33 protein-coding genes and 2 tRNA genes are annotated in these 41,583 nt (G+C 63.3%); 33 read left to right on the forward strand and 2 right to left on the reverse strand.

Translation table 11 applies throughout. The annotated features are described in order from the left end of the window. Window positions 1-264: 264 nt before the first annotated feature. From Q0H23_RS06850 to Q0H23_RS06915, 14 genes are all read left to right on the forward strand, one after another. Window positions 265-355 (forward strand) — tRNA-Ser (locus Q0H23_RS06850). Window positions 356-398: 43 nt separating this feature from the next. Continuing rightward, window positions 399-489 (forward strand) — tRNA-Ser (locus Q0H23_RS06855). A 98-nt stretch (window positions 490-587) separates the two neighbouring features. Next, window positions 588-1,904, forward strand: a complete 1,317-nt coding sequence (locus Q0H23_RS06860) for a DUF4013 domain-containing protein (RefSeq protein ID WP_293836921.1) — start codon at window positions 588-590, stop codon at window positions 1,902-1,904. A 386-nt stretch (window positions 1,905-2,290) separates the two neighbouring features. After that, entirely contained in the window at window positions 2,291-2,584 is a 294-nt protein-coding gene (gene rpsF / locus Q0H23_RS06865; RefSeq protein ID WP_293814859.1) for a 30S ribosomal protein S6, read from the forward strand. A gap of 51 nt (window positions 2,585-2,635) precedes the next feature. Then, window positions 2,636-3,124 carry a single-stranded DNA-binding protein gene (gene ssb / locus Q0H23_RS06870; protein WP_293836923.1) on the forward strand — a complete coding sequence of 163 codons (489 nt, stop codon included), beginning with the start codon at window positions 2,636-2,638 and terminating at the stop codon, window positions 3,122-3,124. Between the two features lie 124 nt (window positions 3,125-3,248). Then, window positions 3,249-3,515, forward strand: coding sequence for a 30S ribosomal protein S18 (rpsR, locus tag Q0H23_RS06875; protein WP_293814857.1), 267 nt, complete (start codon window positions 3,249-3,251; stop codon window positions 3,513-3,515). A gap of 13 nt (window positions 3,516-3,528) precedes the next feature. After that, the gene (rplI, locus tag Q0H23_RS06880) at window positions 3,529-4,068 is read left to right on the forward strand and encodes a 50S ribosomal protein L9 (protein WP_293814856.1); all 540 of its coding nucleotides are present in this window, start codon (window positions 3,529-3,531) and stop codon (window positions 4,066-4,068) included. A 523-nt stretch (window positions 4,069-4,591) separates the two neighbouring features. After that, complete coding sequence (gene dnaB, locus Q0H23_RS06885) at window positions 4,592-5,992, forward strand: replicative DNA helicase (RefSeq protein ID WP_293814854.1); 1,401 nt, start codon at window positions 4,592-4,594, stop codon at window positions 5,990-5,992. A gap of 80 nt (window positions 5,993-6,072) precedes the next feature. After that, a complete protein-coding gene (locus Q0H23_RS06890; protein ID WP_293814852.1) occupies window positions 6,073-7,359 on the forward strand; it encodes an adenylosuccinate synthase in 1,287 nt (428 codons plus the stop codon). 114 nt (window positions 7,360-7,473) lie between these two features. Then, entirely contained in the window at window positions 7,474-8,346 is an 873-nt protein-coding gene (locus Q0H23_RS06895) for a DegV family protein (RefSeq protein ID WP_293836925.1), read from the forward strand. A gap of 100 nt (window positions 8,347-8,446) precedes the next feature. Next, a complete protein-coding gene (gene purD, locus Q0H23_RS06900; RefSeq protein WP_293836927.1) occupies window positions 8,447-9,748 on the forward strand; it encodes a phosphoribosylamine--glycine ligase in 1,302 nt (433 codons plus the stop codon). 2 nt (window positions 9,749-9,750) lie between these two features. Beyond that, window positions 9,751-10,449, forward strand: a complete 699-nt coding sequence (locus tag Q0H23_RS06905) for an NUDIX hydrolase (RefSeq protein ID WP_293836929.1) — start codon at window positions 9,751-9,753, stop codon at window positions 10,447-10,449. Between the two features lie 112 nt (window positions 10,450-10,561). Beyond that, window positions 10,562-12,259: an ABC transporter ATP-binding protein gene (locus tag Q0H23_RS06910; protein WP_293836963.1), complete on the forward strand. Its 1,698-nt coding sequence runs from the start codon at window positions 10,562-10,564 to the stop codon at window positions 12,257-12,259. A 190-nt stretch (window positions 12,260-12,449) separates the two neighbouring features. After that, complete coding sequence (locus Q0H23_RS06915) at window positions 12,450-13,325, forward strand: hypothetical protein (protein ID WP_293836931.1); 876 nt, start codon at window positions 12,450-12,452, stop codon at window positions 13,323-13,325. A gap of 187 nt (window positions 13,326-13,512) precedes the next feature. On the opposite strand, the gene Q0H23_RS06920 is transcribed toward Q0H23_RS06915, so the two are convergent. After that, window positions 13,513-14,391 (reverse strand): PfkB family carbohydrate kinase, encoded by an 879-nt coding sequence (locus tag Q0H23_RS06920; RefSeq protein ID WP_293836933.1) that lies wholly within the window; start codon window positions 14,389-14,391, stop codon window positions 13,513-13,515. A gap of 174 nt (window positions 14,392-14,565) precedes the next feature. On the opposite strand from Q0H23_RS06920, the gene purE reads away from it, so the two are divergent. The 5 genes from purE to purN all read left to right on the forward strand — a co-directional run bounded on the left by purE (window position 14,566) and on the right by purN (window position 19,386). After that, the gene (purE, locus tag Q0H23_RS06925; protein ID WP_293814837.1) at window positions 14,566-15,027 is read left to right on the forward strand and encodes a 5-(carboxyamino)imidazole ribonucleotide mutase; all 462 of its coding nucleotides are present in this window, start codon (window positions 14,566-14,568) and stop codon (window positions 15,025-15,027) included. Window positions 15,028-15,039: 12 nt separating this feature from the next. Next, complete coding sequence (srtB, locus tag Q0H23_RS06930; protein WP_293836935.1) at window positions 15,040-15,981, forward strand: class B sortase; 942 nt, start codon at window positions 15,040-15,042, stop codon at window positions 15,979-15,981. A gap of 108 nt (window positions 15,982-16,089) precedes the next feature. After that, a complete protein-coding gene (gene purF, locus Q0H23_RS06935; RefSeq protein ID WP_293836965.1) occupies window positions 16,090-17,604 on the forward strand; it encodes an amidophosphoribosyltransferase in 1,515 nt (504 codons plus the stop codon). Between the two features lie 75 nt (window positions 17,605-17,679). Beyond that, window positions 17,680-18,756 (forward strand): phosphoribosylformylglycinamidine cyclo-ligase, encoded by a 1,077-nt coding sequence (gene purM, locus Q0H23_RS06940; protein ID WP_293836937.1) that lies wholly within the window; start codon window positions 17,680-17,682, stop codon window positions 18,754-18,756. A 9-nt stretch (window positions 18,757-18,765) separates the two neighbouring features. Next, window positions 18,766-19,386, forward strand: a complete 621-nt coding sequence (gene purN, locus Q0H23_RS06945) for a phosphoribosylglycinamide formyltransferase (RefSeq protein WP_293836939.1) — start codon at window positions 18,766-18,768, stop codon at window positions 19,384-19,386. 179 nt (window positions 19,387-19,565) lie between these two features. On the opposite strand, the gene rlmD is transcribed toward purN, so the two are convergent. After that, the gene (gene rlmD, locus Q0H23_RS06950) at window positions 19,566-20,756 is read right to left on the reverse strand and encodes a 23S rRNA (uracil(1939)-C(5))-methyltransferase RlmD (RefSeq protein ID WP_293836941.1); all 1,191 of its coding nucleotides are present in this window, start codon (window positions 20,754-20,756) and stop codon (window positions 19,566-19,568) included. 118 nt (window positions 20,757-20,874) lie between these two features. On the opposite strand from rlmD, the gene Q0H23_RS06955 reads away from it, so the two are divergent. The 14 genes from Q0H23_RS06955 (at window position 20,875) to Q0H23_RS07020 (ending at window position 41,503) form a co-directional block, all read left to right on the forward strand. Beyond that, window positions 20,875-21,849: an L-lactate dehydrogenase gene (locus tag Q0H23_RS06955; RefSeq protein ID WP_293836943.1), complete on the forward strand. Its 975-nt coding sequence runs from the start codon at window positions 20,875-20,877 to the stop codon at window positions 21,847-21,849. A 449-nt stretch (window positions 21,850-22,298) separates the two neighbouring features. Continuing rightward, a complete protein-coding gene (locus Q0H23_RS06960; protein WP_293836945.1) occupies window positions 22,299-25,208 on the forward strand; it encodes an FctA domain-containing protein in 2,910 nt (969 codons plus the stop codon). Between the two features lie 633 nt (window positions 25,209-25,841). Continuing rightward, window positions 25,842-27,791, forward strand: coding sequence for an InlB B-repeat-containing protein (locus tag Q0H23_RS06965; RefSeq protein ID WP_293836947.1), 1,950 nt, complete (start codon window positions 25,842-25,844; stop codon window positions 27,789-27,791). Between the two features lie 73 nt (window positions 27,792-27,864). Next, the gene (locus Q0H23_RS06970) at window positions 27,865-28,161 is read left to right on the forward strand and encodes a hypothetical protein (RefSeq protein ID WP_293814828.1); all 297 of its coding nucleotides are present in this window, start codon (window positions 27,865-27,867) and stop codon (window positions 28,159-28,161) included. A 260-nt stretch (window positions 28,162-28,421) separates the two neighbouring features. Further along, a complete protein-coding gene (locus tag Q0H23_RS06975; protein ID WP_293814827.1) occupies window positions 28,422-28,637 on the forward strand; it encodes a helix-turn-helix transcriptional regulator in 216 nt (71 codons plus the stop codon). A 253-nt stretch (window positions 28,638-28,890) separates the two neighbouring features. After that, a complete protein-coding gene (locus tag Q0H23_RS06980) occupies window positions 28,891-30,948 on the forward strand; it encodes an elongation factor G (RefSeq protein WP_293814825.1) in 2,058 nt (685 codons plus the stop codon). Between the two features lie 286 nt (window positions 30,949-31,234). Beyond that, the gene (locus Q0H23_RS06985; protein ID WP_293836949.1) at window positions 31,235-32,557 is read left to right on the forward strand and encodes a hemolysin family protein; all 1,323 of its coding nucleotides are present in this window, start codon (window positions 31,235-31,237) and stop codon (window positions 32,555-32,557) included. A 411-nt stretch (window positions 32,558-32,968) separates the two neighbouring features. Continuing rightward, window positions 32,969-33,625, forward strand: coding sequence for an RlpA-like double-psi beta-barrel domain-containing protein (locus Q0H23_RS06990; protein ID WP_293836951.1), 657 nt, complete (start codon window positions 32,969-32,971; stop codon window positions 33,623-33,625). A 152-nt stretch (window positions 33,626-33,777) separates the two neighbouring features. Next, window positions 33,778-34,374 carry a hypothetical protein gene (locus Q0H23_RS06995; protein WP_293836953.1) on the forward strand — a complete coding sequence of 199 codons (597 nt, stop codon included), beginning with the start codon at window positions 33,778-33,780 and terminating at the stop codon, window positions 34,372-34,374. Between the two features lie 78 nt (window positions 34,375-34,452). Continuing rightward, the gene (locus Q0H23_RS07000) at window positions 34,453-34,896 is read left to right on the forward strand and encodes a YtxH domain-containing protein (RefSeq protein ID WP_293836955.1); all 444 of its coding nucleotides are present in this window, start codon (window positions 34,453-34,455) and stop codon (window positions 34,894-34,896) included. 104 nt (window positions 34,897-35,000) lie between these two features. Then, on the forward strand, window positions 35,001-35,945 hold the full coding sequence (locus Q0H23_RS07005; protein WP_293836957.1) for a PRC-barrel domain containing protein: 945 nt from the start codon (window positions 35,001-35,003) through the stop codon (window positions 35,943-35,945). Window positions 35,946-35,980: 35 nt separating this feature from the next. Then, window positions 35,981-37,885, forward strand: a complete 1,905-nt coding sequence (locus Q0H23_RS07010) for a polysaccharide deacetylase family protein (RefSeq protein WP_293836959.1) — start codon at window positions 35,981-35,983, stop codon at window positions 37,883-37,885. Window positions 37,886-38,313: 428 nt separating this feature from the next. Continuing rightward, complete coding sequence (locus tag Q0H23_RS07015; protein ID WP_293836961.1) at window positions 38,314-40,155, forward strand: CBS domain-containing protein; 1,842 nt, start codon at window positions 38,314-38,316, stop codon at window positions 40,153-40,155. A gap of 157 nt (window positions 40,156-40,312) precedes the next feature. Further along, on the forward strand, window positions 40,313-41,503 hold the full coding sequence (locus tag Q0H23_RS07020) for an Nramp family divalent metal transporter (protein ID WP_293836967.1): 1,191 nt from the start codon (window positions 40,313-40,315) through the stop codon (window positions 41,501-41,503). Window positions 41,504-41,583 lie beyond the last annotated feature (80 nt).

The raw sequence follows: 41,583 nt of genomic DNA on the forward strand, positions 1-41,583 counted from the left end.
GCGCCTTTAGACGCGAGCCCGGGGCCCGTGGGTTATACCCTAAGAGCAAACCACCCTTTTTAAGGGTGGTTATGATTTGTGTCTGAGCATGTTGAGGCGTGCGAACCTCGTCCGTGTGGTCGCGGCTTGCGGTATGGTCCACGGGTATGTCGTGGCGCTTGTCGTTGGATCGCTTTTCTCGTCTTGATGACTGCCTTTGAGAATCTGAGAAATTTCTCTTGTGTTGGGCAATATTTTTGGGTTAGAATAGTCGACGCGCTTAATGGAGAGTTGGCCGAGTGGTCGAAGGCGCACGATTGGAAATCGTGTAGGCGTCTAAAGCGTCTCCGGGGTTCAAATCCCCGACTCTCCGCCAGAATCTTTCGCGGCGTCCTATGCGGGCGCCGCTCTCATATTCTGGAGAGGTGGCAGAGCGGCTGAATGCGGCGGTCTCGAAAACCGTTTAACCACTTTGTGGTTACGAGGGTTCAAATCCCTCCCTCTCCGCCAGAAAATGTAGGGTCCGGTTCGCTTGTGAGCCGGGCCCTTTTTTGTTTGCGCTGTACCCGGTTATACTCATGCGCATAACACGTGCGTAGGAGGTAGCTATGGCATACGTCGCAGATGGAAAGCCGCATTACATTTCGAGAAGCTGGGACATGCTCACGCGTGACAAGGGCTGGATCAAGGTCATCCTGTTGCTTGCTCTCGCGAGTTTCGTTCCGTTTGTGGGGCTGATTGGTCTCGTGGGCTATGGCCTTGAGTGGGCGCGTCTCACGGCGTGGGGTATCGACTCTTCGCCGAAACAGCGCGGCGTGCGCATTGGGGAGTGCCTGGCGTCCGGTTGGCGTGCTCTCGTGGTGACTTTCGTGTGGATGTTTGTTTGGATGCTCGCGGCCGGCATCGTGAACTCCATTGCGGATGTCTTGCTCCCGGATGCCCTGGCGAGCTTGATTGGTTCCCTGCTTGTACTTGCCCAGCTCTTCTACATCCTCATGGTGTATGTCGCCGTGCTCCGCGCCGCGATTTACACCAAGATTTCTGCTGGTCTCAACCCCTCTCGCGTTCTCGAGATGGTGAAGCGAGCGCCGGGTGACCTGTTCTTCTTCGTCCTCATTCCGATTGTCGGCGGACTTATCGCCAGCGCTATCTGGATTTTCTTTATGCTGCTGGGAGGCGTCTCTGTCCTGCCCGAAATCATCAAGATGGCCCGAGCCGCTACGGGTAGCTTTGATGACGCCATGTTTATCAGGCACCTTACCGCGATGCTTCGCATCGTCATGCCTATTGCCGCGATTGCCGGATACCTGTCGTCCGTCGTGAATGCGGCGACCTCGCTTCTCTCGTACAACGCGGTTGGTCTCTGGATGAGGCAGTTTGACGTTGCCCACTGGGGTGGCCCGAGTGACCCCCTTCCGCAGGCCGCCTCTCTCCCCACGTCTACGGTTCCGCCGACCACGCCCGGTGCCGGCGGTGGTTACCCCGCCCAGCAGCCGCCTGTGACATATGCGCCGCCTGCGAATCAGTCCTATCAGGCACCCGCTGCGCAGCCGTATCAGCAGACGACGAGCCAGCCATACCAGGCACCTGCGGCCCAACCGTATCAGGCGCCGGCGGGGCAGGCATGCCAGCAGACGACGGCTCCCGCGACCGTTCCTGTGCCATCGCCGCAGGACCCTGAGGCGTCAATGCCCGCCTCCGCCCAGATGGGAGCCGCTCCGGCTCAGGTTCCCATGCCCACCCAGGCGCTGGCTCCCACCGTCGCTTCGACGAACGTGACGCCTGCCCCGACCGCAGCGCCGGAGACGGAGGCTCAGCCGAGTGACGAGGTTATCGTTCCCCTCGTGCGCCCAAGAGCCGAAGAAGGAACTGGGGCCTCGGAATCATCGCCTACGGATAACCCCACCAATTCCTCGCAGCAGTAGCTATTTCTAGAGCGTTTGGCCCAAGGCCCCCGGATGGATGGACCATTCGGGGGCCTTCTTTGTGGCGAGCGGCATGTATTTGCCTTCGAGAGGTCCTCGAGAATATCTTGCGCTTTCGATTTCGACTTCTACCTGCGGTGTCAGGTATCTGTCGGTTTGGATGCCCATATTTGTCAGGTTTGGCTGTTAGCCTTGGGGCAAGAAAGGGGTCAGCGTGGGCAAAGTCAAAAGCTGGACATGTGTGCGCTGTGTGCGGACAAACGGGCGTTTTGCGCCCGCACCTAACAGTAGGCGGCGCAGACGTGGTATGATTTCCCACCGAACCTTTCCTGTCTCGGGCGCAAACCTTCACGACCCGAGGCCACATGCCCAGAGGAGGTGACCACATGAAGGCTTATGAACTGCTGTTTTTTGTCGACCCGACGATCACTGATGAGACTCGCGCTGGTGTTATGAAGCGCATCGAAGTCGCCATCACCGAGAACGGCGGCGCCGTCGACAACGTCGATAACTGGGGCAAGCGCAAGCTCGCCTACGAGATCGACAAGCTCACTGAGGGTGATTACACCCTCGTCAACTTCCACGCTGACCCCACGCAGATCGCCGAGCTCGATCGCGTTCTCCGCATCAATGATGCTGTGAAGCGCCACATGATCGTGCGTCGTCCCGAGAACGAGTAAGTCAGTCATGGAAGCGGGCGTACAGTCCGCACGTGGAAGGTAGTGAGAATCGTGAGCATCAACCGAGTGAACATTACGGGCAACCTGACCAGGGATCCCGAGCTGCGCAGCACGCAGGGTGGCACGCAGGTGCTGCACTTGGGCGTGGCGGTCAACGATCGTCGTCGCAATCCGCAGACCGGCAACTGGGAGGATTACCCCAACTTCATCGACTGCGTGATGTTCGGCACCCGTGCCGAGGCGATTCAGCGCTACCTTACCAAGGGAACCAAGGTAGCCATCGAGGGTCGTCTGCGTTACAGCTCTTGGGAGCGTGACGGTCAGAAGCGCTCCAAGATCGAGGTCGTCATCGACGAGATCGAATTCATGAGCTCTCGTCAGGGCGGCAACGCCGGTGGTTACCAGCAGCAGGGTGGCTATGCCCCCCAAGCTCCGCAGGCTCCCTACCAGGCCCCGCAGGCTTCGCAGCCCGCGCCGGCCACCGTCCCCGTCGCCGCACCTCCCGCTGCGGATGTGTACGACGCGGACATCCCGTTCTAGGCCACCCAGGCCGGGCATCGTCCCAGCACCAGGTGGCTGGCGTACCCGCATCGCGGGTCACGTCGCCGAGAGAACCGGCGTCCGGCCGCAAGCCGGCCGCACGCCAACAGAAAGGTTTTGAGACATGGCTACTGAGTACCAGCGTCAGCCGCGTCGCAAGTACTGCCAGTTCTGCAAGGAGAACACTGAGTTCATCGACTACAAGGATACTCAGCTCCTTCGCAAGTACATGACCGACCGTGGCAAGATCAAGCCCCGTCGCGTCACTGGCGCCTGCACGCAGCACCAGCACGACATCGCCAACGCCATCAAGCGCGCTCGCGAGATGGCCCTTCTGCCGTACACCGTTTCCGTGGTGTCCAGCCGTGGTGGCCGTCGCGACCGCAGCTAAGTAAGGAGTGTCCATGAAAGTCATCCTTCTGGGTGAGCTCAAGGGCAAGGGCGGAGAGGGCGACGTCGTCGAGGTCGCCCAGGGGTTCGCTGAGAACTACCTGTTCCCCAACCGCATGGCCCTGCCGGCCACCAAGGGCAACATGAAGCAGCTCGAGGAGCGTCGTCACAACATCGCCAAGCGCGAGGAGAAGCGCATCGCCGATGCCGAGGCCCTGAAGGCCGCCCTCGACGGCAAGACCGTCCTCATCGACGCCAAGGTTGGCGATGAGGGCCAGCTCTTCGGCTCCGTCACCAACGTGATGGTCGCCGACGCCGTCAAGAACGAGCTCGGTGTCGAGGTCGATCGCAAGCGCATCGAGCTCAACCGCGCCATCAAGACCTCCGGTCTGCACACCGTCAAGGTGAGCCTGTACCGCGAGATCGCCGCTGAGCTTAACCTCCAGGTCGGCAAGCCGGCCGTCGAGGAGGTCGTCGAGGAGGCTCCCGAGGCTGAGGTCGTCGAGACCGAGGCTGTCGAGGAGAACCCTGAGGCCACCGAGGCTGCCGAGTAGGCGAGCCTCCTGCGCACCTTGGGTGCGTTAACATGCCTTAGCATGAGCAAGGACCCGCAGTTTCGACTGCGGGTCCTTTTTTCGACAGCAAACACGCAGGTATTCGTTCTGCTGCTGGGTGCGACAGAGGCAATCAATTGCAAAACCCCAGTTGAGCGCGGCGGCACCTTCCAAAAGGTATAAATAAGATATAGGCATCTACCTGCGTAATTACACAAAACACGAGGAAGAAGGCCCAATTCCTGACATCTTGTTCGTTTTCTGGCCGCAAAGCGAACACGTGTTCTGCAATGTTGATAACCTTTCGCCGAATCACGATAAATTTGTTGAAAAGTGTGAAAACTCGCATTCGTAGGGGTAAACGCCGGAAGCTCTCAACAGTGTCCTGTTCATAGACGTTGTGGTGTAAAAATCATGCTGCAAGTATTGCGATCATGGGCTAAGATGCACGGGCGCAACCGCTATGAACGTAACCTAACGGGCGCACCGCTATGAATGTAACTTGAGATGACGAGGGAGGACCATGGACGAGATCGTGTATGACGCAGCGCCGTCACCGGCCGCGTTCGCCTCTATCAAGACCATGCCCTCAGACGTCGCTGCGGAGCGTTCCGTTCTCTCCGCAATGCTCCTCTCGCCCGAGGTGCTCGAGAACGCCCTTGTCGAACTCACGGAAGAAGACTTCTTCCTCGACGCAAACCGCATCATCTTCTCCGCCATGCGGACGATGTTCGAGCGTAGCAACCCCGTTGACCCCATCTCCCTCGCAGACTACCTCACTTCGACCGGCGAGCTTGAGCGCGCCGGCGGTCTGCCCGCCCTCGCGCGTCTTGGCGAGGATTCCTTCTCCATCGCGAGCTGGCGCCATCACGCGGAGATGCTCCACCGCGACTCGACGTTGCGCCTGATGATCGATGCCTCGGCCAAGATCGCGACGCTTGCCGCCAACGCGCCGGAGGACACCAAGGAGGTCGTCGACAGCGCAGAGAAGATGCTGCTCGACGTCACCAACCGCGACATCAAGACGAGCTACGTCAAGATCGAGGATGCGATGGTGTCCCTCTATGACGAGCTCTCGCGCCTCTCGCAGGTTGGCAACGAGGCGGTTGGTATCCAGACGGGCTTCCCCGCGATGGATCGCATGTTCCTCGGCCTCCGCGCCGGCCAAATGATCGTCGTCGGCGCTCGTCCTGGCGTCGGTAAGACGTCGTTCGCCCTTAACCTTGCCGTTCAGATGGCGCAGGGCGGCGCGTGCGTCTGCTTCTTCTCCCTCGAGATGAGCTCTGAGGAAATCGCCCAGCGCCTGCTCTCCACCTATTCGCAGGTGCCCCTCCAGAACATCCGCTCCGGCAAGATCGCGCCCGAGCAGTGGAACGACATCCTCCAGGCCACGCAAGACCTCTCGCAGCTCGATCTGCTGATCGATGACACCCCTGGCACCACGGTGACCGAGGTGCGCGCCAAGGCCCGCCGCATGCTCCGCAACAAGGAAAAGGGCGTCGTCATCCTCGACTACCTGCAGCTCGTCTCGCCTCCGCCCAACCGCCGCGCGGACTCGCGTGCGACGGAGGTCTCCGAGATGAGCCGTGGCATCAAGATCATGGCCAAGGACCTTGGCATTCCCGTCATCGCGCTGTCTCAGCTCTCGCGTAAGAACGAGGACCGCACGGGTCACCACGGCAAGCGCCCTCAGCTGTCTGACCTTCGCGAATCGGGCTCCATCGAGCAGGACGCAGACATCGTTATCCTGCTTGACCGTTCGATGACGGAGGACGAGGGCGCTCGTGAGGACCGCCCGGACTACGGCATCACGCAGTTCGTCGTCGCCAAGAACCGTTCCGGCCCCCTCGGCATCATCGACATGGCCTTCTTCGCCGAGAAGACCAAGTTCCTCGAGGTCGATACCCATCACGACGACGTGTAGAAGAAGGGCCCCGCTTAGCCGGGGTCCTTTTCTGTCGTATACTTAGCAAGTTGGCTAAGCCGTAAGAGAAGGAGCTCTTCATGTCGGCAACTGTTCTGGTTGGTTCCCAGTGGGGCGACGAAGGCAAGGGTAAGGTCACCGACCTCGTCTCCGGTGATTTTGATTGCGTCTGCCGCTACCAGGGTGGCGCGAACGCCGGTCACACGGTTATCGCCAACGGCCACAAGCTCGCGCTTCACCAGATTCCCTCTGGCGTTATGTATGACGGCGTTCTGTCCGTCATCGGTAACGGCTGCATTGTTGATCCCTCCGTCATGCTTGAGGAGCTCGACACGCTCCAGGGCCAGGGCATTGACTGCGCTGGCCTGCGCGTCTCCGGCAACGCCCACATCGTCATGCCCTACCACAAGGACCTCGACGGTGCCCACGAGAAGAAGCTCGGCAAGAACCTCATCGGTACCACCAAGCGTGGCGTCGGCCCCTGCTACATGGACAAGATGAACCGTACCGGTCTTCGCGTCCAGGACATGCTCGACGAGAAGATCTTCCGTGAGAAGCTCGAGGCAGCTCTCGAGTACACGAACCCGATCCTCGAGAAGGTCTACGAGCTGCCCACCTACACCGTCGAGCAGATCTGCGAGACCTACCTCCCGTATGCCGAGCGCATCCGCCCCTACATCATCGAGAGCTCCAAGCTCCTCAACGAGCTCCTCGCTGACGGCAAGAACATCCTGTTCGAGGGCGCCCAGGCCACGATGCTCGACATCGACCACGGCACCTACCCGTTCGTGACCTCCTCCAACTGCACCGCCGGTGGCGCCGTCACCGGTTCGGGCGTTGGCCCCACCAACATCGATCGCGTCCTCGGCATCGCCAAGGCCTACCTCACGCGCGTTGGCTCTGGCCCGTTCCCCACGGAGCTCTCCGAGGACGAGGGTGTTGGCAAGTACCTCCTCGAGAAGGGTCACGAGTATGGCGTGACCACCGGCCGCAAGCGTCGTTGCGGTTGGTATGATGCCGTCGTCGTCAACTACGCCGCTCGCGTCAACGGCCTGACGGACCTCGCGATCACCAAGCTCGACGTCCTCGGCGGCCTCGACACCATCAAGATCTGCACCGCCTACGAGTGCGATGGCGTCGAGTACACCACCGTTCCCGAGCACCAGAGTGTCTTCTATCACGCCAAGCCCAAGTACATCGAGGTTCCCGGTTGGCATGAGGACATCTCCGGCTGCCGCAGCTTCTATGACCTGCCGCGCGAGGCCAAGGATTACATCGACCTCATCGAGCAGCTCTCCGGCGTGAGGGTTTCCCTCATCGCCGTCGGTCCCGATCGTGAGCAGACGATCAACCGCCACTGGAAGTAAGCATTCCGGGCCCGCCAATCGCGGCGGGCCCTTTTTTTATGTAAACACCGGACAACGAGTCTCCGTGCCGCCACTCGGCTGCGCCGCTCGGCCCGGCAAATGGAAAGGACCAGCATGGACCACCAGTTCGAGATCGTGACCGACAGCACGTGCGACCTCCCCGTTGAGGAGCTCGCCGAGCTCGGTGTCGAGATGGTTCCTCTGCACGTCTTCGTTGGTGACGGTTGCTACCTCGACCAGATCGAGATTAAGCCCGAGGAGTTCTACGCCAAGATGGCGGCGGCGGAAGAGCTGCCGCACAGCTCCCAGCCGTCCCCCTCGGCCTTTGCCACTGCCTTTGCGAAGCTTGCCGAGGCGGGTGCCAAGCAGGTCCTGTCCATCCACATCTCCGGCGCGCTTTCCGGAACCGCGAACTCGGCCGCGCTTGCCGCCCAGGAGAGCCCCGTGCCCGTCCGCGTGTGGGACACCAAGATCGGTACGTCCATGCAGGGCATTTACGTCAAGGAGGCCTGCCGCATGCGCGATGCCGGCGAGTCCCTCGACGACACCCTTGCCCACCTCGAGAAGCTGCGCGAGCAGTCCTCTCTCGTCTTTGTGCTCGACACGCTCGAGAACATCGTCAAGAATGGCCGCTGCTCCCGCGCCAAGGGCCTTATGAGCGCGGTCCTCAACATCAAGGCCGTCCTCCACGTCACTGATGAGGGTGCCCTCGAGCCCATTGCCAAGGGTCGCGGCATGCAGCGCGCGTATCAGGCCCTTGCGAAGATCGTCGAGGCCAAGTACGGCGCGGGTGCGAGGCTTACCGCGGCTTTTGCCACCTCTGACAACGAGGAGGGCTGCAAGGAGTGCCTCGAAGCCATCGAGAAGCGAGGCATCACCGTCGACCTCCAGGGCACCTACAGCGCCGGCCCGGTCATCTCGACGCACACCGGCATCGGCCTCGTGGCGTTCTCCTGCGTTCCCACCGAGATGCTGTATCGCGGCTAACGTAACAAGACAGGCTAGAAATGGAGCGGCCGGGGCTATGTACCCGGCCGTTCGCGTTACGATAAGAGAGTTGGAACACTTACCAGGAAAGAGGAGCCCCATGTCCGGTACTGACACGATCGACATCCTGCTACTTGGTGCTGGCGGTCGCGAGCACGCGATGCTTCGCAAGCTCGCCGAGAGCCCGCGCGCGGGCAAGATCTGGGCGGCGCCCGGCAACGGCGGCATCCTCGCCGAGGCCGAGCTCGCGAACATCGACCAGAACGACCCCGCCGCCGTCGCCGGCTTTGCGACCGAGCACGGCATCGGCCTCGTCGTGATTGGCCCCGAGGCTCCGCTCGTCTCCGGTGTCGCTGACGCCGTCCGCGCTGCGGGCATCGTCTGTTTTGGCCCCTCTGGCGAGGCGGCCCAGATGGAGGGTTCGAAGGTCTTCGCCAAGGAGGTCATGGAGCGCGCCGGCGTTCCCACCGCCCGCTACAAGAGCTTTACCGAGGCCGCTCCTGCCGAGGAGTACGTCCGCGAGCTCAACGGTCCCTGCGTCGTGAAGGCCGACGGCCTCGCTGCCGGCAAGGGCGTCATCGTCGCCCAGACGGTCGAGGAGGCGCTCGAGGGTGTTCGCGAGTGCTTCTCCGGCACCTTTGGCGAGGCTGGTTCGACCGTCGTCGTCGAAGAGATGCTGAAGGGCCCCGAGTGCTCCCTGCTCGCCCTCACTGACGGCACGACCGTCATCCCCCTCGCGAGCTCCCAGGACCACAAGCGCGCCCTCGAGGGTGACCTCGGCCCCAACACGGGTGGCATGGGCGTCTATTCCCCGGTGCCGTTCGTGACGCCCGAGGAGCACGAGGCCATGGTCGACATCGAGCGCCGCGTCGTCGCCCAGCTCAAGGCTGATGGCATCAGCTACTCTGGCTGCCTCTACGGCGGCTTCATGCTCACGAAGGACGGCCCGAAGGTTCTCGAGTTCAACGCCCGCTTTGGCGACCCGGAGACCCAGGTCGTGCTTCCGCGCATGAAGGCCGACCTCGTTGACGTCTTCTGCCGCTGCGACAACGGCACACTCGACCAGGCTGATGTCAGCTGGGATGACGATTGGGCCGTCTCCGTCGTTCTCACGAGTGCTGGCTATCCCGGCTCTTACGAGAAGGGCAAGGAGATCGCCGGCGTCGAGGACGCCGAGGCGCTCGAGGGTGTGACCGTCTATCACGCCGGCACCAAGATTGAGGACGGCAAGCTCGTCACCAACGGTGGCCGCGTGCTCAACGTCACCGCCGTTGCCGATAGCTTCGAGGGCGCTCGCGAGCTCGCCTACAAGGCCTGCGAGCTCATCAACTTCGAGGGCAAGACCCTGCGCCACGACATCGGCGCCCGCGCCCTTCGCGGTCGCGACGCGTGGGAGGTGTAGCGATGGGCGAGAAGGAAGAGGGCCTTAACGAAGCCGTGGAGGCGTTCACCTTCGACGGCGCCCGCCGCACGCATGACCACACGAGTGGTGAGCCCGAGACGCGCCACTTCGTCTGCGGCGATGACGATCCTCGCGACGCCACCCTCGCCGAGGTGCCCCTCAGCGAGGAGACGACCTGGACCGGCCGTATCTTCTCGGTGAGCCGCCTGCACGTGAAGCTTCCTGACGGTCGCGAGTCTGTCCGCGACATCGTGCGTCACCCGGGTGCCGTGGCCATCGTCGCCCTCACGAATGACGGACGCATCTGCCTGGTGCGTCAATACCGCACGGCACTCGGCCGCGTGACGGTCGAGATTCCCGCCGGCAAGCTCGACCCAGGCGAGGACCCGCTCGACGCCGCCCATCGCGAGCTGACGGAGGAGACGGGCTTCGCCGCGGGCAAGATGGCCTACCTCACGAGCATCGCCAGCTCGGACGGCTTCACGGACGAGGTCATCCACCTCTACATGGCGACGGACCTCACCTTCGTCAAGAGTGACCCGGACGATGACGAGTTCATCAACGTTGACATGGTCGAGCTTGGCGAACTGGTGGACGCCGTCCTCGACGGTCGCGTCGAGGATGCGAAGACCGTCGTTGGCGCGCTCGCGTGCGACGCCGTCGCCCACAGGCTCACTCCCGAAGTCAAAACGGAGGACTGACGCAATGCAATCAACTGACGACGTGACGAGCGCCTCTGGCGACCACGCCGCATGCGAAAAGGAGGCCGGCAAGAGCCTCTTCGCACGCTTCCTCTCTTATTACGAGGGGGAGATGCACCTCTTCGTGGCCGACCTCGTCTGTTCGCTGGCGGTTGCTGCGATCGACCTGTCGTTCCCCCAGATTCTGAGGATGGTTTCGAGGGGTCTCTTCCGCGAGGGGTCCGATGCCATTCTCGCGGCGCTTTGGATGCTCTCCGCGGGTCTCGTCTGCATGTACGCCATCCGCTTCGCGTGCCGCTACTTCGTGGCCTTTTGGGGTCACGTCATGGGCGCGCGCATGGAGAGCCGCATGCGCGAGGACCTGTTTGACGCCTACGAGCGCATGAGCTTCTCGTTCTTTGACAAGAACAAGTCGGGCGACCTCATGAGCCGTCTCGTGTCGGACCTCTTCGACATCTGCGAGACCGCCCACCATGGCCCAGAGTTCCTCCTCATCGGCGTTGTCGAGGTCGTGGGTGCCTTCGTGATCCTGGCGACCATCAACGCGCCGCTCACGCTCGTCCTTGCCGTGATCACGGCTGCGCTCGTGGCCTACAACGCTTGGGCTAACGCGCACATGAAGGCGGTCTTCACCAAGAATCGCGTGGGAATCTCGAACGTGAACGCCCGCGTCGAGGATTCGCTCGGTGGTATTCGCGTGGTGAAGGGCTTTGCCGCGGAGGATGTCGAGCGCGACCGTTTCCGCAAAAGCAACGACGCGTATCTCGTCACGAAGGTCGACATGTATAGGGCGATGGGCCGCTATCAGGCCTCCATCTCCTGCATGATGGGCGGTCTCAACACGCTCGTCCTCGTCTATGGCGGATGGCTGATTGCGCAGGGCCAGATGCAGGCCGCTGACCTTGCGACCTACGCTCTCTATATCTCGATGCTCACCACGCCCATCGAGAACATCCTCAACTTCACGGAGACCTTCCAGAAGGCCATCGCGGGCTTCCGTCGCTTCGTCGAGATCCTCGAGACGGTGCCTGACATCGTCGATGCGCCGGATGCCAAGCCGCTCGAGGTGAGCGCCGGTCACATCCGCTACTCGGGTGTCCGCTTCTCCTATGACGGAGAGGAGGAGGTCATCCGTGGTCTCGACCTCGACATCGCTCCGGGCGAGACCATCGCGCTCGTGGGACCGTCCGGTGGTGGTAAGTCGACTACCTGCAGCCTTCTCCCGCGTTTCTATGACGTGGCGGCGGGCTCGATCGAGATCGACGGGCAGGACGTGCGTTCCGTCACGCAGAAGAGCCTTCGCGAGGCGGTGGGTATCGTTCAGCAGGACGTCTACCTCTTCGACGGCACCATTGCGGAGAACATCGCCTATGGCAGGCCCGGAGCCACGGCGGAGGAGATTCGCGAGGCGGCCAGGCTCGCGAATGCGGACGCCTTCGTGAGCGCGATGCCCGACGGCTACGACACCCAGGTGGGCGAGCGCGGAGCCCGCCTCTCCGGCGGTCAGAAGCAGCGCATCGCCATCGCGCGCGTCTTCCTCAAGAATCCGAAGATTCTCGTGCTTGACGAGGCTACGAGCGCCCTCGACAACGAGAGCGAGCATGCCGTTCAGGAGTCCCTCGCGCGCCTTGCGAGCGGGCGCACCACGCTGGTCATTGCCCATAGGCTCTCGACCATCCGCGACGCGGACGAGATCGTCACCATCGCGGACGGCCGCGTGGCGGAACGCGGCACGCACGAGCAACTCATGGCCCTCGATGGTACGTATGCGAGCTACTATCGCATGCAGTTTGGCTCGAAGGCCGTGTAGATAGTGGTGCTACGGCCACATAGATGCGTTTGAGACGCGCCGGATCCCGTTCGGGTTCCGGCGCGTAGCTTTTGTCCTCTCTTCCGCCATATGTAGCTTGAGCGGAATTTGCCCGGCTAGATGGGGGTCTGCCTATACTGGTTGCCACTGACTCGCGCCGCCCGGCGGCGAACCAAGCGGAGATGGATTCATGGCAAAGAAGGACAACAAGCAGACTGCTCCCACCCCGGACGAGGTCGAGGCCCTGTTCGCCGACGTCGACGAGACGGGCCACACCAACGCCTCCAAGGCTCGCAAGGAACATGGCCGTCGTCGCCAGAAGAAGGCTGCCGTCGATGTCGACCCGCTTTCTGGCGAGGACCCCTCCGGCTCAAACGTTGGCAAGACGATGTCCCGCGCGGCGTTCTTCGTCGTCGCGGCGCTGCTCGCCGTCGTGATCATCGCGCAGGTCTCGTGTGGCGTCATTCGCCGTGCCGGTACCGCGCAGCTCGCCAACAAGGTCGATAATGCCTCGGTCACCTCGGCACTTCGCAACGGTGTCGAGTGGGGTGACGGCTTCACCCAGTTCCCGGAGGACTTCACGGTCCTCGAGGCAAACGAGGAGAGCGGCCGCATCGAGGTCACCGTCGTTGACACCGCGAGCAAGGATGAGCTCGCCTGCCTCGCCGGCTCCCAGATCCAGGCGGCGGCCCTCTCGGTCAACGCCTTGCTCAACCCCAACATCACGCAGGTGGTCTACCACGTCGACGTGCACGTGAGCGAGACCGGCAAGTTCCAGCAGTCCACCTTCTTCGGCTTCCTCAAGCCCACGGGCAACGTCAAGCGCTTTGCGACCTTCATCTGGACGAAGAGCTCGTCGCCCAATGGCGGCTTCAACTTCAACTGCATGATCACTGGTCTTGACGAGACCGCCGCCGAGAATCTCCGCGACAAGGTGACGGTCCAGGGCAACCTGCTCGACGCGGTGCTTGGCAATCCGGCAACGACGGAGGCCGCCACGACTGCCGAGGCGTCGACCGAGGCCACCACGACGGAGACCGCCACCACCGAGGCTGCTAGCAAGTAGTTCCGGCTCTCATAGACACGAGAAGGCCGCCAGCGGGATGATCCGCTGGCGGCCTTGTTTGTTAGCCAGGACGCTTTGCGCGCGGGCGTGTGACGCTTGAGTTTGGTGGGCGAGCGGAGCGCGTGCGTGGTGAGCGCGCGATGTCCGCGTCGGCGGCCACGTATCATTGCGCCGGCGCCCCCCGGCGTTAATCGAGCAGCGCGGTGACCTCGCCGAGGACAGACTCGAAGCTAACGCCGCGCAGCTCGTAATCCGGCTGCGCCGGGGTGATGCACATGGCGTCCCTGACGAGCGTGCCGGCGAACCGCACGGCCTCGACCACGGGCTTGCCGGCGAAGACGGCCGCCGTCAGGGCGCTCGCGAAGAGGTCTCCCGTGCCGTGGATCATGTATGGGAGGAGCTCACCGGTCACCTCGACGGGTGCGTCATCGGTGTCGCAGACGACATAGTTCCTGATGACGTTCTCGCCCTCGCGCACGACGCCCTTGATGACGACGCACTTCGCGCCCATCTCGAGCAGGGAGGACGCCATGCGAGCCACGAAGTTCTCGTCGACGTTCTGCCCCTCGTAGGGAAGGCCCGTCAGGATGGAGGCCTCCGTGAGGTTGGGCGTGAGGAGGTCCGCGCCGGCGACGAGCGCTCGCGTGGCCTCGCACATCTCGTCCGTGTAGGTGCGGTACTTCTTACCGCCGTCTCCCATGACCGGGTCGACGATGCGAAGCGCGCCCGGCTGCTCGCGCCAGAGCCTGCGAACATAGGAGACCTGCTCCGCCGATCCGAGGAATCCGGAGTAGATACCGTCGAGCTCGATGCCCTCCTTTGCCCAGGCGTCGAGATAGGCGCCGAGCATGGGCGTGGTGTCATGCATGTAGAAGTCCGCGAACTTCGTGTGTGCCGAGAAGAGCGAGGTGGGAACGGCACACACGTCGATGCCCGCGCAGGAGAGCACGGGTATGGCGATGCCAAGGGAACACTTGCCGTAACCGCACAAGTCGTGGACGGCGGCGACGCGGGGGAGGACGGGGCCTCGACGTTCATAGAGGACAAGGTCGCGGGCGCAGGTCATGGACTCTCCAGGTAGGTCGCGTGCGAGATTGGGCGACGCGCCGCAAATCTCAGATTAAATAATGCCATCACAGGATAGCCCTTCACGCTGCTTGTCCGCTATCGGGCTTATCGTGGTTATACTAGTAATTTGCGGCAAGCCCGCATCACATACAACCAACCAGAGGAGCGACACATGGCAGTGCAGCCACTTGTTGGAATCATCATGGGATCGAAGTCTGACATGCCGGTGATGGAGGCATGCACCAAGCAGCTTGACGAGCTTGGCGTCCCCTATGAGCTCGTGATCGCGAGCGCCCACCGTACGCCCGACAAGGTCCACGAGTGGGCCTCGAGCGCCGCGGACCGCGGAATCAAGGTCATCATCGCCGCAGCCGGCAAGGCCGCGCACCTGGGTGGCGTCGTCGCCGCCTTCACGCCGCTGCCCATCATCGGCGTCCCCATGAAGACGAGTGACCTCGGCGGCATGGACTCCCTCCTCTCGATGGTGCAGATGCCCTCCGGCGTCCCCGTCGCCTGCGTCGCCATCAACGGCGCGAAGAACGCTGCCATCTACGCCACGCAGATCCTCGGTGCCACCATGCCCGAGTGGCGCGAGAAGATGGTCGAGTTCAAGCGTGCCATGGCAGAGGCCTAGGCGGTAGTCTTCGTGTCTAGAGACGCATCGAGGGGAAAGCACTTCAAGACTGACGCGCAGCCCGCGCAGGCTCGTCGTCATGCCACAGTCCAGCCGCTCCCGGCTGGCCCCAGGATGTCATCCTCACGTCGCACGGCAGCTCCCCGGCAGCAGAGGCAGCCAAAGCGCAAGGGCCGCAACGTGCTCTCCACGGTGCTGCTCGTCGTGGGCGTGGCCCTTCTCGTTACCGCCGGTGTGCTCTATGCGCGCGCCCAGGCGGAGTACGCCGCGAACGCCGCCAACAACGAGAAGCTCGCCGCGTATGCGACCGTTTCGGATGATCCGGCCGACAACGGCTGCCCGGTGAGTGTCGACTGGGATGGCCTGCGAGCTGTGAACGACGACATAACGGGCTGGCTGTACATCCCGGGCACGCATGTCGATTACCCCGTCTATCGGGGTGACACCAACAACGAATACCTCCGCACGACGGCATCTGGCGAGTACTCCGTTGGTGGCCAGATCTTCATGGACTGCGACAACGCCCGCCCTGGTCTCGTTGATCGCCAGACCATCATCTACGGACACCACCTGAATGACGGGTCGATGTTCGCGGATATCGACGAGTTTGCGAACCAGGACAGCCTGAATTCCTTCTCGTCTATTTGGTACGTCACGCCTGACGCCGCCTACGAGCTGGAGCCCCTGCTCTTCTACAAGGCTGCGGCGACCGAGGCCGAGGCACGCTCCATCGCCTTCGCGTCTGACGATGACTTCCACACCTACCTCAAGGGCCTCCTCGCCCGCGCGAGTGCGAGCGCGACGGACGCCGACTCGGCGGTGAATTCGGTCACGAAGGTACTTACGCTCTGCACGTGTGACTACGAGAACAACTTTGGCAAAGGCAATGGGCGCGGCCTGCTCGTGTGCGCCCTCAAGAGTGAGATCCACCCCAACCAGAACAGCGAAAGCTAGCGAAGCGGAAGGTAACGAATGTCTGACTGCTCCATGATCGACGTCTGCGAGGCGACCCACGTGGTCGGCGTCGACTCCGGTGACAAGCCGGCGGGTCTCGAGGCGACCATGGGGGATGACTCCCTCCACGACGAGTGCGGCATCTTCGGCATCTGGGCCCCCGGCCGCGACGTCGCGCGCATGACCTACTTTGCGCTCCATGCCCTGCAGCACCGTGGCCAGGAGAGCGCGGGTATCGCCGTCGGCGACGGCAAGAGCGTGTTCGTGCGCAAGGACCTCGGCCTCGTCACGCAGGTCTTCACGGACTCCGACCTCTCTGCCCTCTCCGGCAAGGTCGCCGTGGGCCACGTCCGCTACGGCACCGCGGGCTCGAAGGGTTGGGAGAGCGCCCAGCCGCACCTTTCCGCCATCAACGAGGTCATCATCGCCCTCGCCCACAACGGCACGCTCGTTAACTTCGACCAGCTTCGCGTCGAGCTCATCAACATGGGAGTTCCCTTCCGCACCCAGACTGACTCCGAGGTCGCCGCGCGCCTCATCGGCTTCTTCACGGAGAAGAAGCACCAGCTCCGTAGTGGTATCGCTCATGCGATGGCCATGATGGAGGGCGGCTACGCCATGGCGCTCGTTCGCGAGAACGCCCTCTATGCCTTCCGCGATCCCCGTGGCATCCGTCCTCTTTGCCTCGGCAAGCTCCCTAACGAGCAGGGTTGGTGCGTCGCCAGCGAGACCTGCGCTCTCGACATCGTGGGCGCGGAGTACGTCCGTGACGTTCGTCCCGGCGAGATCATCCGTATCTCTGACGACGGCATCTCCTGCGAGCAGGTGCTCGATCCCGAGCCTCGCGCGGAATGCATCTTCGAGCACGTCTACTTCGCGCGCCCTGACACGCGCTTCCACGGCAAGAGCGTCTACTCGATGCGCTACCAGATGGGCATCCAGCTCGCCCGCGAGTGCCCGGTCGACGCGGACCTCGTCATTGGCGTGCCTGACTCCGGCCTGCCGCCCGCGGAGGGCTTCGCCCACGAGCTCGGCCTTCCCTTTGGCGAGGGCCTCATCAAGAACCGCTACGTCGCCCGCACCTTCATCCAGCCCACGCAGGAGCTACGCGAGATGGGCGTCCGCCTCAAGCTTAACGCCCTCGCGGACAACGTCGCCGGCAAGCGCCTCGTCGTCATCGATGACTCGATCGTGCGCGGCACCACCTCCAAGCAGATCGTCCGCATGCTGAAGGACGCCGGCGCCGCCGAAGTCCACATGCGCATCAACTCGCCCGAGGTTATCTGGCCATGCTTCTACGGCATCGATACGGACACGCAGGACCAGCTCATTTCCGCCCGCAAGGACGTCGATGAGATCTGCGAGTTCATCGGTGCGGATTCCCTCGGCTTCCTTTCCGTCGATGGCCTGCGCGCCTGCGTCCCGTCTCTCGCGGGGTGCGAGGGCTGCTCCGAGGGTTGCTCCGGCTACTGCGAGGCGTGCTTCACTGGCTGCTATCCCGTCGAGATTCCCGCGAGCTTCTCGAAGGGCAAGTTCCTCGAGGGTTATAAGCCGCGCAACCTCAGCCGTGCGAGCGAGGCCTCGCAGATGGATATCCAGGACGTCGCCAAGAAGGAACTGTAGACAAGCCGCTCTCCCGGCAAGATGCCGGGTGTGCGATCGAAGGCTCGAGGGTCCCAGGCCCGCGAAAGGACAGACATGAGCAACGAAAAGCACGTGACGTACGAGGACGCCGGCGTCTCCACCGCTGAGGGCGCTCGCGCGGTCGACGCCATCAAGGCGGCCGTGAAGGAGACCAACCGTCCTGAGGTCATCGGTGGCCTCGGCGGCTTTGGCGGCTGCTTCTCCGCAGCTGCGTTCAAAGACATGGAAGACCCCGTGATGGTCTCCGGCACCGATGGCGTGGGCACCAAGCTCGCCATCGCCCAGCTGCTCGATCGTCACGACACCGTGGGAGAGGACCTCGTCGCGATGTGCGTCGATGACGTCGTGCCCATCGGCGCCGAGCCGCTGTTCTTCCTCGACTACGTCGCCATTGGCAAGCTCCGCGCCGAGCACGTCGCCGAGATTGTTAAGGGCATCGCCAACGGCTGCAAGAAGAGCGGCTGCGCCCTCGTCGGCGGCGAGATGGCCGAGCACCCCGGCGTCATGAACCCGGACGACTATGACCTCGCCGGTTTCGTCGTGGGCGTCGTTGACCGACCGAAGATGATCGGTCCCGAGAAGGTCAAGGCCGGCGACGTCATCCTTGGCCTCGCCAGCTCCGGCATCCACTCGAACGGCTACTCGCTCGTCCGCAAGGTTGCCATCGAGGGCAAGACCGTCGAGGAGCTCGAGGCCTACAACGAGGAGCTCGGCGAGTCCGTCGCTGACGCTGTCATGCGCCCGACCACCATCTACGCCGGCCAGCTCATCCACGCCCTGCATGCCGGTGCCCCCATCCACGCCATGGCCCACATCACCGGCGGTGGCATCACCGAGAACCTCAACCGCGCGCTTCCCGCGGACGTCGATGCCCTGGTCTATCGCGGCGGCGAGGCCGGCCCCGCCTGGAGCATCCCGCCCATCATCGGCTATGTGAGCCGCCTTGCGGGCCTTTCCCTCGACGAGGCCTACAAGACTTTCAACATGGGCGTTGGCATGAGCATCATCTGTGCCCCCGAGGACGTCGACGCCGTGACGGCCGCCCTCAAGGCCGAGGGTCTCGACCCGTTCCTCATGGGCGAGTGCGTCGCCGGTTCCGGCGAGGTCCTCTACCGCGATGACGCTGAGTAGGAGGCAGCCATGAGCGAGCCCCTCAAGATCGGTGTCCTCATCTCTGGTAGCGGCACGAACCTGCAGGCCATCATCGACCGCATCAATGACGGTAGCCTCAACGCGAGCGTCGAGCTCGTGATTTCGAGCCGCCCCGATGCCTACGGCCTCAAGCGCGCCGAGGCGGCGGGCGTCGAAGCCTTCACGCTCTCCAAGGAGTTCTACAAGGAGAACGACGACCCCGATGATTTCATCGCCAGGATGTTCCGCGAGCGTGGCTGCGAGTACATCATCATGGCCGGCTACATGCGTATGGTCCATGCGTCGCTACTCGACGCCTTCCCCAACCGTGTCGTGAACCTGCACCCGGCGCTCCTGCCGAGCTTCCGTGGCGCGCACGCCATCCAGGACGCGTTCGATCGCGGCGTGAAGGTCACGGGCGTCACGGTGCACTTCGCCAACGAGGAGTACGACAAGGGCCCGATCATCGCCCAGCGTGCGCTGACGGTGGAGGAGGGCTGGGACGTCGACACCCTCGAAGCCCACATCCACGAGATCGAGCACGAGCTCTATCCCGAGGTCATCGGCTGGCTCGCCGACGGTCGCGTCCACGTGCGCGAGAACAACACCGTGGCGATTGACCCGGCGTAGGGCATCCGCCGCAACGGGCTCATCACGACGGGTTCGCCGCAACGGGTTCACCGAACTAGCTTTATGAAGAGGTCCCGGTCACTTCTCGTTTACGAGGGTGGCCGGGACCTTCTGTTGTGCGCCGTGGCTGCCTGGGTGTCAGGGTACGTCTGCGCGCGTGGTGCAGTACCGCTCGCCCCCTACCTGCGCTTGAGCACCGCGACGGTCTCCGCGTGCTTGGTGTGCGGGAACATATCGACCACGTCAAGCCGTGCCACCTCATAGCCGCCGGAAAGGAACTGCTCGAGGTCACGGCGCTGGGTCACGGGGTTGCAGCTCACGTAGACGACGCGTTCGGGAGCGAGCCCAAGCACGCCGTTGATGAACGTGGGGGTCGAACCCGCGCGGGGCGGGTCCATGAGGATGACGTCGAACCCCGCGCGGTCGCCGCGGGCGACGTCTTTCATGTAGGCGGTCGCGTCTGCGCAGACGAAGCGGCAGCGGTCCTCGAGGTTGTTGCGACGGGCGTTCTTGCGCGCGTCGCCGACGGCGCCGTCCACCTGCTCCACGCCCACGACCTCGAGGCCCTCGACCTGGCGTGCCGCGCACATGCCGATGGTGCCGATGCCGCAGTAGGCGTCGAGCACGCGCATACCGCCCTCGAGCCCGGCGCCCTCGATGGCGAGGGAGTAGAGCACCTCGGTCTGGGCGGGGTTCGTCTGGTAGAACGAGGTGGGTCCAATCTCGAACTCGCAGCCGAGGAGCTCATCGGCCATCTTGCCGCCGCCAAAGAGCGGGCGGGACTCGTGGCCGAGGATCGCGTTCGTGCGGCGCTGGTTGACGTTCTGCGCCATCGCGGTGACGAAGGGCGCTCTCGCGCGGACGCGCTGGACGAACTCCCTCTCATGCGCGATGCCCTTGCCGTTCGTCACGACGGTGAGCAGGCACTCGTCTGTCGCATAGCCCATGCGTACCACGGCATGGCGGAGAAGCCCGCGGCCGCGGTCCTCGTCATAGGCGGGAATGCGCATGTCCTCCGCGGCGCGGGCGACGGCGTTCAGCGCCTCGCGTGCGTGTGGGGCCTCGACCAGGCATTTGGCGCACGGGACGATGCGGTGCGTGCCGCGCGCGTAGAAGCCCGAGCGCACACGTCCGTGCGGGCCGGGGGCGAAGGGCGTTGCCGCCTTGTGACGATAGCGAACGGGCTCGTTGCCGTCCGTGTCCATGCCGTAGACCTCGAGGGCATCGATGATGTCCGCCGGGAGGATGTCCGAGAAGAGTCCGACCACGGCCTCGCGCTTGCGCTTGAGCTGGATGGGGTAGGGCACTGCCAGCCACTCGCATCCGCCGCAACTCTTGGCGATCGGGCAGGTGTACGTCTTGAACCCCATGCGTCTCCTCATCCTGCAATTCGCCCTGATGGCGAAGTGGTTACATTCTGGCAAAACGGGAGTGTTACCGTAGCTCCCTAACTTGGGCGCGCCCGCGCCCTCTACGAAAGGATACGACATGGCATACATCCGCAAGGTCGGCGTCATCGGTCAGGGACACGTGGGCGCGCACGTCGCGAACGCCCTTCTCATGCAGGGTCTTGCGGACGAGCTCTATCTCTGCGACATCAACGAGCAGAAGCTGACGAGCGAGGTCCAGGACTTCACTGACGCCCTGTCGTTCTATCCCCACAACTGCAAGATCGTCGCCTGTGGCGCCGAGTACGAGAAGCTCGCTGGCTGCGACGTCATCGTGAACGCCGCCGGTGACGTCTCCGCCGCCGCCAAGGACCGTGACGGCGAGCTCTTCGTCACCTCCGAGATCGCCCGCACCTTCATCGCCCGCGTTGCCGATGCCGGCTTCGAGGGCGTCTGGGTCTCCATCTCCAACCCCTGCGACGTCATCTGCACCGAGATCTGGCGTCTCTCCGGCTGTGACCCCAAGCGTATCGTGGGCTCCGGCACTGCTCTGGACTCCGGCCGCCTGCGCAATGCCATCTCCAAGCGCGTCGGTCTCGATCAGCACTCCATCAACGCCTATATGCTCGGCGAGCACGGCGCGTCCCAGTTCGCCGCCATGTCCTGCGTGAGCTTCGGCTGCAAGACGCTCGCTGACCTCGCCGCCGAGCAGCCCGAGCGCTTCGGCTTTGACCAGGCCAAGTGCGAGGCCGAGGCACGTCACGGCGGCTACGTCACCTACGCCGGCAAGCAGTGCACGGAGTACGCGGTCGCCAACGCCGCCGTCCGTCTCGTCCAGGCAGTCCTTGGCAACGAGCACTACGTGACCTGCTGCTCGACGCTGCTCACCGGCGAGCACGGCGAGGAGGGCATCTTCTCGTCCATCCCGTGCGTCGTGGGTGCGAACGGTGTCGAGGAGACCTTCGAGCTGCCGCTCGACGAGCGCGAGCAGGCCGCCTTCCACGCGAGCTGCGAGCACATCCGCGGCAACATCGCCCAGCTCGGCAGCTGGTGGAACGACGAGGCCCGCGTATAGCTAGGCGTTCCCGGTGCGGTGCCGTGACGCCCGCCCTTGCCTTGCGATAACTGAAGAGATGTGGTTTGCCCGGCAGGCTTGCGTCTGCCGGGCTTTTCTTTTGCGTCTGGTCTCGGCGTTGGGGCCATGGCTTGCGTTGGGTCTCGGCATTGGCGTGGGCCTTGCGCAAGGCGTGGTGCCACCGCTATGTCTTGCATCGAGGCTCGGCGCTGGCGTGGATCTTGCGACGCGAATGCCGCGCCGTTGTGTGCCCCATCATCCGCACCACGCATGACTTTGGACGGCATTCTGTCCCCAAATATGCATATAAGCTATATTTCCGCAGGTAGATAGCTTCTTTTAGCAAACTTTAAAACGGAGCCGTCTATTTGACGCCCTTTGGGGCCACCGTAAATGTAGTTTGACGGCTCCGCGCGATCGGCGCGCAAGCGCTGGGGAGAGGAGCTTGTATGAAATCGAACGGCCACGCGAGCCGCTCGTGGCGTCGCCGTCTGTTTGCGGCAGCCGCTACGGTCATGCTCGCGCTTGGGATTGCGACGCCCACCGCGGCGCTGGCGGAGAACGCCGGCAGCGTGGTTGATAGGACGCCCGCCCACAGCAAGACCATCACGGACAACGGGAACGGCACGTATGACCTCACGCTGTCCGTGACCGGCGACACCGAGCAGTCCTCGTCCGCCAAGCCGGTCGACGTCGTGTTCGTCGTGGACGTGTCTTCGAGCATGAACGACAAGGTGGACGGCTGGTTCGGCAAGAGCCGCATGAAGGCCGCGCACGATGCCGCTGCCACCCTTGCGAACAGCCTGCTCACCGGCGAGAACGCCAACAAGCAGATTCAGGTCTCCGTCGTGACGTTTGGCACGAACGCCCAGGTTGCCACAGGCTTCACGAGCGATCCGAGCGTCGTTGCCAACGCTGTCCCGACGGCTGCCGAGAGGAACCAGGGCACGAACTGGGAGGGCGGCCTCAAGCTCGCGAACGCCCAGACGAGTGGCCGCGAGGGTGCCGAGAAGCACATTGTGTTCCTCTCCGACGGCAACCCGACGTACCGCGTGAGCCCCATGGGCTATACGGAAACGGACGAGGGTGGCTGGTTCAGAACGGACGAGGGAGGCTTCTTCGGCTGGAAGCTCTATCCCCAGGTCGATCAAAAGAATGACGACAACCTTTACGGTTTCGGTAACGTCGATACCGACGACGGCCGTTGCTACTCCGCCGCCAAGGCTGAGGCCAACCGCCGCAACGGCGCCAACCTGTTTGTCGTGAGCGTCGCCAAGGATGCCGACAAGATGCAGTCCTTCGCGACTGACACCGCTGGCACCTTCCTCGACGGCACCACGGCTGACAACCTCGCCTCTGCGTTCTCTCAGATCGGCCAGGTCATCACCAAGTCCGCCGGCTACAAGGATGTCAAGATCGTCGACCAGCTCACGCAGTGGGTCGAGGGCACGGCCGCGGACGGCTCCATCGAGTATGCCCGCTATGCCAAGAACGATGAGGCATGGAACGACGCTCCTCCTGCTACCATCAACGGCGGCAACCTCAGCTGGAATCTTTCTAAGCTCGGTACGCTCGAGAAGGGCGTCACCTACTCCGTGACGTTCACCATTCGCCCCAGCGACGCGGCCAAGGCTAAGGTCGCTGCGGCTGGCGAGGCTATGACCTTCGAGACGAACGTGGACGCTGCGAGCTACGTCGAGTACAAGACCGTCCAGACGCAGACTGGTCAGGGCGAAATCGTCTCCGATGCCAAGACGGCCAACTTCAAGGTTCCGACGATTACGCTTGCCGCTCCCGCGTCTGTCAAGGTTATTGGTGCCGAGAGCCTCGTCGGTCACAAGACGCTCAAAGGCCGCGCTCTCGCCGCTGATGAGTTCAAGTTCAAGATTTCCGCCATCGATGGTGCACCGCTTCCTGCCGAGACGACCGTCTCCAACGACGCCGGCGGCTACTTCCACTTCGGCGACATCAAATTCACCAAGACGGGCACCTATCTATACGAGGTGGCTGAGGACATCAGCAATCTTCCTGATACCGTCAGCCCCAAGACGTCGCCCATGACCGTCGAGATTGACGTGACCTACGAGCAGGGCGCTCTCAAGGCGAACGTTAGGCTTCCCGAGGACGGCCTAGAGTTCGTCAACGAGTACGGCCCGAAGAACAATGCTACGGTTTCCCTGAGCGGCCACAAGACCATCGACGGCCTCAATGCCCCGGCGCTCAATGGTGATGACTACTGGTTCACCCTTGCCCCTGTTACCGAGGGTGCCCCCATGCCCGCCGTTGCGACCGAGACGACCGTCTCCAACGATGCCGACGGCAACTTCCACTTCGGCGTCATCACCTTCACCAAGGCTGACCTCGGCGACGAAATGAGCAAGATGTTCGAGTACACCGTCTCCGAGAGCGGCTCCAAGCCCGGTGTCACCAACGACGGCGCTCACACCGTCAAGATCACCGTGACCGATGACGGCAAGGGTAATCTCACCGCTGTTCCCGATGGCGACCTCAACTTCGTGAACAAATACTCCGCCAAGGACGTCTACTTCAACGTGTTGCAGAACGTCTCCGTCACGAAGAAGCTCGATGGCCGTGACCTCAAGCGGGGCGAGTTCAACTTCGAGCTCGTCGAGGGCAATCAGGTCGTCGACACCGCCACCAACGCGGCCGATGGCTCCGTGGTCTTTAAGGCCCAGCAGCACTACACCGAGCCTGGCACGCACTTCTACACGGTTTGCGAGGTCCAGGGCGACGCCGCCGGCGTCAGCTATGACACGAACACCTACACGGTTACCGTGAACGTCAAGGACAACGGCGAGGGCCAGCTTGTCGCGAGCACCGAGGGCGCGAACGAGATCGTGTTCAACAACACCTATGCCGCCGCTCCCGCGACCGTGAGCCTCACGGCCACGAAGGTCCTCGAGGGCGCCGACCTCTCTGATGGTCAGTTCACCTTCGAGCTCCTCAACAACGGTGACGTCATGGATCGCGCCACGAACGACGCCAAGGGTAACGTCGTCTTCCGCGAGCTCACCCTGAAGCAGGCTGGCACCTACACCTTCACCATGCGTGAGGTCGCCGGCGACGTCGAGGGCATGACCTACGACAACGCCGAGTACACGGTCAAGGTTTCGGTCGAGGACGAAAATGGCCAGCTCGTGGCCAGCGTCGAGGGCAATAACCCGACCTTCACCAACAGCTACACTGCTCCTGCCGCTAAGCCCAGCGAGCCCGAGCAGCCCGCGAAGCAGCTTCCCCAGACGGGTGACACCAACAACGCGACGCTCCCCATCGTGTTTGTCGTCGCCGCCGTTGTCTGCATTGCTGCTGGCGTGACCGTGAGCCGCAAGAGGAAGTAACCTCGAAGCTCGCAAATAGCGTTTGAACCACGAGCCCGGTAGGTATTTCGCCTGCCGGGCTCTCATTTTGCGCCGGATTTGAGCCTCATAAATAAGGGGATAGCGAAGGTGAGCAGCCAATCGGGCTTAGCGCGAGTAGACCCCCAATTTCTCGCTGCAAAACCGCAGATGAGAATGAGCTGGGATTGCCGTCTACTTCTCCAATGGCAATTTGGCTGCTCACTCTCGCTATCCGTTAAATATCGAACCCGAATCTGGTGCCCTAAAGACGCGTGGTTAGGCATCGAATGGTCGCAAATTGGTATCGGGCCGCGGGTGCGTAGCGCTTGTTCATTCACCATCGCGGTGCGGGTCGTAACGCGTTTGTTCACGATTTCGCGAGACCGCAGCACCCGATACTCTGCCATCGACAAATATGCACGTCACGCATGGCGAGTATGCGTTCATGCGGCAGTAAAAAGCGGGCACCCAGGCTATCACTCCCTAAATATGCATATAAGCGATATTTTGGCTGGTTACGCGCGGATATACCTAATTTTGACTGAGGGGATGCCCTTTTTTCTTTCTCATAACGCATGAGCTTGAGTAGCGCGATGCAGGCATCCGCCACCTGATGGGTGAGAGGAGCCTTAAATGAAGATGGACAAATCGCACCTTGCCGTGGGATGCGGCCGTGTCGCCACAGCCGTGATCGCGGCTGGCCTCGCAGTCTCTCTCGGGGTGCTCGCGCCTTCCGTCGCTGTGGCCGATGAGGCACCTGCGACTACGCTCGAGGCGACCACGCAGCAGGTCCCCGCCACCCAAGCTGCCGACGAGCCTGAGGCCGATACGGATGTCGCCGCCGCTGCTGCGCCTGTCACGCTTGCAGCAGAGGGCGCTGCTGACGATCAGCCCGCCGCAGGTGCGGAGACGCCGGCCTCCAAACCCGTTGCCAAGATCAGCGGCAAGACCTACGCGTCTTTTGACCAGGCCGTCGCCGAAGCCAAGGACGGCGACACCATCGAGCTCCTCGATGATGTCGTGACTGAGAACGGCTTCGGCATCAAAGGCATGGCCCTCAAGGTCAATGGTAATGGCCACCGTATCACCGCCAACAAGCGCGGCGTGTATGTCCTCAAGGACGGCAAGCCCGCGTCGCTCACCTTCAACAACGTCAACCTCACCATGGCTCCCGTGGAGGGCACTGCCGTGGCGGCTGGCAACCAGGCGGCTTGGGCTGCTGTCATCCTCAACTACGGCTGCGACCTCGTCTTCAACAACTCCACCGTTACCCTTTTGCCGGCGGGCAACGTGTACACCGGCGTTCATTTCCACGACGGCGCTAGACTGACGCTCAACAACTCAAATATGTCCGTGAAGGAATTCAAGATCAACGGCTTCGCCGCCGGCGACGCGAAGACGACGCCCTATCCGACGGAGATCAACGTTCTGGGCGGATCCAAGCTTGAGGTCTCGGGCAACGGAGCGGGTATTACTGCGTCGATCCAGGTCACGGTCGATGACTCCAGGCTCACGAATTCTAACAACCGCGGTAACGGTTCGAACGGCGCGGACTACATCGTGCGCAACGGCTCCGTCGCGGACGTGAGCGGCAATGGTAGCCATGGCATGTCCGCCCGCAACGTCACAATCGCCGGCTCCTCCACGGTCACCTGCAACGACAACGGGTACTCGGGCGTCTATTTCACTGGCAGCCTGGACGTCGATCGTACGTCGTCCCTGAAGGTAAACCATAACGCTCAAAAGGGTGGCGGCGGCCTCCGCGCGATGTCGTCTACCGCCAAGGGCCACGTCGCCGAGGATGCGGTGGTCGAGGTCTGCGACAACCAGCGCAACGGCCTCGAGAACATGGGAACCTTCACGTTTGACGAGGGTTCTAAGCTCACAATCATGGGGAACCGCGATCCGGGTAACGGTGGCGGTGTCTTCAACTCCGGCAACCTCACGCTTCCCTCCGATGCTGTCATTTACAACAACCACGCCGACAAGTCTGGCGACGATATCTACAGCAGGGGCACCATCAAGTTTGGCGGAACGGGTTCCGGCTGGACGCTGAATGACTGCAACCACGCGATTGACGGCTGGTATGACGACGCTGCGAATTCGCGTTGGTCTGCGCATGGCGAGACCAAGCACGTTGTGCTCACCCAGCCCGGCACGATGATCAAGGGTGCCATTGCCCTCAAGGCGGCCCATGGCCTCGTGAACGTTGACTACAAGTTCGTTGGTGACGCTCCCGAGGGCGTCAAGGCTCCCGATGCCGATACTGACCTCGAACTTGGCGCTTATACCGCCAAGGCCCAGCAGCCTGTCGACGGCTACACCTTCGACGGTTGGTACACCGACAAGACCTGCACCGCCAAGTGGAACGACGGCGACGAGCTTACTGGCTCCATGACGCTCTACGGCAAGTGGACCAAGAACCCCGCGGCTCCGACGACTCCGGACGCGGGCAACAAGACGCCTGATAAGAAGCTGCCCCAGACCGGCGACACCGAGTCTGCCGCGCTTCCGGCCCTTCTTACAGGTGGCTCTCTTGCCGCACTTGGGGCGGGCATCGCGCTGCGCCGTCGCGAGCACTAGAAACCTTGTGGGCCGTCGCCTGGGTATGCGGGCGACGGCCCCTTTTGACGACCAGAGATTGGATGGAAGCGAGATGACAAAGAGAGCCAAGGTGAGTGCCGTCGCGGGTGTGCGCCTCAATGAGCGCGAGCTGGCGATCCTCAAGCGAATTGCGGACGGCGACGGGACGCATGTCCTGAGCATCAGCGGGCTCGCTCGCGACTTCTCGTGTAGCGAGGGGACCGTCAGGAACTCCATCCACTCTCTTGAGGGCAAGGACCTCGTCTCGGTTCGGGCACGGTATCTGCGCAATGGTGGCCAGCTCGAAAACGAGTACGAACTCACGAGCGAGGGCGAGCGTGTCGTGAAGGTGGACTCCGAGTTGGATTGAACATTCGGCCGGCAAATGGATGCCTTTTATAAATGTCCGCAACCGCTGTTACGCTGCGCAAAGTATCGTAAGGATAGCGAGTGGGTCCGTAAGCGAAGGGCCTGCTTGTTAGTGCGGTTTGAAGGCTCATTCAAAAAAGTGCGGGGGGGGGGGCGTCGCTGGCCAAAGGCCTCGCGCTCCCCGAAGCAAGCCGGTCCTCAGCACCAACGAAAGGTTGGTGAGTACCGATGAGCCAAAAACGCTACAAAGAAGATGAACTGATGTACAGGGTCGGGCGAACCTTCGCCGAGGCTCGCGCTGAAGCCAACCTCACGCAGGGGGAGGTCGCAAAGATTTGCGGCATCCACCAGTCCAGCCTGAGCCGGCTCGAGCAGGGGAATGGCAATGCAACTATTGCCACGCTCGAGTCCGTCGCCAACGCGCTCGGCTGCCGCATCGAGGTGAGGTTAACCCACCCGACGGTTCATAAGGAGTAGAGCCTCCTCACGGGGAGTGCTTCCTCGATAGATGCCGGGCTCTGTACCATTCGCCACGCCTCACGCCCCGCTCGCCAGACACGCTGGCGGGCGGGGCTTTTTTGTCCAGATGTTTGGGTACGGTAAATCCAACGAATGCCGTGGCGTGCGTATGGGCACCCCGACGCCCATCCAGCCAACGGTCTGGGTGGGTCGCGTGCGGCGATTTTTCCCTCTCCGTTGGGCCACGTGGACCTCAACGGAGGGAGTCATCATGAGCGAGAAGATCAGGAACGTTGCCCTCGTGGGCCAAGGTGGCGTGGGCAAGACCATGCTCGCGGAGGCCATGCTTCACCTTTCAGGCGTCACCAGCCGCCTGGGTGGCCACAAGGGCACCAAGCCCACGCTCGACTACGACCCTGAGGAAGAGAAGCGTTCCTTCTCGATCAAGCTTGCCATGGCGCCCGTCTCTTGGGGTGGCGCGCGCCTGAACGTGATTGATGCCCCCTGCTATCCGGACTTCATCGGCGACGCGTATGCTGCCATGTCTGCCGTTGAGACGGCCATCTTCGTCGTCGATGCCGCGGGAGACCCGGGTGCCGTCACTACCCGCCTGTGGTATGCCGCCGAGGACCTCTCCCTCGCGCGTGCCGTCTTCGTGAACCGCATCGACCGCTCCGAGGCCCAGTATGACGCCACGCTCGCCGCGCTGCAGGAGCGCTTTGGCCAGCGCCTCGGCGCCGTCACGCTGCCGTGGGGCGTCGGCGAGGACTTCAAGGGCATCATCGACGTCATCCGCATGAAGGCTCGTCACCTTGACGACGCGGGCAAGCCCGTCGAGTGCGACATCCCCGCGGAGTACGCGGACGCCGCCGAGGAGGCTCGCGCCCGCCTGTGCGAGCTTGTCGTCGAGGCGGATGATGAGCTCATGCTCAAGTACCTCGAGGGTGACGGCCAGCTCACCCAGGAGGAGCTCGAGGGCCTGCTCGCCAAGGCCATTGCGGAGCGCATCTTCGTACCCGTCTTCGCCGGCTCCTGCACCGCCGAGGAAGGCGTCACGAGCCTGATGGATGACATCGCGACCTACTTCCCGAGCGCGAGCGACTTCGGCTCCGTGCCCCTGGTGAACGGCGACTACCTTGACATCGACGAGGGCGATGACCGTCCGGTCGCCTTCGTGTTCAAGGTCCTGAATGACCCGCAGAACGGCCGCCTCGCCCTGGCGAAGGTGCTCGCCGGCACGGTCAAGCCGGGCCTCGAGCTCATCTGCGCCCGCACCCGTAAGCCCGAGCGCCTGGCCCACATCTATCGCATGGTTGGCCGCGATATGTCCGAGGTTTCGTCCGCCGCTGCTGGCGACATCGTCGTCGTGCCGAAGATCGCCGCCATGGCCGGAGACACTCTCTCCGTCACGGGCAAGGTCGAGGCTGCGGCCTTCCGCTTCCCCAACTCCCTCTACCAGGTCGCCATCGAGCCGGACAAGCGCGGCACGGAGGACAAGCTCTACAGCTTCCTCGAGAAGAGCTGCGACGCGGATCCCACGATGTCCGTCTCCCGCAACGAGGACACCGGCCAGACCGTCATCTCCGCCATTGGAGAGGCCCAGGTCTCCGTCCTGCTCGATCGCATGGCCGCCCGCGCGGGCGTCACGGCCCACATCGTGCCGATGCGCGTGCCCTATCGCGAGACCATCCGTCGCACCGCGAGCGCCCAGGGTCGCCACAAGAAGCAGACTGGCGGCGCCGGCCAGTACGGTGATTGCTGGCTGCGCCTCGAGCCCAACCCGGGCGCGGGCTATGAGTTCGTTGACGAGGTCGTTGGCGGTCGCATTCCCAAGGGTCTCATCCCCGCGGTCGACAAGGGAGTCCAGGAGACCATGCGCGAGGGTGTCGTCGCCGGCTACCCGATGATTGACGTGCGTGTCGCTTGCTATGACGGTAGCTATCACTCCGTTGACTCGAACGAGATGGCTTTCAAGTCCGCCGCCCGTCTCGGCTTCCTGAAGGCCGCGGAGCAGGCGGAGCCCGTCGTGCTCGAGCCCATGGCCAAGCTCATGGTGACCGTCCCGGAGGACTACGCGGGCTCCATCATGGGTGACGTCTCGGCATCTCGTGGCCGCGTCGAGGGCATGGAGGCCGGCGAGCGCGGCACCACCGTCATCCAGGCCCGTGTTCCGTACGCGGAGGTCGTCGACTACGCCACGCGCCTGCGCTCGCTCTCCCGCGGCACGGGCGAGTTCACGCTCGAGATCGATGGCTACGAGCAGGTTCCGTATGACGTCCAGGCAAAGCTCGCGGAGGAGTGGCAGAACCGGCGCAACGCTGGTAGGTAGTTCCTAGCTTCCAGGGGGCATCGTGTAAGGCGAGGTCGTAACGGGGGTTGCGGCCTCGCCTTCTGTTAGGGATTGGCCATGCTCCAAGCATAAGTGCCCAAGCTGGGTATACTAGAAGGACTGTGCCGGCCGTTGCCGGTATAAGTGCCGGGATGGACCCGGCACCTGCCGGAGGCGTCCGGCGTATTAAGAGCGAGGAGCCCATGAACGCCAAGAGTGATACCGGAGACTGCCACAGTAGCAGCTCCCTTTCCTGCCAAACCTCCAGCTTGAGGGGGGTGGGATCATGGGCGTAGCACTCAGCATCATCCTCACGCTGCTTCTCACGCTCGCGAACGGTTATTTCTCCATGTCAGAGGCGGCGCTCGTCGCCGCGAAACGCGCCGTGTTGGAGCATGACGCTGACGAGGGGGACCGTAAGGCGAAGGTAGCGCTCGAGCTTTCGGGCGATTCCAGCCAGTTCCTCGCGGCGATTCAGGTCGCCATCACGCTGGTGGGATTCTTCTCTGCGATGGTCGCATCCACCACGCTGTCAGACCCGCTGGCGTCGTGGCTCATCTCCCTCGGCGTGCCCGCTGCCCCCACGAAGGCCATCGCGCCGATCGTCATCACGGTGATCGTCTCCTATGTCTCCGTCGTGATGGGCGAGCTCGTTCCCAAGCGCATCGCGCTCGCGAACGCGGAGGAGGTCTCGAAGAGCGTCGCGCCCTTCCTGCGCACGTTCTCCAAGGTGGTCGCACCCCTCGTGTGGCTCACGGCCAAGTCCTCGGACGGCCTCTCCAAGATCTTGGGCATCAAGTCCGCCGACGATCGCCAGGATGTCTCCGAAGAGGAGATTCGCTACATGGTGACCGACGCCGACGACCTCTCTGACAAAGAGAAGTCGATGATCCACGAGATCTTCGACCTCGGCGACACCATCGCCCGCGAGGTCATGGTCCCGCGCGTCGACCTCACCGCCGTCGAGGACACCGAGACCCTGTCTGACGTCCTCAGGCTCATGCGCCGCACCGGCTATTCCCGCATCCCCGTCTACCATGAGGATGTCGACCGCATCGTGGGCATCGCCCACATCAAGGACCTTCTCGCGCCCATCGTCGACAAGGACGAGGCGGACCGTGCCGTGGGCTCCTATGTCCGTGCCCCGATCTTCGTGCCGGACACGAAGGACATCATCCCGCTTCTCTCGGAGATGCAGAGCAGCCATGACCAGATGGCCATCGTCGTGGACGAGTACGGCGGAACCGCCGGCGTCATCACGATCGAGGACATCGTCGAGGAGGTTGTGGGCGAGATCGAGGACGAGTTCGACCCGGACAACAAGTACCTTACGCGCCTGTCCGAGCGAGAGTGGCTGGTTGACGGCCGCTTCTCGATTGATGATGCGCGCGACTTGGGCTGGCCCATCCCTGACTCGGACGAGTTCGAGACCGTCGCCGGATTCGTGCTCGACCTTGCGGACTCCGTGCCCAGCCCCGGCGAGGTCTTCACCGTCGATGGCTATACCTTCCGCGTTCAGTCCCTGCGCGGCCGTCGCATCGCGCTTCTCCGCGTGACCGCGCCGGAGGCTCCCGCCGAGGATGAAGAGGAAGAGGCCGAGGAGGACTAGACTTGGCGCTTGGGTCTTGTGCCACGCGGCGCTTTGGAGCCAGCACTCGAGCCTACGACCGCTTTGCGTCCTGGCGCTCTGGGGCCTGCGGCGGTCCGGTGTGCCACCTAGGTCCGCCGCCGTTCGCGGATGCATAGAATCGGCGAACAAACGCATAAGCCCGTGACCTGCGGATTCATGGGGACTCTTCATTAACGCTTCATAAAACGGGTGCCGTTCGCCAGCGGGCGAGCGGCACCTTGCATATTTAAGATAAAATAGGCTTCTGATGTCGCATGTAGGCATCAAAGCTTGCAGCCGGATGCTGCAGCATCGGGGTATTGAACACCAAACACGACCACGCCTCGATTATACGCAGGGATGCTGTTCTTTCGAGCTCCCCCGAGGCGGAGGACGCGCTTGGCAAAACGCGTGAATAAGACGAGGCGCTTTAGGGTTGTGCCGCTCACGGTGACGTTGGGCGTTGCAATCATGGTGGCCGTCGTCTTTGCCGTCACTCACGTTGGCCCCGCCCGCGCGGCGATTGGCACTGATGACGTAGCGGCTATCGGAGTTGGCGACCTGTCCTCGACGGCGCAGCTCTCCAGCGATGCCGCGGGCAAGTTCGCTGAGGCGGAGACCCCCGCCACCACCACTGATCTCACTAGCTCTTCCACTCGTACCGGCTATGTGGTCAAGACCATTGGTCCCTCTGAGGCCGGTTCTGTCTCCGCCGGTGTCGCCATGGACGGCGACAACGTCGTCGTCACCCGTGACGAGGGCTGGCAACAGGGCACCGCCTCCGCATACACGCTCGCCTGCAACGACGGCTATGACGCCACGGCCTCCGGCACCAAGCTTACCGAGAACAGCATGACCGTCGCCGTCCCCTCCAGCCGCTCCGATCTTCTCGGCCGCACGGTCGAGATTTATTACAACGGCATGACCGTCACCGCCAAGGTCACCGATACGGGCGGATTTGCTCCTCTCGGTCGCGATCTTGACCTTGCAGGCGGCGTTTGGCGCGCTTTTGGCGCAACCTCCACGGATAACTGGGGCGTTCGCACCGTCAGCTATCGTTTCCTGTAAGGGAGATGACGCCGGGCTCTTTCTACCCGTCGGCCACATAAGAGTCATTAATCCGTGCCATCCGCCTGACGTCGTCGGGCGGATGTCTTTTTATCGGCTACCATTGCAGCATGGGCGCGCCGCAGGGGCGCGACAACGGAGGGAACCAAAGCATGGCTCAGCTCATCGAAATCAAGCGCGTTGCGGTTTCGCCGCAGCATTTCACGGCCCGTGTGCGCATCGCCAACGGCGGCCCGCTTACCACGGACGAGGACCTGATCGGCACCACCCACGTCTATAACCTCCTGCCGGAGATCATCGATCACGCATGCCTTGGCGACGCGGGGGAGACCTTCAAGGAGGCCATGGGCGCCACCGAGGTCGCCCATCTGCTTGAGCACGTGACCATCGAGCTCATCGCTCGCACCGGCCTTGCTGGTGACATCTCGTGCGGCCGCACCTGGGAGGTCACGGGCGAGCCTCGCACCTATGACGTGCAACTTTCCTGCCCGGATGACGTCCTCGTTGCCTCCGCACTTTCGAGTGCGGCGTGGATCTTGCAGTGGGCCTATGCGGGCGCGGTCGACCCCAAGCCTGATGTGGATGCCATCGTCTCCGGCATTCGCGAGCTCGTGGAGCACGCTGAGGAGATCGCCAGCCGCGAGGCCGCGGAGGACGCCGCCGCCAAGGGTGCCGCCGAATCCGAGGGCGCTGCCGATCAAGAGGGCGATTGTGCTGATACCGCGTCTACCGAGAACGAGGAAGCATAACCGCCTGCGTGGGTATAATCGCCTACAACGACCGAATAGCCGTGCGTCCGCGTATGCGGAGCGCCTAAGGAGGCAACAATGAGCAAGGGTGCAGTTGGATTTGTCCTTGGCAGCGTCTTTGGTGCTGCGGTGGGTGCCGCTGCCGGCATGATGCTGGCTCCGCGCTCCGGTGCAGAGAGCCGCGCCATGGCTGCGGATGCCATGAATGACGCGTGGGACGCCGCCGCTGACGCTTACGAGAAGGGCGGCAACGCCGTCGCCGATCGCCTGAACAACATTCGTCCGTCCGTCGATGCCACGACTGACGAGCTCCGTGCCAAGATCGATCTTGCCCGCGAGCGCATGGACCAGCTCCGCAACACCATCTCTGACAACGTCGCCGTCGCCGCTGACAACGTGACCGCCGCCGTCTCTGATGTCGCCGAGAAGGTTGGTGCCGCTGTTCCTCAGGCTCCTGCTGCTGAGGCTGCGGATGTCCGCGTCGAGGACGTCGCCGAGGATGCCGAGGGCACCGAGGAGTAGGGCTCGGTCATAGAAGTAAGAAGACACGGGGCGCCGGCGGTCAACCGCGGGCGCCCCGTCGCGTGCTTGGGCTCAGGCGCGCCCATAGATAGCCGGGGGTATTGATGGCAAAGCAGATGATGGCCAAGCTCGTGGGCTCACGCGTCTACGTGCGGGGAAAGCAGACCAAGAAGCAGAAGAAGGACAATCAGCCAGCTGATCCCAAGAAGATCGGCAAGGTGCACAACCTCGTCTTCTCCGCGGATAGTCGCGTCGTTGTCGGCGTGATGCTCAAGCGCCCGGACATCGCGGGCATGGTCAAGCAGGATGACCGCTTCATTCCGCTTGACGCGCTCAAGTTCGTCGATGCGGGCGTCATCTGCCGCGGCGAGAAGGATGACTTCGACAAGGACGCCTGCAAGCGCCTGAGCCTCGACCTCGACCATTGCATCATCTGGGGCGGTGCGGACGTCTACTGCGAGTCCGGAAAGTTCCTCGGCTATGTCATGGACGCCAGCGTCGACGTGGAGACGGGCGAGGTCGATTGCTTCTGCGCCCAGGAGGGCTCCACGGCATCTTCGCTCGTGGGCACCTTTGACATCCCGGCGGCGTGGGTCGTCCGCTATGACCGCGGGCGCATGATCGTGAGGGACCAGGCTGCGAAAATCGAGCTTTCCGGTGGCCTCGCCGGTAAGGCGGGCGAGGGCTATGCGGCCGCCAAGGAGGGTGCGAAGCAGGCTGCTTCCAAGGCCGGCGCCGCCGCCTCGGTTGCCGTCGACAAGGGAAGCCATGGGCTTGGCAAGGTGATTGGCAAGGCCAAGGTTGGCGTTCAGCATGCGGTGGAAGACTTCCAGGAGGCTTCCGGTGCGAACGGCTCGGCACAGACCGGCAAGGCTGCGGCAAACGCGGCTGCGGGAGACGCTTCGGCGGCCGCCGAAAATAGGGTAGCGCAAGCCAAGACCACGTCCGATAATGGACAGAAGGCTGCTCGCGTCGTTGGCGAGCAGCTCGGCAAGACCAAGGGCATGTTTTCTGGCTTCCTGCGTGAGTTCAAGGACGCGAGCAAGTAACGGCGTGCCCGCATTCCCGAACGAACGGAACCAACATGTCCTATGACCAGAATCCCTACGGCGACCAGCGCCGTGGTGATGACCGCCGTCGCGCTCATGACTCACGCGCCGGGGGCTATGACTCGTATCAGCGCGCCGGCGGCGAAGGCTACCGTGGTCAGCGCCCTGCCGGCGGCCATCGTGGCCAGAGGCCTTCCTCTGATGCCTACGGTAGGACGGGGAGCTATGGGGCCGGCGCCGGTGCTCGTGGCTACGCCAGTGATCCGCGCGCCCCTCGTGGGGATGCATATGCCCGTGACCGTCGTGCCGGAGGATATTCGGCAGGCGTGACCTCTTCGCGTGCGGGCGACTCTTCTCGTAGGCGGGTTGCGTCTCGAGACGGGCGCTCTGCGGCGCCTCGTCAGCGCGGCCGCTATCAGGATGCCCCGCAGCTGGGTGGCGGGGATCGTCGTCGTGCGTCTGGCTCGTATGCGCGCCAGGGTGCTGGCAATCGCTATTCCACGCCGACGGGCGGGCGCTCGAGCTCGCGTGGCCGCGACCAGGCAGGCCGCCGGTCCGCGAACGGTCGCGGTGGCGCACCCAAGATCGGGATGCCCAGGCTTACTACCAGTGCGTTTAGCGCCCATGGCCGCGGTGGTATGCCTGCCGGTGGCGGGCGTCGTGTGGACTTCGCTGGCGCACGCCCCGCGATCATCGGCATTGCGTGCGTTGCCATCTGCGCGATCGTCGGCATTCTTTTGTGGTCGAATCGCAAGGTCGACATCAAGCTCAATGGCGAGGACTTTAGCGTCCGCGTGAACAGTACGTGCGAGCAGGTCATCTCCGCTGCCGAGCTCTCGCCCAAGGCAGGCAACCTCGTCTCGGTCTCTGGCAAGAACCTGGAGGACGGCGCCGGCTATGCTTTCACGGCGACCCTCGGGGGCAACGAGCTCTCTTCCGAAGATGCCGCGGCGTATCGCGTGGCCGGCGGCGACGAGCTTGAGATCGCTGATGGTGGGGACCGCATGGAGGACTACGACGTCCAGGTGATGCAGGAGAGCCCGCAGCTCGAGATGGGCGGTGACGCCTGGGGCAACATCACCTATATCTCCCAGTGGCCGAAGCCCGGCTCGTACGAGATGCGTACCGGTAAGCGCTCGGGCGAGGAGGCCCGCGGCGATACGCTCGAGGAGACCCAGAACGCCATCATCACCGTGCACCAGATTGTGCCCGATGACGGCAGGAAGCTCGTCGCCCTCACCTTCGACGATGGTCCTGCGGAGAAATATACTGAGGCCTACCTCGACATTCTTGACAAGTACAACATTCACGCCACGTTCTATAACCTTGGCCAGAACATCGAGGCGTATCCGGATATCGCCAAGAAGGTCATCGACCAGGGCAGTGAGATCCAGAGCCACACCTACCAGCACGCACAACTCACCAAGCTCGATGCCTCGGCGTTGCAGAGCGAGTTCTCAAGCGCCTTCCAGGATATTAAGGACAACGCTGGTACCGATACCACGGCGTTCCGTCCGCCTTATGGCGACTTCAATGAGAATGCCTGGCTCAACTCGGGTGGCCTCGCCAGCGTGAGCGTGCTGTGGAACCAGGACTCGCTTGACTGGAAGCGTCCCGGTGCGGATGCGATCGTCCAGAACTCCCTCAAGGGCATTACCTCGGGAAGCATCATTCTCATGCATGATGGTGGTGGCAACCGCGACCAGGATGTCGAGGCGCTCCCGACCATCATCGAGACCCTCCAGGGGGAGGGATATGAGTTCGTCACCGTGACGGAGCTCATGAAGAGCGACAGCTCCATTCCCGAGGACATCGCGTCCGGTAATGCGACGATGCCGGAGGGTTGCGTTTGGCCCACGGAGATCAAGGGCGATGACGACGATGCGACGACTGCCGCCACCACCGCGGCGGCAAGCGGAGACGGCTCAGGCGAGGACTAGGAGCCGCCGGCGCTCGGGTGGCTTGGGCGCGTGCCGGGCGGATGCGACGGCGTGCGGCGGAGCCACTTGCGGGCGTCCCTGCCTGGGAACGAGCTGCTCACGGGTGTGCCTGACCGCAGCTTTTTTGGGCAAGGTAGTCGCCCCTTACCCTCAGCTGACGTTTTGCGTGTACAATTGGCGGCGCTAGGGCCTCGATGGCCCGGCGCCGCCGGTTTCGTTTAGGCGGTGGTGCAGCATGTTCGCCGCGCCTCTATCCAAAGAGAAGGGTCATTGATGAAACCTCGACCTGTGAGTCGATGACCCCGTGTGACGTGCTTCAAACGGACGCGCCGCATGGGGTGTCCGAGCCTCGGCGCCGTCGCCTGAGAGCGTCTCGCGCGGGTGGCTAAGATTGCGATCGCTTTGGTCGCAAGCGCGAAGGAGCACAAATGATTTATCTGTCCCAGCTTCTGGGAAATCCAGTTCTTGACGCCAACGGCGAGAAGATCGGCGTCGTCAACGACCTCGGCATCGCCACGCGCGAGGTCTTTCCCCGCGTTACTTCGCTCGCATTCCGCGGCCCCGGCAAGACGCCGTTCATGATTTCGTGGCGCAAGTACGTCGACTCCTTCGATGACGGCGAGGTTAGGCTCGCGGTTCCGGCGACGGATATCCGCTTCTCCTACCTGCAGCCGGACGAGGTCCTCATCGCGCGCGACCTCCTCAACAAGCAGATCGTCGACACGCGCGGCATGCGCGTCGTCCGCGTAAATGACCTCAAGCTCTCCGACACGAGCCAGAGCCAACTGCGCCTCCTTGGTGCCGAGGTGGGCGCTCGCGGCATCCTCCGCGCACTGTCTCCCGCCCTCGAGCGCCTGGTCGTTCGCGCTGCCCACGCTTTTGGTGATGAGATTCCCGAGAAGATCATCGCGTGGAACTACATGGACCTTATCGATCGAGACCTTTCGAGCGTGAAGCTCTCTGTCTCGCACCAGACGCTCGATGACCTGCACCCCGCTGACGTCGCGGACATCATCGAGCAGCTCGACCCGCGCCTGCGTGGTCAGGTCTTTGCCCAGTTGGATGACGCCCAGGCCGCCGAGGCAATTGCGGAGCTCGATGACGACGAGATGGCCGCGAGGATCATGGACAACATGGAAGACGCCGACGCGTCGCGCATGCTGTCCGAGATGGACCCAGACGACGCCGCCGAGCTCGTGGGAGAGCTCGACTATGAGCGCGCCGAGAAGCTCCTGCGCCTCATGGGCATCAAGGAGCAGCGCGCTATTCGACAGCTGCTGGGCTATAAGGACGACACCGCGGGTCGAATCATGACCTCGGAGTTCGTTGCCTTGCCGCGCGACACCACCGTTGCCGAGGTCGTCGACCGTATGCGTGCACTTCCGGAGGACTTCGAGCCCGTCAACTACATCTACGTGACCGACGACGAGGAAAAGCTCGCCGGGGTCGTTCCCGTGCGCCGCCTGTTCGTCTCGCAGCCCGAGGACACCATTGGCAAGCTTGCCAGTGATGACGCCGTTCTCACCGCCAGGCCGGATGACGACCAGGAGGACGTCGCCGAGGACATCGCCAAGTACAACCTGCTTGCTATGCCCGTCGTTGATGAGAACAGCGGCAAGATTCTCGGCATCGTCACGGTCGATGACGCGCTCGACGTTCTCGAGGAAGAGCACGAGGAGGACCTGCGCATTGCGGGTGGCTCGACCAACACCTCTGATTCCGGCGAGAGTTCGGGCGAGTTCCTGCGCTTCCTCCGCAACCAGATGTGGTTCTTCTTCTGGGCGATTGCTGGTCTTGCGCTCGCGCTTCTTCTCGGCCCGGAGATTGGCATTGCCGTCTCTGTGGGCGCGCCCGTCGCGCTTGTTGCGGCTAGCGAGATGATTCGCTACGTGACCGGCTTCTTCATCGAGTATGACGAGGATGACGAGGACGCGCCGTCCATTGGCGGCTTTGCCGTCAAGGGTCTCGCGATCGGTGTGGTTTGGGCTGCCATCGTTCTTCTCGTCATCGTGGGCGTGAACGGCGTTCTCTCGACCGCGAGCGAGGGCCTTGGTGCCGTTGTGTTTGAGCTGCTTCGCGGCTTCGAGGCGGCTGCGGTCGTGATTGTGCTGAGTTTCGCCACGGCGCCCGCGTACCTCAAGTTCCTCCGTCAGCGCGATGCCAATGGCGTGGATACGAGCGGACTGGCTCTCCAGATTGCCGCTCTGGCGATCGCCCTCGTCGTGTTCGTCGCGGTGGCCTTCCTGCTGACCACGCCCGTCATGGGATAGCGAGCATGGCGAACCGATGTGACTGCATAGGGGGCGAGGCCGCGTGAGGTCCTTCAAAGCGTGGCGTAACCTTCGAGGTGTCCGAGCCGTGGGCGCCGACACCTCCACCACCTCGCCGGTGCGCAAGCCGCTCAAGGCGGCGCTCGTTCTCGGCGCGATGGGGCCGGGCCTCCTGACCGCCCTCGCCGGCATGGACGCCGGCGGCGTGGCGACCTTCTCAAACGCCGGCGCCGTCTTTGGCTATGAGCAGCTGTGGAGTATCCCGGTGATGTGCTTCCTGCTCATCGTCGTGCAGGAGACCGCCGCGCGCATGGGCTGCGTCACGGGCAAGGGCTTTGCGGCGCTCATTCGCGAGCAGTATGGCGTGCGCCTTTCTGCGTTCGCGATGCTGGCGCTCATCATCTCCAACACGGCCGTCACGCTGTCTGAGTTCGCCGGCCTTGCCTCTGGTATGCAGCTGTTTGGCGTTCCGCCCATCGTGAGCGTGCCCATCGCCGCCATCGCGGTGTGGCTCTTGGGCATGAGCGGGTCTTACAAGCGCATCGAGAAGATTCTCCTCGCTATTGGCTGCGTGTTCGTGACGTACGTCGCGGCGAGCTTCATGGTGGGGCCGGATTGGGGCGTGGTGCTCCACTCCACGTTCCTGCCGCAGGTCAATGTGACGCCCGCATACGTGAGCCTGCTGGTGGCAAATATCGGTACCACTATCTCGCCGTACATGATCTTTATGGGCCAAGGCAACGTTGTGGAGAAGAGCTGCGACGCCGATGATCTTCCCTATCAGCGCATCGATACCGTGAGCGGTGCCGTGGTGGCGCAGCTCATCGCTTTCTTCATCGTGGTCTGCACGGGTAGCGTGCTGCACCCAGCGGGAATCGAGGTCAACTCGGCCGAGGCCGCTGCCCGCGCGCTGGCGCCTCTCGCCGGCCCGTATGCTGAGGTCCTGTTTGGCGTGGGTCTTGTGGGCGCGAGCTTCCTTGCCGCGTGCGTGCTGCCGGGCATCACCTCGAGCGCCGTGTGCGAGGCCTTTGGCTGGGAACGCGGCCAGGACAAGAGCTGGGCCGAGGCCCCGGCGTATCGCGGCATGGTCACGGCGATTACGCTGCTCTCTGCGCTTGTCGTCGTCATGCCCAACGTGGACCTCTTCGGCATCATGATGGTCGCGCAGGTCATCAACGGTGTGTTGCTGCCGGTCCTTCTCGTCTTCATGGTGCGCATCGCCGATGACCGCCACGTCATGGGTGCCTACGCCAACAGCCGTCTCTGGACCACTCTGACCTGGTTCATCGTGGTCGTCGTCGCGATCCTCACCGTCGTGATGTTCGTGCTGCAGGCCATGGGCTACTAGCAGCACTTTCGCCGCCGCCGCGCTGTCGCCGTGCCGCCGCCGGGTCGCCGCGCCGCCGCGTCGCCGAGCCGCTGCCGGGG

The sequence above is a fragment of the uncultured Parolsenella sp. genome (assembly GCF_934660935.1).
Classification (GTDB): domain Bacteria; phylum Actinomycetota; class Coriobacteriia; order Coriobacteriales; family Atopobiaceae; genus Parolsenella.

Excerpts from the sequence above, each read along its gene's own strand:
- Q0H23_RS06890 (WP_293814852.1), top strand. The coding sequence starts at position 6,073 with ATGTCGGCAACTGTTCTGGTTGGTTCCCAGTGGGGCGACGAAGGCAAG.
- Q0H23_RS06980 (WP_293814825.1), top strand. The coding sequence starts at position 28,891 with ATGAGCGAGAAGATCAGGAACGTTGCCCTCGTGGGCCAAGGTGGCGTG.
- purN (WP_293836939.1), top strand. The coding sequence starts at position 18,766 with ATGAGCGAGCCCCTCAAGATCGGTGTCCTCATCTCTGGTAGCGGCACG.
- Q0H23_RS07000 (WP_293836955.1), top strand. The coding sequence starts at position 34,453 with ATGAGCAAGGGTGCAGTTGGATTTGTCCTTGGCAGCGTCTTTGGTGCT.
- rpsF (WP_293814859.1), top strand. The coding sequence starts at position 2,291 with ATGAAGGCTTATGAACTGCTGTTTTTTGTCGACCCGACGATCACTGAT.
- rpsR (WP_293814857.1), top strand. The coding sequence starts at position 3,249 with ATGGCTACTGAGTACCAGCGTCAGCCGCGTCGCAAGTACTGCCAGTTC.
- Q0H23_RS06955 (WP_293836943.1), top strand. The coding sequence starts at position 20,875 with ATGGCATACATCCGCAAGGTCGGCGTCATCGGTCAGGGACACGTGGGC.
- dnaB (WP_293814854.1), top strand. The coding sequence starts at position 4,592 with ATGGACGAGATCGTGTATGACGCAGCGCCGTCACCGGCCGCGTTCGCC.
- purE (WP_293814837.1), top strand. The coding sequence starts at position 14,566 with ATGGCAGTGCAGCCACTTGTTGGAATCATCATGGGATCGAAGTCTGAC.
- Q0H23_RS07005 (WP_293836957.1), top strand. The coding sequence starts at position 35,001 with ATGGCAAAGCAGATGATGGCCAAGCTCGTGGGCTCACGCGTCTACGTG.
- purD (WP_293836927.1), top strand. The coding sequence starts at position 8,447 with ATGTCCGGTACTGACACGATCGACATCCTGCTACTTGGTGCTGGCGGT.
- Q0H23_RS06985 (WP_293836949.1), top strand. The coding sequence starts at position 31,235 with ATGGGCGTAGCACTCAGCATCATCCTCACGCTGCTTCTCACGCTCGCG.
- purF (WP_293836965.1), top strand. The coding sequence starts at position 16,090 with ATGGGGGATGACTCCCTCCACGACGAGTGCGGCATCTTCGGCATCTGG.
- Q0H23_RS06975 (WP_293814827.1), top strand. The coding sequence starts at position 28,422 with ATGTACAGGGTCGGGCGAACCTTCGCCGAGGCTCGCGCTGAAGCCAAC.
- Q0H23_RS06915 (WP_293836931.1), top strand. The coding sequence starts at position 12,450 with ATGGCAAAGAAGGACAACAAGCAGACTGCTCCCACCCCGGACGAGGTC.
- Q0H23_RS06920 (WP_293836933.1), bottom strand. The coding sequence starts at position 14,391 with ATGACCTGCGCCCGCGACCTTGTCCTCTATGAACGTCGAGGCCCCGTC.
- Q0H23_RS07020 (WP_293836967.1), top strand. The coding sequence starts at position 40,313 with ATGGGGCCGGGCCTCCTGACCGCCCTCGCCGGCATGGACGCCGGCGGC.
- Q0H23_RS07010 (WP_293836959.1), top strand. The coding sequence starts at position 35,981 with ATGTCCTATGACCAGAATCCCTACGGCGACCAGCGCCGTGGTGATGAC.
- Q0H23_RS06905 (WP_293836929.1), top strand. The coding sequence starts at position 9,751 with ATGGGCGAGAAGGAAGAGGGCCTTAACGAAGCCGTGGAGGCGTTCACC.
- Q0H23_RS06960 (WP_293836945.1), top strand. The coding sequence starts at position 22,299 with ATGAAATCGAACGGCCACGCGAGCCGCTCGTGGCGTCGCCGTCTGTTT.
- rlmD (WP_293836941.1), bottom strand. The coding sequence starts at position 20,756 with ATGGGGTTCAAGACGTACACCTGCCCGATCGCCAAGAGTTGCGGCGGA.
- Q0H23_RS06995 (WP_293836953.1), top strand. The coding sequence starts at position 33,778 with ATGGCTCAGCTCATCGAAATCAAGCGCGTTGCGGTTTCGCCGCAGCAT.
- rplI (WP_293814856.1), top strand. The coding sequence starts at position 3,529 with ATGAAAGTCATCCTTCTGGGTGAGCTCAAGGGCAAGGGCGGAGAGGGC.
- Q0H23_RS06970 (WP_293814828.1), top strand. The coding sequence starts at position 27,865 with ATGACAAAGAGAGCCAAGGTGAGTGCCGTCGCGGGTGTGCGCCTCAAT.
- Q0H23_RS06895 (WP_293836925.1), top strand. The coding sequence starts at position 7,474 with ATGGACCACCAGTTCGAGATCGTGACCGACAGCACGTGCGACCTCCCC.
- purM (WP_293836937.1), top strand. The coding sequence starts at position 17,680 with ATGAGCAACGAAAAGCACGTGACGTACGAGGACGCCGGCGTCTCCACC.
- Q0H23_RS06860 (WP_293836921.1), top strand. The coding sequence starts at position 588 with ATGGCATACGTCGCAGATGGAAAGCCGCATTACATTTCGAGAAGCTGG.
- Q0H23_RS07015 (WP_293836961.1), top strand. The coding sequence starts at position 38,314 with ATGATTTATCTGTCCCAGCTTCTGGGAAATCCAGTTCTTGACGCCAAC.
- Q0H23_RS06965 (WP_293836947.1), top strand. The coding sequence starts at position 25,842 with ATGAAGATGGACAAATCGCACCTTGCCGTGGGATGCGGCCGTGTCGCC.
- Q0H23_RS06910 (WP_293836963.1), top strand. The coding sequence starts at position 10,562 with ATGCACCTCTTCGTGGCCGACCTCGTCTGTTCGCTGGCGGTTGCTGCG.